The following is a 49867-nucleotide window of genomic DNA, read 5'->3' on the forward strand; positions in this document are numbered from 1 at the left end:
TGTTCCGTATAATAAACGGAGTAATAGTTCCGTTTATAAAAACATCACTCTATACTGGAGGTATGAAACATGTCATTGCAAAATCATCGAACCGTAATCGTAGGTGGTACTTCGGGCATTGGTTTGGCGACCGCCAAATTATTTGTTTCTCAAGGTGCTCAAGTCATCGTTGCCAGTCGCTCACAAGAGAAAGTGGACGCGGCAGTAAAAGAACTCGGGACAGCGCAGGGGTACGTCCTTGATTTCCAGGATGAAAGCCAGATGAAACAGTTCTTTGAAAAGATTGGTGACTTCGATCACCTCGTCGTTACCGCCGCCGGGGGCACAACTTCCCAAGGCCCCTTTGGATCTTTGGGAATCGATGTTGCGAGGGCTGAGTTTGACAGCAAGTTTTGGGGACAATACGCAACAGTGAAAGCCGCCTTGCCTTTTATCAAAAAGTCCGGTTCGATCACGCTGACTTCCGGTGCAGTTGCCGCACGACCGATGAAGGGTGCCTCGACGCTGGTTGCACTGAACTCAGCTATTGAAGGCCTTGCCCGTGTTATGGCTATGGATTTGGCGCCGATACGAGTCAACGTTGTGTCGCCAGGGGTGGTGGATACACCTGTTTTCAGTGGGATGGACGCCGAAAGTCGTACAGCGATGTTCCAGCAGATTGCTCAGTCACTTTTAGTACAGCACGTTGCAAGACCCGAAGAAATCGCTGAGGCGTATGTGTATTTGGCGAAAAACACAAACACCACCGGAACCGTACTACCAGTCGAGGGTGGTGCAATCTTGTCAGGTATATAAAAACGGAACATCCTACCCCAGTGGCACCCTCAATCCGCTTTTGAGCTTCTTACAAGAGCTATGGCAAACTGGGAAGAAGAGATAGTCGGCTACTTTGACCATCGCATATAATCGCAAAAGAGCCTGCAGCCAAGCTGCAGGCTCTAACAAATCTTGTTTCCCGACAAATTACCGTTCTCCATCCTTCACCGGAACCCCGAAATTTGGCGTCCCGTCCTCATTCCAGCCGAAGATCTGCATCCGTGTATGCCGGTTCGGATCGTACAGCGGATCGCCGATAATTTCTTTATAATTCCGGGCATGATAAACGATGACGTCTTCCCCGTCCTCGGATACCGTGAAGCTGTTATGCCCCGGCCCATACTGCCCGTTCTCCTCGTTGGTGGCGAATACCGGTTCCGGCGACTTCACCCAGGAGGCCGGATCCAGCAGATCCGCCGATTCGTCGGCATACAGCAGTCCCATGCAGTAATTGTGGTCGGTGGCGCTGGCCGAATAGCTGATGAAGATGCGTCCGTTCCGCTTCAGGACGGCTGCCCCTTCGTTGACTTTAAAGCCGATCACTTCCCACGGATACTCCGGGGTCGAGATCACAACCTGCTTGCCCTGCAGCGTCCAAGGACTGCTCATTTCCGAAATGTACAGATTTGAATTGCCCTCGATGTCCGGGTCTTTCTGAGCCCATACATAGTACAGCACTCCGTTATGCTCAAAGGTGGTCGCGTCCAGCGCAAAAGACTCCCACTGGGTGCGAATCTTTCCCTTCTCCGTCCAAGTTCCTTCCAGCGGATTGGCCGAGTCGTTCTCCAGAACATACATCCGGTGGTCGAACAATCCGTCATTGGTCTCGGTCGTCCGCGCCGCCGCAAAGTAGATGTACCATTTTCCCTGAATAAAATGAATCTCCGGCGCCCAGATGTTCGCGCTGAGCGGTCCGGTCTCGTATTTGCGCCATGCCACAACCGGTTCGGCTTCACCCAAACCTTGCAAAGTCTTGGAACGGCGGATTTCGATCCGGTCGTACTCCGGCACAGAAGCCGTGAAATAATAATAACCATCCGTATGCTTGTACACCCATGGATCGGCGCGCTGCTCCACGACCGGGTTGTTGTAAGTTTCGTTTCTCTCCATATCAGGCTCTCCTTTATGTCTATGTCTTCATGCCAAAATCAATTGTTCCATATAGATTGAACTAAAGTTTTGCATTGAACTTCCTGTTATAACGCCCCATAAGGCGGCCAATAACATTCATTTCTTTAGTTCATTCTATCTAGCTCCATTTCGGGGCAAAAGGATAAGGACAAGCGGATTCCAGCAGCCGGGTCTTCACCTCAACGAGACAGCCGCAGTATTGGCAGGTCGTTCCGTATTGAAGCCCCGGACACTGTTCGCACTGCCCGATCCGCCGGCGGTATACCTCTTCGGATGCCGTCTCCCTGCCGCGGGTCGCGATCTCTACGAGCCGCTGCAGTTTTTCCGGCGAAACCTGGACGCTCTCGCTGCACCCTTTGCAGCCTTCCTGACGATCCATGACAACTCACCCTCCCTATATGCTGTTATTGTAATGGCGCTGCACGCAGCCAACCTTCGATTAATGAATGGCCAGCGTAACGACGGACATCGGCGGCAGCTTCACGCTCAAACGACCGCCTTCAACATTGGCGCCGTCAAACGCTTTTGGTGCCACGGCATCCGGCTGCTCGAACGTATTGTGCGCGTTCATCCGGTCAGCCGTCAGAATCGTGCCGGAAGCCTGCACGCTTTCGGCAGCAAGGCCGCGAAGGTCCAGGCTAATTTCGGCTTCGCCGGCATGGTCGATGTTGACCAGGCTGACATGCACCTTGCCTTCGGCATCCCTGGAAGCCGACACGGTTACCTGCGGCAGTGCCTCGCCGCCCACTTCATAGCTTCCGACCGCAGACTCGACCGCCAGCACCTCGGCATCCTGATGGACCTTGAACATATCGAACACATGATACGTCGGCGTCAGGATCATCTTCTCGCCTTCGGTCAAAATCATTGCCTGCAGGACGTTCACCGTCTGCGCGATGTTCGTCATCTGGACACGGTCCGCATGGTTGTGGAAAATGTTGAAATGCACGCCGGCCACCAGCGCGTCGCGGATCGAGTTCTGCTGGTACAAAAATCCCGGATTTGTGCCCGGCTCCACGTCAAACCAGGTGCCCCACTCATCGATGATCATGCCGACGCGCTTCTCCGGATCGTATTTGTCCATGATCGTGCTGTGTTTCGTGATCAGTTCGTCCATATGCAGCGCCTTCTTCATGGTGATAAACCATTCGCCTTCTTCAAAATCGAGCGCCGAGCCTTTGCCCAGCCAGAAGTCGCCCGGGATCGTATAGTAGTGCAGGCTCAGACCGTCCATCAGCCAGCCGGCGTTTTTCATCAGCACTTCCGTCCAGTTATAATCGTCCACATTGGCGCCGCCGGCGATTTTGTAAATTTTGTTGTCGCCGTAATTACGCACGTACGTCTGATAACGGCGGTACAGATCAGCATAGTATTCGGGACGCATGTTGCCTCCGCAGCCCCAGTTTTCGTTGCCGACGCCAAAATACTTCAGCTTCCACGGCTGCTCTCTGCCGTTCTCTTTACGCCAGTTGGCCATCGGCGATTCGCCGTCAAACGTCATGTACTCGACCCACTCGGACATCTCCTGAACCGTGCCGCTGCCGACGTTGCCGCAAATGTACGGCTCGCATTCCAGCAGCTCGCAGAGCAGCATAAATTCATGGGTGCCGAAATGGTTGTTTTCGACGACTCCGCCCCAGTGCGTGTTGACCATCCGTTTACGGCCTTCCCTTGGGCCGACGCCGTCCTTCCAGTGGTACTCGTCGGCAAAGCAGCCGCCCGGCCAGCGCAGAACCGGCACCTTGATGTTCTTGAGGGCCGCCAGCACGTCGTTGCGGATCCCCTTCGTATTCGGAATCGGCGAATCCTCGCCGACCCAGATCCCTTCATAAATGCAGCGGCCCAGATGCTCCGCAAAATGGCCGTATATATTTTTATTGATTTTCCCTTTGGAAATATCCGTATTGACGATCACGTTATGCATGGCTGAATCCTCCCACGAGATGCTAAGTCTTTTATTTTGATAAAAACTTCCTATTATCCTTTAATGCCAGAGTTCAAATTGATTGACTGAATAAAATATTTCTGGGCGAAGGCGAACAGAAGCAGCGTCGGAATGATCGCCAGCATCGCCGAGCCCATCAGCTGCCCGATCATGCGGTAGTTGCCGTAAATATCCTGAAGCAGCAGCAAGCCCGCTGTAATCGGCATTTTATCCACGTCCGTATATACGATAACCGGCCACAGGAAGTCGTTCCACGATCCGACGAAGGAAAACAGGCCGCACACGATCAGCACCGGCTTGATGAGCGGCAGGATGATCGAAAAATAAATCCGGAAATCCCCTGCGCCGTCCACACGCGCCGATTCGTCCAGCTCGCCCGGAATGCCTTTCATAAACTGCCGGACCAGAAAAATGTTGCCCATACCTGCGAGACCGGGGATGATCATGGCCCAAGAGGTGTTCACCCAGCCGAAGGCGTCGATGATTTTATAGGAAGGGATGATGTTGACGACGCCCGGAAAAAACGAAATGCCCAGCAGCGTGAAAAACAGCGTGTCTCTCCCTTTGAAGTTCATGCGGGAATACCCGTAACCCGTAAGCGAAATAATGACGATGACGAGCAGCGTGTGCGATACCGCGATAAAGACGGAATTGAACAGCCAGCGCAAAATCGGTGCCGTGGACGTATTCTCCAGAATGGCGACGTAATTCTCAAAAATCCATTCCTTCGGAAACAGCCGAAAGCCCGAGGACACGACCTCGGTCTGCGAACGGAAGGAAGTCGTAATTCCGAACACGACCGGAATCACCCAAATGACGCAAAGCACGATCAAGAACAGGTAAGCGATATATTTGGAGATACTTACTTTTTTGGACATTTTGATTAACCCTACCTCTCGTATCCTAAATCCAGCCTCTGCCTAAGCGGCCTACCTCGTATTTCGATTCATGACATAATATTGCAGCGCCGAAATGACCAGAATGACCAAACCGAGCAGTACGGCCATCGCCGACGCCATGCCGGCAATCGATTCCCCTTGGCCAAAGGCCAGCTGGCGGATGTACATCATCAGGACGTGTGTGCTCTGTCTCGGTCCCCCATCGGTCATCATTAACGGCTGGCCGAACACGTTGAACGCGCCTGCCGTCGTCATGACGAACGTATAGATCAGCGGGAAATTGATGGATGGCAGGGTAATGCTGAAAAATCTGCGCACGGATCCGGCTCCGTCGATCTCCGCCGCCTCGTACAGTTCCTTGGAGACGCCGGCAATGGACGCGCGGTAAATGATCATGTTGCCGCCGACGCCGCCCCATACCGTGATGACGAAAATAATAATCCACGCATAAGGCTGCGTCGCCGCCCAGGCCACCTGCGAATGGAATACGTTGCCGGTAATGCCCAGCTGTTTATTGAAAATAAGCAGCCAGATCAGAGCAGCCGCGGAAATGGAGATCAAACCGGGAATATAGATGATCGACTGAATGACACCTTTCAGCTTGACCTGCTTGTGCTCGAGCGCGACGGCGACCAGCAAAGGAATAACGATGAGCAGCGGTACGCTGATCACGACGAACAGCAGTGTATTTTTCAGGCCGTTGAAAAATTGGGTGTGGAAGGTCGAGCTGCTGTCGAACAAAATCGTTTTATAGTTGGCCAGGCCGATCCATACCGGATCGTTCATCAGGTTCCACTGCGTAAACGAAGCATAGATCCCGTAAATCGTTGGGATCAGAATGAAGATAAGAAACAGAATCAGATGAGGGCCGACAAAGAAAAACGGTACAAATGATTTCTTATTCATAGCCTTGTAATTTCTCCTTTTGGAGAAATAATGCACCAGACGCTTTCGGTCCGGCACACTATTTCCTTCGTTCTGTATAGATTGAACTAAAGTTTTTTGCATGGAACCTCCTGTTAAAACGGTCCTCATACGGCCTATAACATTCATTTCTTTAGTTCATTCTATCTGCTTAGCAAAAGGCCTACTTGGTCGCCTGTTTACTGCTGCTCTCTGCGATCTTATCCTCGACGAACTTCTGCATCGTCTGCAGCGTTTCGTCCAAGTCCACATTGCCCCGGACGATATCGGCACAGTACGTATCCACGGCTTCGGCTACGTACGGATAGTATTCGTAAGTGTAGATGTACAGCGATTTCGTTTCCTGCTCATTCGAGGTGAAGAAGGACTGCATGAACTGCTTGTACTCCGGACTTTCGTTCACCTGCTTACTTGCGACGATTTGTCCGGCTTTCGCCCATTCCAGGGAGTGCTCGCGCACGAATTCCAGGAAGGCGCCGATGCCCGCTTCTTTCTCGTCCGAGCGCTTGTCGTTCTTGAACATCGTGAACAAGTGGGAGGAAGCGCGGTTCGTGAACTTGCCCGCCGTCGGCGAGTATACGTTGGTTACGCCGAAATTCAGGCCGTCAACCTTGGCGTGGGCCGTCGAGCTCCAGGTTCCGTCTGTCGAGAACAGCACTTTGCCGGACTGGAACATCAAGTAGCCGTCTTCGCCGAACGGTGTCATGAGGCCGGCGTCGGCGATCTTTTTCACATTTTCAAAAGCCTGCTTCATCACCGGCGTATTGACGGCCGGCTTGCCGTTTTCCTGGATGTCTCCGCCCAGGTCCTGAACCTGTGCCAGAATGACCCAGCCCAGCAGCGCATCGTTGACGACATATTCGTCCGAAGCCAGTTTGCCTTTCAGAGACAGCATTTCGTCGATGGTCACGACATTGTCGTCGAGAATGGATTCCGCGTTATACTTCTTCAGCAAATCTTTGTTGTAATACATGACGTTGCTGTGAATGTCGAGCGGAACCGTATATTGGGTGCCGTCGATGTTGCCTGTGGACCAGGCTTGCGGCAGGTAATTCGCTTCCTTGATTTCCGGCTGCCCCTTGATCGCGCTTTCGATCGGTTCCAGCACGCCCTGCTTCGCGAAGCCGGGAACGCGGTCGGCGTGGATAATGGCCAGGTCCGGAACGCCTTTGCCCGAGTTCAGCACGGTCGAAAGCTTGGTATACATATCGGAAGTGATGACGTGCTTCACTTTGATGTCAGGATTCGTCGCGTTATATTCTTTGACGATCTCATCCATGTAAGCCCCGTCGTCGCCCGTCAGCGGCGTCCAGAACGTAATCGTCTTCTCGCTGCTGCTTCCGCATGCCGACAACAGCATGCTTGCCGCAAATATCATCAATAATGAAATAACAAAGCTCTTCTTCAAAACTTCCGCCCCCTAAATGGAATACTATATCTCGTATTTTTTTATTGTTCAGCGTACTTCTTTTGATTTGAAAAACTTGAAAGCTTGCAATTTCACACGAACCCTTTTCACTTGTACGTACATGTCGATGTACATCAAGGCCATGTTGGATAGATGCCGCCAGCGCTCCTGCGGGTCGTTTCGTCCCACAAAAAACATCTGCCGTTCCTCTTGGCACGATCTTTCCTTTGCCAAACGTCAAAGAGGAATCGGCAGATGCAGTCATGCGAGTCTATGATGTTATGGGTTGCGTCCATGCCAATGGGTTATGAAGGCTGGTATGCCGGAACTCGCCTGCAAGCCAGGCAGCAAGGACCTGCCCTAATTAAGCTTTTTTCAGCCGGATCACGTTCCAGGATGCCTTGGACAGGCGGGCGCTCACAAACCCGTCCTTCAATGCCGCACTGCCTCGCGAATGCGGTTTAACGCTCTCTTCGGCCGCGGTATTGACCGCTTTCAAATCGTCGTTCTCCAGAACGATATGCTCAGCAATCTGGTAGCCTTCAAAGCCTCTGACGTCGCATTCCACGTCGAGCGCCTCCTCCAAATGGCGATTCAGCGCAAAGATGGTCAGCTCTTCTTCCTCTTCGTTATATACGACCGCCGTCTCCAAATAAGGCACATCGGTATAATCCTGGGCGTCGTATTTCGGCGAATCCACGATCGGTTGCAGGGATACCCCGCGTCCGTAACGTGAAGCGTGCAGGTATGGATAAAAAATCGTCTGCTTCCAGGAGCGCCCTCCGGTCTCGGTCATGATCGGCGCAATCACGTTGACCAGCTGCGCAAGGCAGGCCATCTTCACCCGGTCGGCATGCTTCAGGAAGGTGATAAGCATCCCGCCAACCAGCAGCGCATCTTCAAAGTTGTAGACATCCTCCAGCTGCGGCGGACCGACAGTCCAGGGATCGATCTTCGTATCCGCGTCGTTCGAATGGTACCAGACGTTCCACTCGTCGAAGCTCAGGTACATCGTCTTCTTGCTCCGCTTCTTCGCCTTCACGTAGTCGCAGGTGGAGATGACGGTGCGGATAAAATGGTCCATGTCCATCGTCCGCGCCAGGAAGTTTGCCGAATCGCCGTCCCGGTTACCGTAATACTGGTGCAGGGATACGAAGTCGGCTACGTCATATGTATGATCCAGTGTAATGGCTTCCCATTCCGGGAATGTCGGCATTCCCGTGCTGGAGCTGCCGCATGATACCAGCTCGATATCGGGATCCACCAGTTTCATGGCCTTGCCGGTCTCATAAGCCAGGCGTCCGTACTCCTGCGGCGTCTTCTGGCCGATCTGCCAAGGTCCGTCCATTTCGTTGCCGAGGCACCAGGTCTTGACCTTATGGGGCTGATCATAGCCGTGGCTGCGCCGCAGATCGCTCCAGTAGCTTCCGCTTGGATGGTTGCAGTACTCGAGCAGGTTTCTTGCCGCATCCACGTCCCGCGTTCCCAGGTTGACCGCCATCATGACCTCGGAGCCGATCTCCTTGGCCCATGCCATGAACTCGTTCGTCCCGACTTCGTTCGGCTCGATGGTGCGCCAGGCCAGCTCCAGCCTTCTTGGACGCGACTCGCGCGGACCGACGCCATCTTCCCAATTGTAGCCGGACACAAAATTACCCCCGGGATAACGGATAATGGGCACGCCCAGCTCCTGGACCAGCTGCTTTACGTCCTCCCGGAAACCGAGGCTGTCCGTCTCGGGATGGGACGGGTCATATATGCCGCCGTATACGGCGCGGCCTAAATGCTCAATAAACGAGCCGTAGATGCGCTTATCCACTTCGGCGATCCGAAATGCCTTGTCCACGACCACCCTGGCCTTATTTGCTGCTGATGCCACTGATATCACCTTCCATTTTAGAAAATAATAAAATAATTTGAGATAAATTGAATGAATCCGTTTACAAGTATAAAATAACATAGATGAAGTATGCTGTAAATAAATAAATGTAAATCTATTTATATTTTTTTAAACCAAAATGAAATTTCTGTGTCCGGAGCTATGTATAAACTCTAAGAAACCTTATAAAATCAAGGAAAATGCCAGTTTATTTTACTTTAAAAATACCTGAAGATCCCTCTGTGATTTGTAGAATATGCTATGACTATTTCGTATATATCTACAAAAAAGGAATGCATGCTTTCATTAACGATTTAGTTAGTTTATAATTATTTAAAATAAAAGAACACCACCTCTACAATCGGAAGAAGGTATTCAATTCCATGATCTATATTAAAAATCTGATGAGCGGGATCGACATTTTTAAGGCCCTCAGCTCGGAAATCCGGATCCAAATTCTCGAACTGCTCGCGAAAAACCAGGCGCTGAACCTGAACGACCTGGCCACCCGGCTGAACCTCAGCAACGGTGCGATTACGATGCACATCAAAAAGCTGGAGGAAAGCGGTCTGATTGAGATCAATACCAGCGTCGGCAAACACGGCATTCAGAAGATTTGTTACTTGAATAAGGACAAACTGATGGTCGACCTGCGCAGCAGGGACGTCGAAAACCTGTATGAAGTTGAAATTCAAGTCGGCCACTACAGCAACTATCAAGCGGTTCCTACCTGCGGTTTGGCCACCAAGGACAGCATCGTCGGCGACTTTGACGACCCGCGCTATTTTGCGGATCCGCAGCGGATCGACGCCGAGATCATTTGGCTGGCGGAAGGGTTTCTGGAATACCGGATTCCGAATTATTTGAAGCCGAACCAGACATTCCGCGAAATCCAATTTTCCATGGAGCTCAGCTCGGAAGCTCCGGGATATAACGATAATTACCCATCGGACATTTATTTTCACTTAAATGGGATCGAAATCGGTTCCTGGACCAGCCCGGGGGACTTCGGAGATGCCCGCGGCACGTTTAACCCGGATTGGTGGCCGCCGCATCTGAACCAATACGGCATGCTGAAGCTGATCCGCATCAACAACGATGGCAGTTTCATCGACGGCTGCCGGATTTCTGACGTGACGCTGGACCAAATTCAGCTGGATTACAAGAGCGAGCTTACCTTCCGTCTCTCGGTCACCGAGCAGTCGGTCAACAAGCGCGGCCTGACCATCTATGGCAAAAATTTCGGCAACTACAGCCAGGATCTGCTCGCCCGCGTATTGTATGATGTTAAGGAAGACTAATACTCGACTGATCTTGCCGTCTCTTCAATTTACGCGCTAACGCCGAATGTTTCGCATGAAATATGGATATCGTGTAAAATGTAATGAAGAGGAGTTGTGAACTATGTCCAATGACGAAATTATTTTGACCGCCGAAGGCCTTGCCCAACTGGAGGCTGAGCTTGAGGAATTGAAGACCGTCAAGCGCAAAGAGCTGGCCGCACGCATTAAGCTGGCGATCAGCTACGGCGACTTGAAGGAGAACAGCGAATATCACTCCGCCAAAGATGACCAAGCTTTTATGGAGACCCGCATTTTGCAGCTGGAGAAAATGCTGACCAAAGCCCGCATTGCCGATAAGGCAGACTCATCCGCTGTCAGTGTCGGCTCGTTCGTGAAGCTGCATGACATCGAGTTCAAGGAAGATCTCGAATACCGCGTGGTTGGTCCGGCGGAAGCGGACGTCTACCAGAACAAAATCTCGTATGAAAGCCCGCTGGGCAAAGAGCTGATCGGTAAAACGGTCGGGGACGTCGTTACCGTCGATGCACCGATGGGGCTGATCAAATACGAGGTGCTGGAAATCCGTTCTTCCTAAAGTCGGCTGCAGTTACCTAATAGGCCATACGTCTAAACAAGGACCGTTCCTGAATACAGGACGGTCCTTTGTTTAGAGATCATAAAGTATAAGTTTCGGAGCCTCTCGCTTCTGAATCTCGCAAGAAAGACTTCCGCTAAATGCGGTCTGTCTTCTGCGAAGATACGTCGGTAGACGTTTTTCTTATGAGATCAGAAAGAAAGTATAAGTTGATGTTTCGGAGCGTTTTTCCGGATTTTGCAAGTAAAACTTCCGCTAAATTATTACCGGACGGGCTTCAGCTCCGCTTCCGTGGACAGCTTGATCTTCTTCAGCCGCTTCATCACATCATTCTCGCCGCGGCCAAAGTAATCGTGCAGCAGGTTGTATTCCTGATACAGCTTCTCGTATACTTCAACGTTCTCCGGAATCGGCTTGAACGTCTCCTCCTTAACGCGCGCCATTTGCTGCGCCGCTGTCACGACATCGTCGTAGCCGCCGGCTTCCTTGCCTGCAGCCACCGCGGCGAAAATCGCGGCGCCGAGCGCCGGCGTCTGCTTGGAATCCGCCACGAAAATTTCGCGTTTGGTCACGTCGGCGTAAATCTGCATCAGCAGGCGATTTTTCTGCGGGAGGCCGCCGCAGGCGTAGAGTGCATCCACATCGACACCGCTCTCCTGGAACGCGTCGACGATTTTCCGGGTGCCGAAAGCGGTCGCTTCAAGCAGGGCACGGTATACTTCCTGCGGCTTTGTCAGCAGCGTCATGCCAAGGATCATCCCCGTCAGGTCGGTATCGACCAGAACAGAGCGGTTGCCGTTCCACCAGTCGAGCGCGAGCAGGCCCGATTGGCCCGGTTTGTAGGCAGAAGCTTCCCTTTCCAGCCATTGGTGAACACTCAGCCCTTCCTTCGCCGCGGCTTCTTTCACATAGGCAGGCAAGGATTCTTCTACGTACCATTCAAAAATATCTCCGACCGCCGACTGACCGGCTTCGTATCCGAAGAGTCCCGGAATGATGCCGTCCTCCACGACGCCGCACATGCCTTCGACTTCTTTTTCCTCCGTGCCGAGCACCATATGGCAGATCGACGTGCCCATCGCCATGACGAGCTTGCCCGGCGTTACGACGCCGACCGCCGGCACGGCCGCATGAGCGTCCACGTTGCCCGCCGCCACCGCAATGCCTGGCTTAAGGCCCATCATCTCCGCCATGGACGGCTGCAGTCCTCCCGCATTGCTTCCGAGCGGAATGACCTCGCCGCGCAGCTTCGTATCGGTCAGATGCTCCAGGCGCGGATCGAGCGCTTTGAAGTATTCCTTCGACGGATAACCGTCACGCTTATGCCAAATCGCCTTATAGCCCGCCGTACAGCTGTTGCGGACGATGTTGCCCGTCATCTGCGAGATGACCCAGTCCGTCGCTTCCAGAAACATGTTCGTCTTCTCATAGATGTCCGGCGCCTCGTCCAGGATTTGCCAAATTTTGGCGATCATCCACTCGGACGAAATTTTGCCGCCGTACCGGGCCAGAAACGCCTCACCGCGCTCCTCGGCGATGCGGTTGATCTTGTCGGCTTCCGGCTGCGCCGCGTGATGCTTCCACAGCTTCACCCAGCTGTGCGGCTGGTCCGCCAGCTCGGCCTGGAAGCACAGAGGCTCGCCGGCCTCGTCGACGGGCAGCATCGTACAGGCGGTAAAATCGATGCCGATCCCGATGATATCCTCGGGATTGACGCCCGATTCACGAACGACGGCCGGCACGGAAGTTCTCAGCACCTCCAGGTAATCGTCCGGATGCTGCAGCGCCCAATCATACTCCAGCTTGATGCCCGATCCGGGCAGCCGCTCGTCGATGACATGGTGCGGATACGGCGTTACATGGTCGGCGATTTCATGGCCGTTCGACAAATCCACCAGTACAGCACGTCCGGACTGGGTCCCATAATCCACTCCGATGGTATACTTTTTCCCCATTTTGGATTCCTCCGCGTTTTCAAAATTTATAAGTGCTGTGTCACTTCTGCCCGTAGTAGGCGTTAACTCCATGCTTCCGTAAAAAGTGGCGGTCCAGCAGGCTCTGGTCCATCGGCGGCGTCTCCGGGTTCAGCTGAAGCATCCGGGCCGTAATCTTGGCCACTTCCTCGAGCACCACCGCATTGTGCACCGCATTATGCGCATCCTTGCCCCAGACGAACGGGGCATGCGCATGCACGAGAATCCCCGGCACCTCCAGCGGGTCCAATCCCAGCTCGTGAAAACGTTCCACGATGACGTTGCCGGTCTCCAGCTCGTAAGCGCCTTCAATCTCCACCTTCGTCATCGGTCGGGTGACCGGAATCTCACCGTAGAAATAGTCGGCATGCGTCGTCCCGCAAGCAGGCAGCGCCCGCCCGGCCTGGGCCCAGCTCGTGCCCCACGGGGAGTGGGTATGCACCACGCCGCCGATTTCCGGGAAGGAGCGGTACAGCACCATATGCGTCGGCGTATCGGACGACGGGCGCAAATTCCCTTCAACCACCCGGCCTTCCAGATCAACAACGACCATGTCCTCCGCCTTCAATTCTTCGTAAGGCACCCCGCTCGGCTTGATGACGAACAGCCCGCTCTCGCGGTCGATGCCGCTGACATTTCCCCAGGTAAACGTGACGAGCCCGTGTTTGGGCAGGTCCAAATTCGCTTCCAGCACCTGCTGTTTCAGTGCTTCCAGCATTGCAGACACTTCCTCTCCCACTATAGTTGTACGTACAAGTTGTATGATGAAAGTCCGTATAACCGGACTTTCATCTGCCTTTTTACACGTTAACGTTCAGGTTTACAACCGAGTCCCGCTCCACCAGCTCGGGTTCGTACAAGGTATCTCCGGGAGCCAATCCCTCTTCGATGATCGCGATCAGCTGGCTGGCCGCATCCCGGCCCATGGCCGTCTTGGGATGAGTCAGCGTCGTCAGCTTCGTTCCGGAAGCCGAGGCCAGCATCGAGTCGTCGAAGCCGACGAACGACACGTCCTCCGGCACTCGGAGTCCGAGCTGCAGCGCGGCCCCCATCAGGCTGACCGCCAGCTCGTCGTTGTAGCAGACGAATGCGGTCGGGCGTTCCTCCGCCGCTCCGCTCAGCAGCTGCAGCGCCTGCCGGAACGGCAGGTCGTTCTTCTGCTCGGTCGTATATGTGACGACCCGCTTCGGAGCGACGGCGACGCCGCGCGCTTTGTGGGCGGCCAGAAAGCCCTTCAACCGGTTGACGCCCTGCAGGTCGTCCCGCTTGAAGAATCCGGCGATCCGGGTATGCCCGTTCGCCAGCAGATGGTCGGCTGCCTTGTAGCCGCCCAGCTCATCGTCGACCCGAAGCAGCGGGCACTCCAGCTCCCGGTACTTCTCGTTGATCATCAGGTAAGGAATGCCCTTCTCCTGCAGCTCCAAATAATAGCCAAGGTTCGGGTTGCCCTCCGCGCTCTTCGTCGGTTCGATGATCAGTCCGCTGAGCGGCTGGCTGGTCATCAGCTTCAGGCTCTCCATTTCCTTGTCCTTGTTATTGTCGGTGCTGGACAGCAGCAGCCGGTAGCCTTTGCTCCGCAGCTCAGCTTCCGCACCCCGTACGATATGCGGGAAGATGTAATCCGATATATAAGTCGTCATAATGCCGATCGTCTTGACCAGCTCGCTCTCGCGGCGTCCCGGAAACCGGGCGAAGGTGCCTTTGCCCTGGATCCGTTCAAGCCAGCCTTCCTTCTCCAGCTCGCTGAACGTCTGGCGCACCGTCTGGCGGCTCAGGCCGAACTGTTCGGCAATTTCATTTTCAGAAGGAACCTGCTGCCCGGGCTTCAGCTTGCCCGATTCAAACCAGGACAGCAGCTCGTTCTTCAGTAGAATATATTTGGGAATCCGTCTGTTATTCATCATTCACCTCAGCGGCATGCTCTGTATTTCGGCCTTGCGGGCTAGATCTGCCGATTCATCCCGGAAGGCTTCGTTCTCTTTGAGTATTGTAACACAAGGCCGGGTGAACACAGACATCGGTCCGGTTATCTCAAGCGGTAAGCCGCCTCGCTCCAGCGAAGCTCGTTCTTCAGGCGCTGCACGGACGTATCTTTATCGATGACCACGGCTTCGATGCCGGCCATTTCGGCGAAGTCCGTCAGGTTCTCAGCCGTCATGGCATAAGACAGCACCGTATGATGCGCGCCGCCGGCCAGGATCCAGGCTTCAGCCGATTCGCGGAGCGACGGCTGCGGCTTCCACAGCACGCGGGCCACCGGAAGCTTCGGCATCGGCTTGTCGACCTTCACGCCGTCCACGACGTTCACCAGAAGGCGGAAGCGGTGTCCAAGGTCGACGAGGGAAGCGTTGACCGCCGGGCCGTCCTGGCCGTCGAACACGATGCGGGCCGGATCCTCTTTGCCGCCGATGCCGAGTGGATGCACTTCAATCGTCGGCTTCGTGGCCGCGATCGTCGGACATACCTCGAGCATGTGCGCTCCGAGAATCATATGGTTGCCCGGCTCGAAATGGTACGTGTAATCCTCCATGAACGAGGTGCTCTTGTTGTTTGCAAGAACCTTAAGGACGCGGGTCAGTGCAGCCGTCTTCCAGTCGCCTTCGCCGCCGAAGCCGTATCCGGATTCCATCAGCCGCTGCACGGCAAGACCCGGAAGCTGCCGGAGTCCGTGAAGGTCTTCGAACGTCGTCGTGAAGGCCCCGAATCCGCCTTCCTCCAGGAAGCGGCGCATGGCGATTTCGATCCGCGCTTGATAAGCGATGGCGTCGCGCACCGGACCGGCAGACAAGCCCGCCTGTGTAATGCTGTACTGCTCTGCATACTCTTTCAGGAGCGTCTCTACTTCGCTGTCCTGCACTTCGTTCAGCACCTGGACCAAATCACCGACGCCGTAGCCGTTGACCGACCAGCCGAACTGAATTTGCGCTTCAACCTTGTCGCCTTCCGTAACGGCTACTTCGCGCATGTTGTCGCCAAAGCGCGCTACCTTCAGGCTGCGGCTCTCCGCGAAGGCTGCCGCCGTGCGCATCCATCCGCCGATACTGCGGCGCACGTCTCCGTCTTCCCAGTGGCCGACGACCACCTTCCGGGCGATGCCCAGTCTGGCTCCGATATGACCGTACTCGCGGTCGCCATGGGCAGCCTGGTTAAGGTTCATAAAGTCCATGTCGATCGTTTCCCAAGGGATGTCGCGGTTAAACTGCGTATGCAGGTGAAGCAGCGGCTTCTGGAGCTGCGTCAGGCCGCGGATCCACATTTTCGCCGGAGAGAACGTATGCATCCACGTAATAATGCCGGCACAGGATTCGTCACTGTTCGCCTCAACGATCAGCTGGTAAATCTCGTCGGACGTCTTCACGATCGGTTTAAAAACGACCGGATACGGAATCACAGCGGTATCCTGCCCGAGCTGCTCTGCGATGATCCGGGAATGATCGGCTACCTGTTCCAGCGTTTCGGGTCCGTATAAGTGCTGGCTGCCGGTTACAAACCAAAATGAATGCGGTTTCAATTTCATGATTATAGCCTCCCATGTTTCGGTTTCGTCCACTTGCTGTGCGTAAACTGATATTTTTACTTGTACATACTTATATATAGTAATACACAATTTATCAGAACATGTACGTACAAGTTGTATGGGTTCATTGTATCCCCGCCATGTCAAAAAGGCAAGAACAATTTTGCCTGATTTGTGCTGTTGACTTGGTAGTAAAAAAGGAGCATAATCGGTTTGAAAATAAGTTAGTAAGTACTTACTTTTGAACTTTGCTTGCTGCTGGGATATCTCTTATCGGCTGGCGGGCGATCCTGGCGGCAATCCACGCGGGCCTTCTCCACCTTGGGCTTTGCGTATGAATGGATAACCCGAAGACGACAATAACCACATCTAAGAAAAGGAGCAATGCATCATGAATTTCAAACATATTACGGTTGCCGGCAGCGGCGTGCTGGGCAGCCAAATTGCTTTCCAGACCGCCTTCAAGGGCTTTGAAGTCACGGTATACGACATTAACGATGAGGCACTGGACCGGGCCAAAAGCCGGATCCACGATCTGATGCCCCATTATCAGAGCGATCTTGGCGCCTCGGAGGAAGAACTTGCCGCGGCTTTTAGCCGGCTCTCCTTCAACAGCGACCTGGCCCAAGCGGTTGCACAGGCCGATCTGGTGATCGAAGCGATCCCCGAAGTGGTGCAGATCAAAACTGATTTTTACCAGGAGCTGAGCAAGGTGGCCCCGGAACGGACCGTATTTGCCACAAACTCTTCCACCCTGCTGCCGAGCCAGTTCGCCGAAGCAACCGGGCGGCCGGAGAAGTTTTTGGCGCTCCATTTTGCCAATGAAATCTGGAAAAACAACACCGGCGAAATCATGAAGCATCCCGGCACGGACACGACCGTGTTCAACGACGTCATCGAATTTGCCAAAGCGATCGGCATGGTGGCCCTGCCACTGCATAGGGAGCAGCCCGGCTACATCCTGAACTCCCTGCTGGTCCCGCTGCTGGAAGCCGCCCAGCTGCTGCTGGTCAAAGAAGTGGCCGACCCGGAAACGATCGACAAAACATGGATGGTGGCAACCGGCGCTCCGATGGGGCCGTTCGCCATTCTGGACGTGGTGGGCATCAACACCGCCTACAATATCGGCCTGGCCAAAGCCAAGGCGACCGGCGACCCGGAATTCGAAAAGATCGCGAATCTCCTGAAATCCGAATACCTCGATAAAGGCAAGATTGGCCGCGCCGCCGGCGAGGGCTTCTACAAATATCCGAATCCGAGCTTTGCGGAGCCTGGATTTTTAAAAAGTTAACCTGATATAATCATCTAAAAAGGCATACAAAAAGACCAGCTTACATGCTGGTCTTCTTTGTCACTTCTATTATAATTTTAAATACACGGACACCCTTTTCACGAAACTGAAGGAGATCGATATGAACAAAGGCGAACAGACCAAGCAGCGGATCATCCAGCAGGCAAGAACGCTTTTCTCTACATCCGGCTATGACGCCACGAAGACGAGCGAAATCGCCAAAGCCTGCGGCATTTCCGAAGCGGCCATGTATAAATATTTCAACAGTAAAATGGAACTGCTCAAAGCGTGCGTTGTTACAGCCGAGCCCGATGAAGAAACTACGGCGCACACAGATTTGAGCCAGAGCACAAACGAAGAGCTGATCGACCGTTACGTGAATAAACGGATCACGATGATCGAGCGCAACCATGAGCAGTACAGCATTCTTTTTGCCGAATCCTCGCGTTACCCGGAGCTTTCCCAATACTTTGACCAATCCCTGTACCGGCAAAGTGCCGAAATCAAGGAGATCAAGCGGCGGATCGAGGAAGGGAGCATGAACGGGATCCAAGAAATTTTCACCCTGGAGCTGGGTCTGACGGTCGGCATTTGCTCCATTCTCCAGCATGACCAAATGAATCAGGGCGCACTGCTGCAGAACCTTTCCGAGTTCCGAAGCGAAATGACCCGGTTTATGAAATACGGTTTGATCGGCAGGCCATGACTTGTTATTAAAAAGCGGTTATTTAAAATGTGCTCAGCCGCGACCGGCCGAAGTCAGCCGCACCCCTATATTCCAGGGATCCCTGACGAGAAAGGCGCCTTCTTCCTGCTCTTCCGCAGCCATTCCCGCTTCACGGACCCGCTGGACGAGCTCCTCCACCTCACGCGCCCCCGGCAGCACGATCGTCATATAATCGATTCCGGTGCCATTGGCCGGTACCGGCGGCGCTCCGGCGCCGGCCCAAATATTCAGGCCGACATGGTGATGGTAACCTCCGGCCGAAATGAACAGTGCGCGCATCCGCGCATAATCGCCGACCACGTCAAACCCCAGTATATCGCAGTAGAAACGCTTCGCTTCGGGCAGGCTTCCGACATGGAAGTGAACATGCCCGATCACCGTTCCCGCAGGCAGCCCCTGCCATTCCAGCCCGGCCGACTGCTCCAGCAGGCCGCGAATGTCCACCGCTTCGGTGACCATAACGTAATTCCCGTTCGGCTCCTTGCGCCACGTATCTCTTGGACGGTCTGCATAGACCTCGATCCCGTTCTGATCCGGATCGCTCAAATAGATCGCTTCGCTGACCGCGTGGTCCCCTTGGCCAAACGGCGTGTCGGTCTGGATGAAATGGCGGACGACCGTTCCGAGATGTTCCCGGCTCGGCAGCAGGATCGCAAAATGGTACAGTCCCGCATGCGAACGCTCCGGCACGATGACGGCGTCCTCCAGCTCCTCGAGGATCAGAATCGGGCTTGCGGATCCCCTTGGTCCCAGCTCCGCCGTACTCCCCTCTCTCTTCAACACTTCCAGTCCGATAATTTCTGTATAAAAGGCGATGGAACGGTCCATCCGGCTGATCTTGATTTTAACCGGTCCAAGCTTCATTTCAGGATGCATGTCGGCACTCCCCTAACTTTTTATTTAATTACTTTTTGTAAGTAAGTATATTTTTATAATGAGTTTTTGTCAAGCAAGCTTTGCAGCGAGGATCGGAAGACCGGTAGTTGAACATTTTAGAAGAAACCATCCAGCTCCCTATCCGTATACATTAGAAATATGGCATGACAAGGAGGAATCGAGATGAAGTGTCCGATATGTGAAGACTCCCGCATGAAGGAAGTGGAGAAAGACGGGATTCTGATCGACATTTGCCCGACATGCAAAGGCGTGTGGCTGGACCGCGGAGAGTTGGACAAGCTGATGTCCGACGTGCGTGAAGTCCGAGGAGACTATAATGAATGGTATTACGGAGATGCTGACCGAAACCAGAGGCCAAGGGACAGCTACCCTTCAGGCCAGCCCTATCCACCGCAGCAACAGTCCTATGACAAATATGACAAGCATGGCCACTCCTCTTATCCGCATCATAAGAAAAAGAAAAAAAGCGTGCTCGACGTGTTCGGGGACTTGTTCGATTAACACCCGCACAGCAAAAACCCCTGGCTCCGTATCGGAGCCGGGGGTTTCGTTATGTTCTGCCTCTTATTCGTCTTCTTTGAAAACTGGACGAAGCCGGATGGAAAACTCGAATTCCCGCTCATCGAGCCGGTACTTCTCCAGCAGCTCTGGACCGCAGGAATTGGAACCGACGCCGCTCATTTTGTAGTCAAGATGAACGATCGTCTCCTTCCGCTTGACCAGCTGGTGCAGGTGGGCTGCTTCCTCCAGGTCTTCCGGTGAGTAATGGGAGGCGTTTAACGAAAACGGCGCATTTCCGTGGAAAGCAAGCCCCATGCCCCGTTCGCTGGTCACCGTCGCCCACTCCGTCCCGTAGCGAGAGCCGTTCTCCTGCGGCATAATGTACGGCTCGAACATGTCGTCGACGCGGAGAAGGTATCTGCCGACCCGTACGCTTTGGCGCTTGTCGACATAGCTCGCATGCGGACCCAGACCGAAATACTCAACCTCCTCGGTGCCGGCCGGCATGACGGCCTTCAGCCCAAAGCGGGGCAGAAACGGCAGCCCCTCCCGAAGTTTGACGCTCGTGGCCAGCGCGATCTCTCCGGAACCGTCCACCCGCCATACGGCCTGTCCATGAAGGACAGGATGCTTCATGTAGCCGCCGAGCGAAAAATCCACGGTCATCTCGATCGCATCGTCTTGCGGCTCGCTGACCCGGACCTGGTATACTTTCGTGCCTGCCCGGTGATAACCCGCATCTTTCCATTGACGCTGGACGTTGCGGTCATTGTCCGTCGGCGCCCGCCAGATGCTAAAGGATAGCGGCGCTGCGAGCATATCCACCCCCTGCTTCGAGATGCAGATGAAGGTTCCAAGGTTCCGGTCGAACACGTGGCGGAAATCCATACCCGTCACGATCAGCTGCGCCCCGTCCTCCGCGACGTGCACGGGACGTGCGCGCAAAGCCGTCAGCCACCCTTGCTCCGGCTGGACTGCAGACTCCTCCGCCGCCATTTCAAACTGGGCGAACGCAATTTCCTCTCCCCGCTCGGACCACTCCGTGGATTCGCAGAGCGACGCGGTCAGCGTCAGGAAGCAGCGGCCATCGGGAAAAGCCTTTTGAAACGGAATGATGACCGTCACGCTCTCCTGCGGACCAGCCTGGATCGTCCCCAGGCTTCCCTGCTCCACAATTTCTCCGCAGCGCTCCAGCGTCCAGTCGAAGGTCAGATGGGACAGATCCGAAAAATCGTAAAGATTCGTAATGATCAGCGTGCCGCGCGACAAATCCTCGGCTTCCATTCGCACCGGTGCAATGACCTGCTTGAGCTCCAGCAGTCCGGCATGCGGAACCCGGTCCGGCGACACGAGGCCGTCGATGCAGAAGTTGCCGTCGTTCGGATGGTCCCCGAAGTCCCCGCCGTATCCGAAATATTCGCGCCCGTCCGGCGCCTTGGTGCGGATGCCGTGATCATTCCATTCCCACACGCAGCCGCCCATCAAATTCGGGTATGCGTAGAACAAATCCCAATACTCTTTCAGATCGCCGGGCCCATTGCCCATGGCATGGCTGTATTCGCACAGGAACAGCGGCTTCGCGTGATCCGGATTTTGACCGTAGCTCTCCACGTATTCCAGCGTCGGATACATTTCGCTTTCGATGTCGAGCGCCTCGGTATCGGCATCGCCGTGGTAACGCCGGGAGGCGCCTTCATAATGGACAAGCCTGCTGGCATCCCGGCTACGGGTCCATTCGGCCATGGCGATATGATTGCGCCCGTATCCCGATTCGTTGCCCATGGACCAGATAATGACGCAAGGATGGTTTTTGTCGCGCTCCACCAGCCGGATGGCCCGGTCCACAAATGCCTTTTCCCAATCAGGATCGCGGGTCAGCTGATGGAAATCGCCGGATACGGCCAGCCCATGGCACTCCAGATCGGCCTCGTCGACCACATAGAAGCCCATCCGGTCGCACAGCTCCAAAAACCGCGGGTCGTTCGGATAGTGGGAGGTCCGGACCGTATTGACGTTATGCCGCTTCATCAGCTTCAAGTCCCGGATCATGTGGTTCAGCGGCACCGTCTGTCCCAAATCTGGGTGGGAGTCGTGACGGTTCACACCCTTCAGCTTGACAGCTTGGCCGTTGATCCGGAATACGCTGTCAACGATGTCAATCCGGCGGAATCCGACCGGAAAACGGAGCACTTCCCTTCCGTCCTGCACAAACAGCTCATACAGATAGGGCTGTTCCGCGTTCCAAAGCACCGGATTTTCGATGTCCAGCGTGATGACGCTCCGCCCGTCTGCCCGCACCGCCCCCTTGGCGACGGTCGTTCCTTCCGCATCCTGCAGCAGCGCCAGCGCATCCAGGGCGCCGGTCGTCTCCAGCTCACACAGAAGCTTCGCTGAGGAGTGATCCGGTGAAATGTCCTGTTTGATAAATACGTCGCGGACATGAGCCTCATCCCGGGCTAGAAGGTATACATCCCGGAAAATCCCGGAGAAACGCCATAGGTCCTGGTCTTCCAAATAAGTGCCGTCGCACCATTTCAGGACCATGACGGCGATGCGGTTCGTACCCGGCCGGATCAGTCCGGAAACGTTAAACTCGGCCGGAATCCGGCTGCCTTGGCTGTATCCGGCGAACTGCCCGTTGATCCACAGGTAGAAGCAGGAATTGACCCCTTCGAACATGGTATAGACCTGCTTGCCCGTCCAGTCTTCGCGCACCGTAAACTCTCTGACGTAGAGCCCCGCCGGATTCGCATCCGGGACATATGGCGGATCTACCGGGATCGGATAATTGACATTCGTATAATGGAGCTGGTCGTAGCCTTCGGTCTGCCAGCATGACGGGACGACAAGCTCATCCCATGATGAAGCATCGAAAGCGTCTTCATAAAACGGATCCGTCACGTCCTGGACACTTTCGTGGTACCTGAATTTCCAGGCCCCATTCAAGGTTTGGAACAAAGGGGATCTCGAGCGCTTGCCGGAACGCGCCGAAGCGGCGTCGCCATAAGGAATGTAATAGGATCTCGGCTCTTCGCGGTGAATATGAAGGACGCTTGTGTCTTCCCAAACCCGGTCAAGCTTTATCATTCGGATCATCTCCTTAATTTACGGTTAACGTATCGCCAAAAACAGTTCAAGCTGTATTCGCTGCCTGTAGCCAGGCAGCCGTCCTACGGTTATATATCGATAATGCAATATCGTTAGTTCAATGAATCCGCTGCTGCGCATCAAGTGCGGATATGGGACAGTACGGCCGCCTGCTTCCGGCCGGCGATAAGCCTCTCCCCGTCCGTAAAGCCTTCCTCCCGCCCTTCCAGCTCACGGATGAGAATAGAACGCCAATGATCGATCCGTTCCCGGCAGGCTTCGTCGGAAATGGCGTTGTGCAGCTCCATAGGGTCTTCCGCCAGGTTAAAAAACTGCTCTTCTCCAGTTTGCGGATACCAGATGAACTTCTCGGTCCCGTCCGTGACCCATTGGGTAGACTGATGACCGTACGCATGCTCCCCATGCAGATGGCTCCGCCATACCGGCGATGCTGTATCCGCTTCGTTCCTGGCCGCTGCCAGCCTCCAGATGCTGTCCCCTTCCACGCTTTCCGGGATCTGAACCCCGGCTGCATCAAGCAGCGACGGCATGATGTCACGCAGCTCCACGACCTCATCGGCCACGGTGCCCCGCTTGAGATGGAGCCGGCCGCCAGGGTCGTTCACGATCAACGGCACGTGGGCACTTCCTTCATAGGGCAGCGCCTTCCGGAACAAGTGATGGTCGCCAAGCAGCTCCCCATGATCCGAGGTAAACATGATCACCGTGTTATGGAGCTCTCCGTACTCGTTCAGCGCCTGCAGGAACCGGCCGATTTGGTGGTCCAGATGGGTGATCAGCGCATAATAGGCGGCCATCGCCCGGCGCAGCCTTCGTTTGGGGACGAGCCCCTTGCCCGTTGTCGGCGCCAAACCTTCCAGGGCGGGGTCATCCCCCTGCGCCCAGTCTCCGACCGGCGGATCCGGAATATCCGCATCTTCGTACAGGTCCAGATACGCCTGCGGCGGATCGAACGGCGGATGCGGACGGACGAAGGACATCCATAGAAAAAACGGCTTGCCCGGGTCTCTGCGGCGCAGAAAGTCGATCGACTGGGTCACGACCCAGTTCGTCGGATGCTTCATTTCGTCCAGATGCCACGGCCGTGCGACGGTCGATGCGTTGCAGTCCAGGCCCGTGTCGATCAGATCGGCGCCGGGCACCCTTTCCCGGAGCCACTGCAGGTAATCGTCCACCTGATCGTAATGCTCCTGCATCGGGATGCCGTGAAAATTGCGGTTGTGATGCAGGTATCCGTCATGCAGCACCACATTGTGAAAGCCCATCAGGTTTCGGGCGGGATACACATGCATTTTACCGATGCACTGCGTATGGTATCCCGCTTTGGCCAGTTCCCCGGGCAGCGTGACCGGATCATTCCACGGTACCCGGTCCTGATACCCAACGCGTCCGTGCGTCCGCTGAGACTGGCCCGTAAAGATGGCCGCCCGCGCCGGCACGCAGGTCGGGGTTGCCGAATAGGCGCGGCTGAACCTCACGCCGGTCCGGGCAAGCTCGTCCAGATTCGGCGTTTCCACGACGGGGTGGCCGGCGATGCTGAGGCAGTCGAATCGCATCTGATCCACGGTAATCAGCAGCACGTTGGGCCTGCCTTGCTCTTCGTTCCTATTCATCGGCTCTCCTCCTTGAATCCAGCGGATATGATCGATAACCCTGAGAGAATCCTTGAAAATGCCTGTTCCCCCTTATTAAACCCTTCACGTGATGAAAAGTAAATGAAATTATTCGTTTTTTCGTGCAGATTACCCCGATGGGAAAACGATGAAAACGGATTACTCTGATTACTTTATTTCAAAAAGAAATTAAGGTCGGTATAATGGGGGGATAACACCTCACAGATGAGGATGCAGTCCGGTTGCCACTTGCTGGGGCCGTGTGTATGATAATCATGAAGCAGCCTGTACGTATAATTGTAGAAAAACCATTGCCAGCAGAGCCCTTCCGGCGTTTGCCGCCGGATCATATTGTGGGGCAATAAATCGCTGGCCTTAACGGTTCAGAATAGTGAGGATAACGACGATATGCAAGATTTTAAGGAAGAGAGATGGAATGTAAAAGAACGCATTCCCTCACCGAAAGCCAAGGAACTGTTCTATGATATCCGGCGCAAGCAGGAGATTTCCAAGAGCGACCTGCTGGCGTCAAGCGGGCTGACGATCAGTACGCTGACCCGCGTCCTCGACGAGCTTGTCTCCATCGGCGTCATTAGCGAGAGCGGCCTCGGCGCTTCGACCGGGGGACGGCGTCCGATTCTGTACCAGGTCCGGGGCGAGTACGGCTATGCGTTTGGCCTGGATGTCTCCCGCGTCGTCTCCCGCCTCATTTTGCTCGATTTAGCCGGGCAGACGCTGGAAACAGCCGAATGGGACATGACAGGCGACATGACGCCGGAGCGGCTCATCGGCGAGGTTGTCGGCCGAGCCCGGGAATGGATTGCCGCGCACGGCATCCCGCTGGATCAAATCATTGGCATGGGTATCGGCGCCGTCGGCCCGCTCGACCGCGATGCGGGCATCATCGAGGAGCCGGAGTGGTTTGCCGCGCCGGGCTGGCAGCATGTCGAGATCGTGCGCCTGATTGAGGAGGCGCTGCACGTTCCGGTGCTGCTCGACAACGGCGCCAATGCCGCCATCGTCGCCGAAGCATGGGCGAACCGCGGCAAGGATTTCCGCCACATGCTGTACGTGCATGGCGGCACGGGCCTGCGGCTGTCCATGATGTCGGACAGCAAGCTGATCTATGGGGCAGCCGATATGGAAGGCTCGTTCGGGCAGATGATCATCCAGGCGGATGGCATCCCTTACCGAACCGCCAAAGGCAATCACGGCTGCCTCGATTCCTACGCGTCGGTCCATGCGATCGAACGCGAGGTGAATTCCCGGCTGCGGATCGGCCGAAGCAGCCGGCTGCAGCAGATGCTGGAGCCGGGCGAGCCGGCCCGCTTCAGCCACATTATGCAGGCGCTGAAGCAGATGGATCCGATGGTCACGGAAGTCGTGACCCAGGCGGCAACGTACTTCGGCATCGGCTTGGCCAACCTGCTGAACATTTTGTATCCCGAGAAGGTCGTTCTCGGCGGGCCGCTGATGACGGATTCGAACCTGTTCTTCTATACGGCGACCCAGACCGCCATCCGCAAAACGTACCATTACCCGAAATATCAGGTCATTTTCAGCAAAGGCAGCTATGGCGAGGAAGCGATCGCCGTCGGGGCGGCGCTCCTGATGCTGGAGCAACTGACCTGCTGAGCCGGCTGCGTCCGTGAAGCCCTCAGGGCCCGCCGCATCCTCATAGCTCGTTTTTTGGAGCCGCTTTGCCCTCAAAGCCTGTTGAGACCCTCAGAGCCCGCAGCGGCCGCCGCCCTCCCAGAGAGCACACTGCTGCCTGCCCAGCTATGAAGCCAGCCGGGCTTGAGCTGTTGCCAGCATGCGGGCGGACACGGGTTAAATCCGAACGGACACAAGACATGAAAGAACGAACATCCTCCTACCAGGAAAGGAGCAAGGACCAAAAATGACCCAAGAGACCTCCTCCACCGTTCCAACGTCGGGAAATGCCGGAAAGGCCGAAACCTCCTCCTGCTGCTGTTCTGCCGGGCGTGAAGCCGCTTTGCAGGCTCCCGCCTGCGGAACGCCTGCTGCCGGGGACTTAAACGCGCCTGAAGCAAAGGATTTTCACGAAGGGGAAACAGGGGTCGCAAGCAGCCTTCCGCAGCTTCAAGGTTCCGGCAGGGCAGAGACCGGCACGGAATCGGACACACCGGCGGCAGCATCGCCTGATCCCAAGGAAGCTTCGCCGGCTCATACCGGCACTGCAGCCGAGCGTTTCCACAGCTCAGCCGCCCAGCAGGAGCCGAGCCTAGCGGAACATTCCGCTCGGCCCGATCCTTCCCAATGGCCGATCATCCCCGAGGGTACCTATATCCTCGGCACCGATGACGGGGAAGGCTTCGCCTCGGACGCCGAAGGGCCTGCACGGCCGGTGCACATTTCGGCGTTCCGCATATCGCCTTATGCCGTCACGAACGCCGAATTCGCCGCTTTCGTCCAGGCGACCGGCTACGTCACCGAAGCCGAGAAATTCGGCTGGTCGTACGTTTTCCAGCTGCTGATTCCGGATCCCCAGCAGGTGAAGATCGTCGGCTCTCCGGAGCGGACGCCATGGTGGCTCGGCGTCGAAGGCGCCACCTGGCGGGAGCCGGAAGGCCCCGGCAGCAGCATTGGTGACCGGATGGACCATCCCGTGGTCCACGTCTCCTGGAATGACGCTGCCGCTTACTGCGCCTGGGCTGGCGTCCGGCTGCCCAACGAAGTGGAGTGGGAAGCCGCGGCCCGCGGCGGCCTGGAGCGCAAGCGTTACCCTTGGGGCGACGTGCTGCGCCCCGGCGGCGAACACCGCTGCAACATTTGGCAGGGCGTATTCCCTACCAAAAACCACGCCAGCGACGGCTACCTCGGCACCGCCCCCGTTGACGCCTATCTTCCGAACGGATACGGGCTGTATAACATGTCGGGCAACGTATGGGAATGGTGCGGGGACTGGTTTACGTCCGACCCTGCACAGCGCGGATCTTCGGACCGGCCGGAAGGGCCTGCCCAGGGTAACGCCCGCCTCATGAAGGGCGGATCGTATTTATGCCATCAATCCTACTGCAACCGGTACCGCGTCGCTGCACGCAGCGGCAACACGCCGGACAGCTCTACAGGCAACATCGGTTTCCGCGTGGTAGCGGATCTGTAACGACAAGCCCAAAAAGGCACCGCTCCTCATGCGAAGCGGTGCCTTTTTGGCGTTAGCTTATTTGGCTTCCTTCGAGCTGACGCCAGGCCGCGATCCCAGACACGCTTCACAATCACCGCTCGTTGTATGATGTGTTTCGAAACAGAATAAAACGGACTAGCGCTTATTATGCTAGTCCGTTTCTGTTTGTTCTTGATTATTCATTTTGAGCTGTTTTCGTTTGACATGGGCTACTCCCCATTGATGCAGGTATTCCAAAATCGGCGACAGGCTCTTTCCGTATTCCGTGATGGAGTATTCCACTTTAGGCGGGACCTGCGGATAAACGACTCGTTTGACGATCTCCTCTTCCTCCAATTCGCGCAGATGGAGCGTAAGCATCCTTTGCGTGATATCGGGCAGCAATCTTCTGAGCTCATTGAACCGCAAAGGCTTGCCTTGAAGCAAATGATAAAGGATAATCGGCTTCCATTTGCCGACGATCGAATCCAGCGCAACTACGAATTGACATTGGGCAGGGTTCTTTTGCATAGGCCCACCTCCGTTACGGTACCTTTTTTGTTACTATACCACATTATTGTGCCTACTTACCATAAGTGAGTTAGTATTATATGATCAGCATTGTAAGTGTTCTTAATATCATTACAGAAGGGAAGTTTGAAGCATGGCAACTGTACTGTACATCACTGCACATCCCCTTAATCCGGAGGAATCTTATAGCCTTGCGGTGGGCAAACAATTTATTGGAGCGTACCGTGAAGCAAATCCAACCGACGAAGTTGTTCATTTGGATCTGTATAAAGAAAATATTCCGCAAATCGATGCTGATGTTTTAAGGGGATGGGGAAAGCTTCAGTCGGGTTCGTCTTTCGATCAGCTGTCCGAAGCTGAAAAATCAAAAGTGGCCCGTCTTGAGGAAATTCTCAATCAATTTATGGCAGCCGATAAGTACGTTTTTGTGTCTCCGATGTGGAATTTTACGGTCCCGCCGGTTTTGAAAGCATACACGGATGCGACCTCCATTCCGGGCAAAACGTTCAAGTATACCGAAAAGGGTCCTATAGGTCTGCTGCCCGGCAAGAAAGCCTTACACATTCAAGCCAGCGGTTCCGTTTATTCGGAGGGTCCTTTAGCTCCAATAGAAATGGGATACAGCTATATGAAAACGATTTTGCAGTTCTATGGGATTGAAACTGAGGCTATTTTTGTTGAAGGAACGGCGGTATCAGAGCAGGCTCCTTTTATAAAAGAAAAAGCGATTGCACAGGCTAAGGAAGCTGCCAAACGTTTCTAACTTGAGGGGCGCCATCGTTCTCGAACTGAAATCCGCAAGAATGAATCCCCCGGAAGTGAAACTCATCTTGTGAAACCCATCTTCACTTTTGGATAAGTGGAACCTCCAATCTCCCTAGGAAATCAAGCCGTATCATTTCCTGAATGATAAGAAAAACGTCTATCGACGTACTTTCAAAGAAGACAGACCGCGTCTAGAGGAAGTTTTTCTTGCGAGATCAGGAAGCAGAAGCTCCGAAACTTATACTTTCTGATCTCTAAAAAAAGCCCGTTGAAGTTTCTCAACAGGCAGAAGGCACCGCTTCTTATGCGAAGCGGTGCTTTTTTAACCATGAAGCCGCATAATCCACGGCCGCCCTGACGGGCAGCAGCCGGCATTCCGCCATGCCTACCTTACCGACAGCAGCATGTCCCTTCTCTTCAAAATCCTGCCCGAGCCGGTCAAAGTCGTCGGAATCGTAGGCATAGTCTTCGAACCATTTCCACGTTCTCACGCCGTCCTCCAGAATGGCTGCCCCCATTCTTTTCCGCGGTATTTCATCGATCTGCGTCTCCGCCATATGAAAGGTCGTGCATGAGTCGTATCCGACCCCAAGCAGCAGCACCTTGGCATCCAGCCGGTACAGGGCTCCCAGCGGCGAATCCTGGCCGAACTGCGGCGTCAGCGCGTGTACACCTGTAATTTCTGCCGCAAGCGGCCCCCTGGCTGCAAACGACACCTGCGGATGGTACGAGCGGAGGGTTCCCGGCAGCGAGCGGAACTGCTCCGCGATTCTCCCCATCGCCCGGGTCGCCGTGTAATCCGGGTCAAACGCCGGCATATGCGCGTAAATTTCCTCCAGCCATGCGGAGGGTACGGGCGGGTTGGCCCATTCCGCAGGATCGGAATTCTGGCCGCTGTGGGCCGGCATCACCAGCGTCCCGGCACTGCCGAGCGCCTGCTGCAGCGCCAGAATGACGGCTTCCGCATCGCCGCACACCCAGCCGATTTTTGATAGTGAGGAATGCACCAGCAGGGTGTCACCCTCCCGGACGCCGAGACGGCCGAGATCCGCCCGGATCGACTCCACCGTGTTCAGCTTGGCCGAAGCGTCAATGACTTTTCTTTCTCCCATGTCAATCCACCTCCATTGTTCCATTGTGGCAAATTGGGGCGGCTTCGATCAAGTATGAGTTGAACATCGGGAACCCGGCGTTGGATAAAGAAAAATGCATCCTTCCCCTGGATCAAGGAAAGGATGCATGAAATTCGATGCGTTAGACAAACCGGTGGTTTTGAAGCATCGTCCGTTCAAATCGTGGTACTTTCATTCGGCTCGTTTTGGCTAATTTCGGCTAGGACCTTCCCTTTACTTAGCGCCCAGCCCTTCGTGCATCGCGCCGAGCAGGCGGTGCGTCCGGTCGCAGCCGTATTCCCAGAACATGATGCCGGCCAGTCCCTGCTCCTTCACATACTCGCATTTATGCCGGATGGATTCCTCGTCATCGTAGGAAATCAGGCTCGACCCGTTAAACAGGAACGGCGCGCGGGCTTCCTCATCCCAGTAGCGCGTATAGCCGTTTTTATCGATGTAATCGTCAGCCAGCTCCGTGAAGGATGGGCCGTATCCGCCCGTCGTGCCCGCCATTTGGTACAGTCCGCGGTTGCGGTCCGGGACCTCGTTCCAGATGCGGGAGTAGAACGCCGCTCCGATCACGATTTTTTCCCGCGGCACGCCTGCCCGGACAAAGATGTTCACGGAAGCGTCCGTGCTGATGCGGAACAAATCGCCCGTTCCGGTGTACAGGTTCGTATGATGGCCTGTCAGCACCTGGAAGCCGCCCCGCATGTCGTAGGTCATCAGCTGCACGAAATCGAGGTACTTCTGCACCTGATCCATCTCCGTGCCGTCCACATAATATTGGTCCGCCCCCGCCGCGATCGTCAGCAGGTAGTGACGGCCGTCTGCGGCGCCTTTGGCATCGAGCGCTTCCCGAATCGCCGCCAGCAGCAGCGTAAAGCTGTGCTTGTCATCCGGACTGGCGGCGATACCCGCCTCGCCGTAGCACGGATACTCCCAGTCCAGGTCGATCCCGTCAAACGGGTACTCGTTCAGCACCCGCACGGCAGATGCCGCCATCCGTGCTCTTCCTTCTTCGGTTGCGGCCGCTTCGGAGAAGCCGCCCGCGCTCCAGCCGCCGACCGACAGCAGCAGCGTCAGCTCGGGATGCTCCCGCTTGATGGACCGGATGGCCTCGCCGTTCTTCAAATGCTCCGTCGTAATTTCGTCATCCCGGACATGGCCGAACGCCACGTTCAGATGGGTCAGCCTGGACAGGTCCTCCGGCGTCATCTCCGGCAGCACGGCGTCCACGGCGTAACCCGCCACAATATATTTTTTCGACATACTTAAGACACTCCGTTTCTTATTGGGTTGTACCAGAATCTCGATCCCGGTTGAGTTGTTATGTTAGGTCGTTCTGCTGGATCGGCTTGCTCTGCCGGCTTACCCCTGCTTTGTTACCGCCGATAAAATCTGCAGCGCCTCTTTTCCCGTGCCGATCTTATAGCCGGATGCCGTGTACCGGATCTGATTCTGGCCGTCCAGCACGAACAGATGCGGGTAGCCCGCTTCGCTAGCGGCCGAAGACGAAATCAGGTCAGGCAGGGAAGCATAGCTGGAATCCCGTACAAACGCCGTCTGCGCCGGCAGATTCGGATAAGCGGCCGGATCGAAGGACGCCGTCCACTCCCGATCTCCAATGATCAGGACGATCGGCAGCGCCAGCTTGTCAAATGACTCCGCCAGCTCCCCGAGCTCGCGCAGCAGGTGCTTGGTCGGCTCGCGCTCAGGCTCGATCCAGGCCGTGATGGCACCCTGGGAACCGATCAAGCCGCCCAGCGCGGTCGCCGTCCCGTCGAAGCGCGCGACTTCCCCGCTGCCATCCAGCGTGCCCAGCACCGGCACCTCCTCGGCAGCTTCGCGGAACGTCAGCGTAACCTCCGTCGTTTCCCCTTCGCTCACCGTAAAGTAGCTGAGGCGCACCCGCACGGTTCCGTCCTTCAGGCGGATGCCCGTTGTCAGGCGATAGGCACCCGGCTCCACTTCAAACGGCACGTCGTACACGTCGGTTTGGCCAAACGGGTACACCAACGTTTTGTATACGCCGTTTTCAAGCCGGGCGAACGTAAAGTTCTCGCTGTAGGATGCGGCAGGTGCATCTGGACCGGCCGCCTCATCCAGCAGCAGGCGCAGCATGCCCCAGCCTGCGCTTCCGGTCTCCTCGGCGGAGACATACAGGGTGAACGGCGCGTCTTTCCATCCGCCGTCCTGCCAATACTGCGGCTTCTGCTCGCTCGGGTGCAGGCGGGCCGGGATGCCAAGGCTGCGGCTGGCAGCCACGAACAAGATGCCGAGCGACAGCGGGTCGCCCTTGCCCAGCCGGTAGGTACCGACCGGATTGCCTTTGCCAAGCAGGTTCGGCAGGTCCTGCCATAGACCGAAGCCCTGCTCCAGGCGGCGGGCCAGCTGCGCCGGATCGGCCTGATATGCGGCCGTCTCCTCCGGCGTAAAGGCTTCCTGGAAGAACTCCCGGTACGGCACGATCATTTCGAACAGCACGCGCGGGCACAGAATGTACCGGACGAAGAGCTCCTCATCCCAATCGCCGCCGCGCTCCAGCGCTCCGGTCAGATGGTCGTCCAACGCCGGCCGGAACGTATCGGCCAAGTCCTTGTCGTTCAGCGATTCCAGGAGCCGCAGCGGCCACTCTCCGAATTCGCCGGAACGCTCTTCCAGGAAAGCTGCGATTTCACGACCGTTGCCCCGGGCCTTGCCCAGCACCGCCTCGACACGCTCGGCCGGAAGTCCCGCCGCCTTCGCCAATCGGGCGGCATCGTCCCCGCCGAGGAAAGTTTCTTCGAATGCGGTCCGGATGCGCGTACCTTCCTCGATCCGGGCGTTGTGGCACTGCTCCTTCTCTTCCGTGACGGCATCCGCAGCTTCCCCTTCCCGTTCGGGCGGCGGCACCATGTCAAAGTCTGCCGTTCCTTCCGGCTGAACGGAGCAGTCCAGAGTCAGCTCAAAGCGCTCGCTGTCCCGGACCGAAATTTTGGTCTCACCCCAGCGTCCGTCCTTGACGGCGCGGATGACCAGGTCGCCGAAGCCCGTCTTGAAGGAGGCTTCGCCCCGCTCATCCGTCGGAAGCGTGGCGATCGGGTACAGCTCCGCCATGTTGTACAGCTCGAAGCGCACCTCGGCCCCCTCTACCGGAACGCCGGCCTCATCTTTTACCGTCACGCAGATGGTCTGCGTCGGAGCGTAATTTTCCAGCAGGTTGATCTCCGTAAACCATTCGTCGGCCAGCGTAATATCTTCAGGCCCCGGATAATCGGCGTAGATTCTCGTGTTGATCAGCATCGCACGTCGTGCCGGCGGAGTGAACCAGCCCTGGTTCAGGCGGGCTTCCGGCTCGCAGGCGCCGATGTAGTACCACTGGCCGTCGGCCCACGCTTCCACCCAGGCGTGGTTGTCGTCGCAATGCGCCCAGCGCGGGGTATAGACCTGACGCGCAGGAATGCCGATGCTGCGCAGCGCGGCCACGGCGAGCGTCGACTCTTCCCCGCAGCGGCCACGCGCCGTGCGGATCATCGTCAGGGGCGAAATCGTCCGCAGATCGCTGCCGACGTAGGTCGCCTTTTCGTGGCACCAGTAGTTCGTTTCCAGGATCGCGTCCGCCATGGACAGTCCGGCGGTCCGCTCCGCCAGTTCGTTATACAATATGCCGCGCGAATCCTCGATATTTTCAGTATTCACCCGGTATGGTAGGACGAAGTGCAGGAAGAGGTGATCCGGAACCCGCTCGCCCCAAGGCACCTGCTTGCGGATCGCCAGCGTGCGGCGCACATGGCTCAGGAACAGCGCACCGTCGTAATCCGCCAGGTCGTTGACCGGCATGTACGCGTACAAGTATTTCAAAGCCCATGTCTCCTCGGCGGTCAAAGCCTCCTCGAACACACCGAACAGCTCCTGTTTCCGGGATTCGGCCAGTGCCATCTTCTCCTGAAATTTCTCCTCGATCCGCTGCAGCATCTCCTGATCCAGCGAGAATGCGGTCGTATGCGTCGTCATTTTGCTTCCTCCTTCCACAGCTTTCCGTCTTCGCGGATGCAGTACACCGCTCGTCCGTCCGCGGACGGCGCCGTCAGCTGAAACAGGCTGCGGGTTACTTCGATCTCCGGTTGAATCGTCCAGGTATCTTCACCCTTCAGCTGTTCCCAAACCGCCGTAAACCGTCCATGGGCCTCATAGTGGTTGCGCTCGCGGTAATAGAGCTTGCGAAGCTCCCACTTGATCCGCTCGTCCTCCGGCAGCTCAAAATCCTGTGGCACTTCTCCGTCCGAGAATACGACATACCCCCACAGCTCCGGATAATGCATATTGATGATGCCCATCGGCGACCATACCCAGTTGTCCTCGGGGTACGGCTTTCCGGTCTCGGGGTTCAGCACCTTGCGATATTCGCCGTCCTGCACCTCCGTCCGCCACTCTACCCGCGAGAAGTTGACGCGCCAGAACTCGCCGGTAGCCGGGCGGCGCCCCTCGGGCGCACATTCCTTCAGGCTCGCCCACGGGATCGCCACTTCCACGCTCCATTTGCGGTTGTCTGCATCCGGACGGTTCAGCTCGCCGTCAATATGCACTGCGGTCTGCAGGCCGGCGATATCCCAGCCGTTGACCGGAGGCCCGCCGTCGCGGTAAGGCTGAACCAGCAGCAGGTCCCAGACCGTATTCAGCGCATTGATTTCAAACTCGTAATATTGATGCGTATCCCCGTCGGGATCGATAAAGATTTCAAAATCGTTGTCGTAGAAAATGACCGAATCCCGCTCGGTCAGCGTAGCCCAGATCTGATCCTCGATCAGCTCTGCGCCGAAGTAGAAATATTCGTCGTCCCACAGCATTTTGACCCGGGTCTGCTTGGCCGGCTTGGGGCGCAGATCGCCCTCGATATCAACGAAATCCTCCGTCCACTGCGCTTCGGACCAGAATGGCTTGTCCAGGCGTCCGTCCAGGACGAGCGGCCCCTGCGCCCGCCGGCAAATATAATGTTTGGGAGCATATTCAATCCTAGGCTCCAGCACTCCGCTTAGATTCATCGCGATTCCCTCCGTTATTCGTTCTGCATCGATTGTTAACCTATATTGCCGTATCCGCAATCTCCAAGGCCAGCGTCACAATCTCGGCCGGCCCGGCCGCTACGCGGAGCGCCTCTCCGGGCTGCACCGCTTCCACCGCATCCTGGCGCTCTTCCAGAATATTGCTTCGATATGCCTGGCGATACGCAAATGTCGGCGTTACGGCAAGCTCGCTGCCGCTCGAGGTCAAATTGTACCAGCGGAAGATGAGGTCTCCTGTCTCCTCACTTCTTTTCACCGCGGACTGCGCTATTCCTTCTCCCTGCCAGCCGAACCATTGATAAACCGGCGGGAGGCTGCCCGTATGCAGGCCGACCTGTACGCCCGTCCACGGTACCTGGAACTGATAGGCTTCGTTATACGCAGCCTCAGGTTTCGCAAGACCGTGCGGGATGATCATCAGCTCGGCAAAGGCTTCGCCCAGGCACTGCGCCTCCGGCGTCGGGAATACGCCCCAGTCACCCAGCTCGCCGACGGAACGCAGCAGCGTCACCGCAATCGTGTTCTGTCCGTCTTGCAGCACCTCGTATTCGTTCAAGCCCAGGTTCGCAACCGTGAGTCCCGTCCGCCCGTCCTGGATGCTGGCAAAAGCCTGCTGGTGGTGGCAGTAGCTCGGGTTGGTCCATTCGGCTGACGGCTCGTTGCCGCGGGTCACGACCTCGAACATGGAATCCGCCTGGTGAACGTTGCTTGCAAGGCCGGTCGGGAACAGCATCCGCAGCCGGTGATCCTTGGCTTGGTTATGGAAGCGGGAGGATACCTTCAATCCGCGTGATCCTTTCTCCAGCGTCAAGGTCGTCTCGATGACGATCCGGACGGTCTCCTTGGAGCGGCCGGACGATCGACCGGTGAACCATACGAGCTCCTGCTGCTCCTGCGCAAGCTTCTCCTCCGCTCCCTTCGGGATGTCCCAGGCATGAACGACCCGGAAGGACGCCTCGTAAGGCTTGTCGGCCAGAATCGTAATCTCGGCTGCTGTATTCCGGGTCGTCAGCGGGGTTTCCCCGTCCGGCTGGCGGTACATGTATTCATTGCCGATGTCCCCGCTGTCCTCGTAAACGCACAAATTAGAGTAAATCTGGCCACTCGCCTTGTCCGTCAGCGTCACCGACCCGTCGTTTTCAATGCTAACCGACACGTATTCGTTTTCCATGGTTCGGTCCCCGGTGATAAGCGTGGCCCGTTCCGCCGATGCAGCGGCTTGGGAAGCCGAGCGGACAACCGCGTAGGTGCTGAAGCCGTTAGCGGGAACGTCCGCCGCCTCCAGCTCCACCCGGACCTTTCGGGCAAAATAAGGCTGCCGGAACTTGTCGTCAGGCAGATCGTATCCGAATTGCAGTCCCAGGTCGGTGATCGTGCAGTCCACCTCCCGTCCCTCGCTGTCCACCACGATCCGGTCCGCCAGCTCGAGCTGCTTCGCCCGCGATTTCATTTCGCCGAACGGAATGCCTTCCCGGAAATAATGGCGGAGCACGTCGACTTCGACGCTGACCGTGCCGGTCCGCTTGCTGCCGGTCGTATTGAAGACGGTGAACGGAACAGCATCCGGCCCGAACGCCGCAAAGCCGGTAGTGTCGATGTGTTCCGCAATAGACTGCAGGCTGTCGTCCGCAACCGCTTCGGCGACGTGCCGGCTTTTCTCGAAGCGGGTGACCATCTCGCGATGTACTTCGTCCACGCTGCAGCCGCAGATGCTGTCATGCGGATGGTTCTGCATCAGCGTCTTCCAGGCGTACTGCAGGAGATCATGCGGATACGCCGCACCGAGCAGGCTGGCATAAGCTGCAAGCGGCTCGGCCACCTTTTCGAGCATCGCCTGGCCCCGCTGATTCAGCTGCTTCAGGTAGACGCGGGAGGAAGCCGTATTGACGAGCGTCCCCCAGCCGTCCGTCCGCTGGCTGCGCAGCTCGCCCCGGACGGAGGACAATTCACGGTCAAGCGAAGATTCGAGGGCCGCCAAATAATCGATGAAATTGGAATGGACGAAGTCCGTATCCGGGAACAGTTCGCGCGCCGTACGGATCGCCTCCGGCAGATCGAGCTGGATCGGCTGGTGGTCACAGCCGTTCATGAACAGCAGCTCCCCGGTAGAAGCGTACTTGGCGGCGTCCGCCAGCTTGTGCTGCCAGTATTCTTTCGCCTCGCCCGGATCCGCAGGCACCTCATTCCCGTTCGAATACCAGTTGGCGAACAGGATGCCGAGCACCTTGGAGCCGTCCGGCCCCTCCCACTCCAGCTCGGAGAAGGAGGATTCGTAATCGCCATCAGCGACCGTGTTGTTGAAGCCTGTAGGCTTCACGCCCCGTCCGAAGAAGGCGTTATGGATGCCGGACTGCCGCATCAGCTGGGGCGTTTGTCCGGCAAGCCCGAAGGTGTCGGGAAAGTAGCCTATTGGGGCCGGCTGGCCGTAGCGCTTGGCGTCCTTGTGCCCGATCAGCATGTTGCGCACATTGGCCTCGCTGCTCGTCAGAAACGCGTCCTGCAGGATGTACCAGGGGCCGATCAGGATGCGGCCGTCCGAAATATACTTCTCAAGCCGCGCCTGCTGCTGCGGCCGGACCTGCAGGTAATCCTCCAGGATGATCGTCTGGCCGTCCAGGAAAAAGCTGCGGTATTCCGGATCCTCATCCAGCTTGTCCAGCAGCGCATCCATCAGTTTTATCAGACGGACATGATGCTTCTCATAGGGCAGATACCATTCCCGGTCCCAATGGGTGTGGGATACGATATGAGCCGTTTTGCGATTTGGCATGTGTTTTTCCTCCTAGCTTTCCTTGACTTGAATCTGAACCTCGTGCGGGCGGTACACCGCCTGTATTCGTCCTTCCGCATCGGCCGCAAACAGCACCGACCGCTCCTGCTCCAGCTCGAACGTATAGACGGTTCCGGTATCGTCGTCCCGCACTTCAATCTGGGCATTCCACGCATATTCCGATACGAAAATGTATAAAAAGCCTTCGGAAAACCGCAGTCTGCGCCCGTAAATCCCCGGGTTGTCCCCGCCCTGCAGCCACGTCAGGCCGCTGGCGCAGCCGGCCGCCTCTACCGCATAGCGGTACAGCTCTGCCGTGGTGTCAATCCGTTCGTTCAGCTCAACCGGCAGCGGGCTCCAGATCAATCTTCCCGCGCCCAGCGGGATGTCGGTCACCACGTCGGCGGCAGGCGTTCCCGATCCGGCCTGGCTGTCGCCCGACGCCAGCACCTCTTTGTTCACCTCAGCGATGCGCCGCTTCCCGAAGGAGACCGGCAGCCGTTTACCCTGAAGGCTCAGCGTCTCCTCGCGCCGTACGTTGCGGATCTCCGTGGTGCCGAGCAGATCGGCCGCCCGCTCTGTCCGCCGCCAGTACGCGTCGATCGAGAGCGGCCCGGTCACGAGCAGCACCGCTCCCGTGCTCCGGACGATCTCAAGCAGCCTCGCCCAAGCCGCGTCCTCGATATTGTGCGGGCTTGGCAGCAGAATCAGCTTGGCCGGATGCTCCGCCAGCGGCTCCAGATCGTATTCGGACACGGCCCGCAGCGGCTGCTTCAGCTGATAGGACAGCACGCGCGTCATCAGGCGCGTCGCCTCATTCGCAAACTTCCGGTTCGAGAAGTCGTTCGAGTACGGGAACACCGCCGCGATATCCTCCAATTCGCGGTCCCGGAACAGGTCGCGGATTCCGGCCATAAACCGGCCGAACTCGTACGAAACGTCCGCCTCCGGCTTCTCCGTGCCGTCGGCCCGCAGGGCACCGATATGCGATTCGTTCGCGTTATCCATATAGAAGTTCGTGTTCCAGATCCAGTGGATCGCTCCCGCACCGCCCGTCGAGAACGCGTAAGCGTACTTTCGCTCCAGCATGCTGCGTAGCTCCCGTTCGCTCCGCTTGGCCAGCCCTTCGGCCGTCTCGACGTACATGATCCCTGTCTCCTGAACGACATTCGGCTTGTCGGCCGTCTTGGCAAAAATCCCGTCCCAGACCAGATCGTCGTTCTGCCACCAAGAATGCACCGTCGTATAGTCTGCTGCCTCGCGGTAAAAGAACGGCGACGGCCGCTGCGAGCCAAGCGCCTCGTCCTGGCCGACAGTAACCAGCTGATCCGGACACAGCTCCTTGATCGTGTCATACAGCTGCTGGGCCCAGCGGTTATGCATGTCCATCGAGAACAAGCAGTAATCCAGCCAGCGCGTCCCCTTCTTGCCTGAATGCATATCCTGCACGTCAAAGTTGATCTCCTGCGGCTCCGGAATCGCGGCGACCGCAAAGCTCGGCAGCTGCTCCGGCGTCATATTCCACCGCTCCTGCAGCTGCCCGATTTGGCCGTGGCGCCGCTCCAGCCATTCCGCAAAGGCTGCCCGTTCATATCGGTCATGCGAAGAGCGCGGCCCTGCCGAGAAAATACGCGCCGGGTCAAACATCGACGGTTCGTTGATCAAATCCCAGTCCACGTTCGTCGTGTGACGGTGGCGGGAGACGATGGAGCGGATATACCGCTTCTGGGCCTCGACGCTCTGCGGATCCAGGTAAGGATTGACCCCTTCCCATGTCTCCGGCGTAAAGGAGAAAAAGGTGAAGGTGACGTGAAGTCCATGCTTCTTCGCCGTCAGGATAAAGGCGTCGATCGCCCGCAGCACCTCCTCCGAGGCATGGCCGTCGACCTGCATGATGTTGCGGTAGGCGGTCCACACCCCGGTACGGATCCAGTTGCTGCCGGCCGCCGCCATTTGGGCCATGTCCCGGTCCCACACGTCGCTGTTCGGCAGGAACAGGAACTTCCGGGCCACATCGGACGCCATATACGTCATGCCGACGATCGGCAGCGGCCGGCCGTCCTTGACGAAATAGTCTCGCCCGCGGGTCAAGAGGCTTCCTTCCTGAAGCAGCTGTGCGTCATGCCCCCAGAAGCCTTGACGCAGCACCCGTACTTCGCCGTCTTCCGACGTAGCGGTGCATTCCACCCGGTACAGCCCAGCGCGAAGGGCAAGCGGCACAAATATCCGGACGAAGTCCAGCTCGCCCGTAACGCCCGTCGTGAACCGATGCTCCCACTTCTGGTCCCCTTCGTCCTCCTCTACCGTAAGGACGAACGTCCATCGCTCGGCATCGCGAATCGCGGCCCGCTTCGGAAAGATCCGCTGCGTTTGCAGCGTCAAGACCGCGTGATCGCCCGGCTCATAGGCAGCGTAATTGGTCTTTAGCGACAGCTCGGTGACCGGACGCGACGCAAACCCTGCCCAGGTACCCAGCGCCTCTGCTCCGCCCTGACTCCAGAACGCGGAGGTGAGCGGCACGTTCACGAACAGCCAGCGTGAACCGGCAAAATCACCGCGCGAGTTCTCCCACAGCACCACCGGAGCGGCTACCTCGCGGCCGTCGGCGGATACGCCGGTCAGCAGCGCATGCACCTGCGTGCTCATCGTGCCGGCGGAGCCCATCTGGTGCGGCAGATCGGCGTTCCGGGTCGTGTGCGGCACCAGGTTCAGCGTGTCGCTGATGCCAAACAGCTGCTCCTGACCGGCCAGAAGCAGGATCTGCTCCGAAGCCCGCAGACTCGCGACCGGTCCGGCGTCCACATGCAGCATTTCATGAATGTACAGCTCCCGGTGGTAAGCGGTCTGCTCCGCCTCCGCCTTCCATGCCCCATCCTCAAGCCGGACCGGCCGGCGGAACGGAGCCCCGCCGACGCTGACGAGCCCGCCGCCGCATCTTAGAAACGCCACAATGTCCGCCCATGCGTCTTTCGGAAAATACGGTGCATGCAGATTTACGAAGCATCCTTCCTCAGCAGTCCGCAGCGCTTCGGCAAGATCTTTGGCGTCGACCACTTTACCGATCCGTCGCAGCTCTTCATGCTGTGCGACTGGAGGAAGCGATGCTCCCGGAAACGAGGAATCGCAGAAAATGATGACCGGCCGGCTCATAGAATCCCTTCTTTCATCGCTTGATAGACCAGCTGCGAGAAGAGGCTGTTCGACCAGGCAAACCACGATCTCGTATACACGGCTGGATCGTCGGCAAGGAATCCCTCATGCATATAGCCCGTTCCCGCGTCCGTCGCCTCCAGCGTCGCGATCATCTCCAGCTTTTCTTCCTTCGTGACCGCTGTCAGTCCCTGCATGGACAAAGCCATATGCCACACATAGCCTTCCGGCGTATGCGGGCTGCCGATGCCCTTTGCCGCCCGGCCTTCGAAGTAGAACGGATTGGCTTTGGACAGCGCAAAGCGTCTAGTGTTTTGATAGATCGGATCATCGGCTGTGACATAGCCCAGATAAGGAATAGACAGCAGTCCCGGAGTACCCGCGTCGTCCATCAGACAGTAGTTGCCGAACCCGTCGGTCTCGTACGCGTAAATCGGTCCGAATTCCGGATGGCGGTAGATGCCGTAGAGCTGGATGCCGTGATGGATATCTTCCTCAAGCGCCTTCAACTCCTGCAAGAAGCCCGTATCGCGGAACACCCATTCGGCGAACTCCTGCATGTGGCGCAGCGCAACCACGGCGAACATGTTGCCCGGAATGTTGTAATGAAAGTCGCACGCGTCGTCGCTGGAGCGGAAGCCGGACCAGACCATGCCCGTATAGTTGACCGGCATGCCGAGCCCTCCGTTTGCCAGCGTATCCTGCCGGATGCCGTTATTGCGCATAAAACGGTACGGCGACTGTTCCATATGACGCTGCTCGGTCCGGAACAGCTCGTAAATGATCCGCATCGCCGATTTAAATCCGGCGTCGAAAATGTCCGTCAGCCCGGTTTCCTTCCAGTACGCATAGGCGAGGCGCATGGAGAAGCACAGAGAGTCGATCTCGAACTTGCGCTCCCACACCCAAGGGCCCATATCGGTCACGTCGGCCTTGTTCCAGTGCCAGTCGTTCGCCGACTCATTAAACGCGTTCGCGTACGGATCGATATGTATGTACTGAATGTGCCGCTTGACCAGCCCGCCGATCATCCGCTGCAGCGCGGCATCCTCTTTGGCGAAAGGCACGTAATGCATGACCTGCTCCACGGAATCGCGGAGCCAAGACGCGGGAATATCCCCGGTAATGACAAAGGTGGTCCCGTCATCCATCAGCTTCGTGGTCGTTTCCAGCGTGTTCGGAAAACAGTTTTTGAACAGCTGCAGCAGCTTGGGCCGGTGCGCCAGCTTCTCTTCCGCTTCGGTCAGCACGTTCTGAATGGAAGCCGGAAGTTCCATCCGCGGCATGTTGATTTGAGGCAATCTGAATTGTTCCATTCTTGATCTCCTTTTGTATACATGGTCATATGCTCCGGGCTGATCCTAAGACGAGGCGACAAGCCATTATTACCTTTGGCCCCGAATCCTGTCCGTTTACCCGAAAGAGGGGGAGGCCCCGCCGTGAAAAGTGCAAGGCGTTCCTCCCCGTGATCGTCCGCTTAGTCCGCTTATAGCGTCCGGTCCATCCGTCAGTTATGGGTCACGACGGCGCCGGATCCGCCGTACATTTCCAGCTCTTCGTCGAACTCCAGCTTCAGCACCGTCATCTGCTCATGGGTGTCCTCAGGGGTCATGTGAATCCATGTCGTCCCCGGGATGTTGAACCACGGCACCCCGCCGTGAATTTCATGCGAGAGCTCTTTGCCCGAGTGGAGCACGGTGATCTTCTTGATCGGGTTGCACAGCCCTTTGAGGCAAATGTTTTCCTTCGGATCGTCATAGACAAACAGGTACAGCGTCTTGCGGTCCTTGGACACCGTGCTGCCTCCGAGGTAATAACGGGTCATGATGCCTTCCTCCGTGCCGAACACCGCCTCTTCGTGAGTGCGGATCCAATCGCCCAATCCGAGCAAAATATCTTCCTGCCGCTTGTCGATCGTGCCGTCTTCCCGCGGTCCGATATCGAGCAGCATGTTGCCGCCCATCGAAATGCAGTCACAGAACATGCGGATGATCTGGTTCAGCGACTTGTATTTGTTATCTGTCGGCACGTAGCCCCAGGACGTGTTGATCGTCGTGCAGAACTCCCACGGCCCTTCCGGTCTCGTGATCGGAATGCCCTGCTCCGGCGTTTTGTAATCGCCGTGGCCCTGCAGACGGGAATTGATGATGATGTCCGGATTCAGCGTGTGCAAATATTCCTTAAAGGCCGGCAGGTTCCACTGCTCGGCGCTGCGCTCCCAGTCCCCGTCGAACCAGAGCAGATCGACCTTGCCGTAGTTCGTCAAAATTTCCCGCAGCTGGTTGTTGTTAAACTCGAGGAACTTCTGCCAGCGCTCTTCGTCCTGAACGCCGTCCTGAGGGCTGGAGAAGCGGTTGGCCGTGCTCAAATCTTCCGGCACCTTGCCCCCTTCATAGACACTCGGATAGTCGGGATGGGACCAGTCGATCAAGGAATAATACATGCCCAGATGGATCCCGCGCTTCTGGATGGCCTCCGCGTACTCCTTAACGATGTCCCGCTTGGCCGGCGTTTTCTGAATGACGTTCAGATCGCTGTACTTTGTGTCCCAGAGCGCTACCCCGTCATGGTGCTTCGTCGTCAGCACCGCATATTTGGCGCCGGACTTTTCGATCAAGTCGGCCCACGCTTCGGCATCGAATTTCGACGCCGTAAATCCGTCCAGCTGCTTCATGTATTGTTCATAGGGAATGTGTCCGTTGTAGAATGACCAGGACTCAGCCACTCCGTCGACGGCATAAATGCCGTAGTGGATAAAAATCCCCAGCTTTGCGTTTTCAAACCATGGTTGCATATCGGTCGCACCTTTCGCGTTGTATTCAATTGTTTATAGGCGGTGTTTGGATTTATACTCTTATGCCGCGCCCGCCCGCTGTCTTAGCGGATACGGAACACGTGCGCGATCGGCGCCAGCCCTTCGCGTTCCTTCTCCGGAAGGCGGATGGCGACGCCGTCATCCGTGCGCCGGAATTCCAGGTTGTCCGCTCCGCCGACGAGATCGATCCGGCTGAACGGCTGCTGCAGCGGCAGATGCAGCTCCGCTGGAACCGCTTCGTGTTCGTCCCGGTACAGGTAAAAGGCGTAGGTCGTGTCGCCTTTTTGGGTGAACTGCGCCCGGCCGACCGAATACGGCTCGCAAATCCGCGTGCCATAAATGGCTTCGCCGTGAACCTTCAGCCATGCGCCCATGCCCTTGATGCGGGAGATAGCCGTTTTGGAAATCCGTCCGTCCGGCTGCGGTCCCACATTGAGCGCCAAATTGCCGCCCTTAGCAACAATTTCAACCAGCAGATGGATCAGCTGGCGGACCGTCTTGTAGTCGTCCTCATAACGGAAGGAGAAGGCCGATCCCATCGTGATGCAGCTCTCCCAAGGTACGCTCAGCGCGCGTTCGGGCAGCGTCTGTTCCGGCGTGATCAGGTTTTCGTAAGGTCCGCCCACCGTGCGGTCCGCCGACAGCAGCCAAGGCTGAATTTTCCGCGCCCGCTCAACCACTTCGCCCAGACGGATGTTTTGATCCCGATAGTCGTTGACCCAGCCGGCATCCAGCCACAGCACGTCGATCTTTCCGTAATTCGTCATGAGCTCCATGATCTGCTCATGCGTGAACTGGACGAACTGCTCCCACAGCCACGGATATTCCTTCGGATCGTAGGTCGGCCCGCGGGATGTCGTTGTTCCCGGCTTCATCCCGGGAGCCCAGTAATACGGGGTGTGCCAGTCCGCCTTGGAGAAGTAGGCGGAGATGCCGAGCCCTTTTTCCCGGAAAGCGTTAAACAGCTGCTTGGTGATGTCCGCGTATTTGTGCGTATGGAACGGGCAGTCCGGCCCGGTGATACGGTAATCGGTCGTCTTCGTATCCCACATGCAGAACCCGTCATGGTGCTTGGTCGTAAAGTTTAAATATTTAAAGCCGTTCTCGGCGGCCAGATCCGCCCACAGCTCCGGCTGGAAACGGAGCGGGTTGAACGTCTTGTTCAAGGCAAAATACTCGCGTTTCAGCTCCTCCGCATCGATGTCCCAGTCGATTTCGTTTCTGGACCATTCCTCATCCACGTCGCTCAGCGCCCAGGATTCCACCAATCCGAGCTGGGAATAAGGCCCCCAGTGCATCATCAGGCCCAGTTTCTGGTCTTTGAACCATTCCAGGCGCTCCAGCAGCAGCGGATCCTCGGGTTTCACCCAATGCTCTTCACTGCTGTAATTGTGGACGCCTTCCACGACGACGGACTCCTGTTCTTCCTGGACCTGCTTGATTTCGCTCATCTTGCACCCTCCATTGATTCGGATTTTTATCATAGATTGAGCTGCCCGCCGCTAAACCGCGCCTTCCTATCAACAAAATTCTCCATATTTCGACTTCGTTCGTTTTTCTCTCTATGTCCAAAAGCCCGAAATATTGGTATCATGGAACTTGATCAGACGCATTACGGTTAACGGGAGGCAGAATTGTTGAAGAAAAATTACTTCAAGTCCAAGCTGTTTTTGAAATATATCTGGTCCTATTTATTTATCTTGTTGATTCCCTTGATTCTCATGACGATCTTTATTTATGAAAACGCTGTGACGAACCTCCGGTCCGAGATCGAGCACTCCCGGTTGGATCAGCTGACCCAGACTAAAGTGATCATTGACGGGCGGATGAAGGAGCTCAGCGAAATCGCTTCCCGTGTCTCCTATGACGAGAGACTGACAAAATACCGGGTTCATGACCCGCTGACGAGCGGAGACGCCATTCAGGCACTGGATCAGTACAAGGCAACCAGCTCGATTATCGGCGAAATTTTCCTCTATTTTCATAAGGATGAGAAAATCTATTCCAGCAACGGCCTGTACAATCTTGATGTATTCGCCAAAAAGTTCAGCTTCCAGAGCTGGGACAAGAGCCGGATGTTCAAGGATCTCAATGAGGGCCAATATCCGGAGATGCGTCCCGCCGATACGGTCAGCAACGCTTCCGGTTTAAAAGAAACGATGCTCGCGTACCTGATTCCGATTACGCCCAACAGTCCGACGCCGCACGGAACGGTCATGTATTTGATTCGGGAATCCGAGCTTACCAGCCTGATCGATTCCATTCTCGGCAGTTATCAGGGGTTGACGTATATTCTTGACAACGAAGGCCGCATTCTGGTGGACAACCGTCAAGGCGAAGCGCTCACCGGAAGCGAGGCCAAGTCGCTGATCAATCTGTCCCCTGGCATTCACGAACGGACCATTAACGGCAAGGCGCATTCCATCGTCTCGGTCAAATCCGACAATAACGGCTGGACCTACGTTACCGCCATGCCGAGCTCGCAATTCTTCAGCAGCGTTCTGCACGTGCGGAGCTTTATCATCATGCTGTTCATCATTGTCGTCCTTGTCGGCGCGGCCATCGCGCTGCTCCTTGCCCGCATGCAGTACCAGCCGATCTCGATGCTCGTGGAGTTTGCCTCCACCAACTCCCCGGCCAAGCGGCCGCAGAGTGGCAAGACGCCGTCCGGCAACGAGCTGGACCGGATCCGCACCGCGCTGCAGGAATACAGCTCGCGGATCGATTTGCAGGAGCCGTTCGCCCGCAACCACTTCCTGTCGATGCTGCTGAAGTACGGCAGCGCTCAGAGCCTGTCGCCGGAGCTGCGGGAGGCGTTCGACCTTCATTTTGACCGGTCACGGTACTTTGTGATGGTCATCGGGTCGGAGCCGGCAGAGCAGGAGAAAAGCGACCTGCAGGACCGCACCGAAATGATCCGGCTGCTGACCCAGATCGAATTCCCTGAGCTGGCAGCTCTCGGCTATGGCGTGGAGCTTCCGCAGCTGGACCAGCTGGGGCTCATCATCTGCTACGATCCGGAAGAAGGCGCCGAGGAGTTCAACCGGATGCACCAGATCGTCGAGGCGGTCCGCGGCTGTCTGCTCGAATCCTTCGACGTCTTTCCGATGATCGGCGTCGGCACCAGCTATCCGAGCCCGGACCAGCTGAACCAGTCCTTCATCGAAGCCTGCTCGGCTTTCGAGCTGCGGGCGACCACCGGCCAAGGCAGCGTCACGTATTTCGAGAAGCTGTCCTACACGCCGGACCATACGGCCTGGGTGCCGAACAACACGCTGATGAAGCTGTCTCAGAGCTTGAAGCAGGGCAGCTACGACGTTGCCGCCCAAATTATCTCCTCGTCGGTGCAGGACCTGCAGGTGGCCGAGGTATCGGCGATGCTGATGCGCTGCGTCTGCTTCGACCTGCTCAACACGATCCTCAAGACGGCATCCGAGCTCGGCATCCACAGCGTGCTGCAGGACGTGCCTCCGGGCATGGTGTACAGCAGCTCGCTCGAGGAAGTCGAACGCGGCCTGCTCAGCCTGGCTTCCCGGATCTGCAGCCAGGTCGAGCGGAATAACCAGAAGGAAGAGCAGTCGATGATCGACCGGATCGTCGCTTACATCGACGGGCATTACACCGACCATACGCTGAGCCTGGAGAGCGTCGCTTTTGAATTCGACATCTCGCCGTCCCACGTCAGCCGGTCGTTCAAGGAAAAGATGGGGCTGAACTTCATCCAGTACGTCTGGCAGAAGCGCCTCGAAGAGGTGATTCATCAGCTGCGGACGACCAGCGATCCGCTCAAGGACATCATTCTGCGGGTCGGCTACCAGGACACCCCGAACTTCACGCGGAAGTTCAAGAAGGAGACCGGCTACACGCCGGGGCAGTACCGGAAACTGTTCTCCGAAACCGGCCAGCCTCCCGCTTCTTCCGATCCGGACGACGAATAAGGCTGCGCCTCTTCCCGCTTCTTCTTAAAGCAATAGCCAACTCCCCTGCCGCTTGCGCAGCAGGGCGATGTTGGCTATTTGCTTTTGCATGGTGCGGATGATCCGGTTACTTGCCCGAGTTCCAGCGGTCGTAAGCGCCCTGGTACAGCTCGGCGATCCGGTCGCCTCCCATTTTTTTGATTTGCGCTACATATTTGTCCCAGTTCGAGAGCGGTTCCTGGCCGGTCACAAACTTCGCTTCCATCTGCTTGACATAGGTGTTCAGGTCAGACAACAGTGCCGTTGCTTCCGTCTGCTCTTCATTGGTCAAATAGACGTTCGGGAATGGCGTTTTGCCGATCGGCGTCAGCTTCTCTGCGTTTTCTTTGTCAATGAAGCGGTCAAAGTCGCTCTTCAGTCCTTTGGTCAATTCCGCAGAGTTCATGCCCGGCGCAAGAATGCCGTAGTTCGGCGTCAGTGTGCCGCGATATTCCTCACGGTCGCCGCCACCCGGTACCGGCAGCCATTCTTTCTCATGGGCTTCTTTATCTTTGTATTTCCACAGCGTATTCTCCGGTCCCTGACTGAACAGCGTAGCTCCGTCATAACCGTATTGGTAGTCGATCCAGCGCATCGTCGCTTCCGGATTCGGGTCCTTGCTCGTAATCGCAAACGTGCCGTTGGCCGAAATACCCGGGTGCTTGCCGTAAACCGGCGTTCCCGGAATTTCGCTGGCGACCGGCGTCATGAGCGGGTTGTCCGAGCTTGGCTCGCCGCCCAGCGTGAAGTAAGGGAAATAGTCGTTGAACACGCCGATCTGGTTGTTTTGCCCCTTGGCCTTCTTCTGATCCGGCGTCTGCGAGAACGTCTCGTGATCCAGAAGGTCTTCCTTCCACAGTTTATTCATGAAGGTCAGGTAGCCCTTGTAACCCTCTTCTTGCGGCGTATAGTGTACTTTTCCGTCCTTGTCGGCGTAGATCACTTCGTCATAGATGCCCCAGAAGCCAAGGAAATACATGCGCAGGTCGTCCAGCTTGACCGAGGTCAGCGGTATTTCGTCCTTTTTGCCGTTGCCGTTCGGATCTTCGTCCTTGAAGCGTTTCAGCAGCGTGTACAGCTCGTCGGTCGTCTTCGGCAGCTCGGTCACGTTCAGCGCCTTCAGGAACTTGCCGTTATACCACATCGGGCTGCGGTACCATACCGCCGACAGATCGATGTTCGGCAGCGCATAGATATGCCCGTCAGGCGTCGTAAACGACTTGCGGATATCCGGATGCTCGTCGAAAATTTTCTTGATGTTAGGCGCATAGCCTTCGTCGATATACTTTTCGAGCGGGATCAGAACGCCCTGACTGCCGTATGTCACCTGCTCCGCCGGTTTCAAATCCGCCGCATAAAATATGTCTGGCAAGTCGCCGCTCGCGAATACGAGGTTCTTTTTCGTCTCAAAGCTGTCGATCGGCGAAAGCTGGTATTCCAGGTGGATGCCCGTCAATTTCTCCATCTCTTGCAGCACGGGCATTTTGTTCCAATCGGCCACGCCCGCATCCTGGGACATCACTTTTAGCGTGAGCGGCTTGTCCACGATCGGGAAGCCTTCTTTTTTAACCCCTTCGGCCGCAGATCCGGCAGCTGAGGAGGAACCCCCGTCGCCGTTGGAACCGCAGGCTGCCAGCAGGCTGGCGGATACGGTGAGGCAGAGCAGAATAGATGACGCCTTGCGAAGCTTATTCATGTTTTACAAACTCCCCTTTTTGACTTGATGTCGATTCTAAGCAGGTAGGATCAGCCCTTTACGGAACCAATCATAACACCTTGCACAAAGTAACGCTGGAGAAATGGGTAAATGACAATCACCGGAATAGTGGCGACGATAATCACGGAATACTTCACCAGGGCGGCGATTTCCGCCTTGTTGTTCATCGCGGCCGCCGTGGAGGCGTCGATCGCTCCTCCGCCCTGCGCGGCCATTTCCTGCAGTACCAGAATCTGGCGCAGCACCAGCTGCAGCGGGTATTTCGCCGAGTCGTTCAGGTAAATGAGCGCCGAGAAGTAGCTGTTCCAGTTGCCCACCCCATAGAACAGGGCCATCACCGCGATGATCGGCATCGACAGCGGCAGGATGATC

The 49867-nt window shown here is 56.6% G+C and carries 35 protein-coding genes and 1 pseudogene; 10 read left to right on the forward strand and 26 right to left on the reverse strand.

Annotation, left to right across the window (positions count from 1 at the left end; all coding sequences use genetic code 11):
* The first annotated feature begins 69 nt into the window (after positions 1–69).
* Positions 70–795, forward strand: a complete 726-nt coding sequence (locus tag IAE55_RS21855) for an SDR family oxidoreductase (protein WP_145163477.1) — start codon at positions 70–72, stop codon at positions 793–795.
* A 168-nt stretch (positions 796–963) separates the two neighbouring features.
* Here IAE55_RS21855 and IAE55_RS21860 read toward each other — a convergent pair whose 3' ends face one another.
* The 7 genes from IAE55_RS21860 to arfA all read right to left on the reverse strand — a co-directional run bounded on the left by IAE55_RS21860 (position 964) and on the right by arfA (position 9083).
* The gene (locus IAE55_RS21860; protein WP_200633883.1) at positions 964–1926 is read right to left on the reverse strand and encodes a glycoside hydrolase family 43 protein; all 963 of its coding nucleotides are present in this window, start codon (positions 1924–1926) and stop codon (positions 964–966) included.
* Between the two features lie 139 nt (positions 1927–2065).
* Complete coding sequence (locus IAE55_RS21865) at positions 2066–2326, reverse strand: DUF6171 family protein (protein WP_105444976.1); 261 nt, start codon at positions 2324–2326, stop codon at positions 2066–2068.
* 60 nt (positions 2327–2386) lie between these two features.
* Positions 2387–3871 (reverse strand): alpha-N-arabinofuranosidase, encoded by a 1485-nt coding sequence (locus IAE55_RS21870; protein ID WP_145163481.1) that lies wholly within the window; start codon positions 3869–3871, stop codon positions 2387–2389.
* 53 nt (positions 3872–3924) lie between these two features.
* The gene (locus tag IAE55_RS21875) at positions 3925–4770 is read right to left on the reverse strand and encodes a carbohydrate ABC transporter permease (RefSeq protein ID WP_089548563.1); all 846 of its coding nucleotides are present in this window, start codon (positions 4768–4770) and stop codon (positions 3925–3927) included.
* 51 nt (positions 4771–4821) lie between these two features.
* On the reverse strand, positions 4822–5697 hold the full coding sequence (locus tag IAE55_RS21880) for a carbohydrate ABC transporter permease (protein ID WP_145163484.1): 876 nt from the start codon (positions 5695–5697) through the stop codon (positions 4822–4824).
* Between the two features lie 181 nt (positions 5698–5878).
* Positions 5879–7093: an extracellular solute-binding protein gene (locus IAE55_RS21885; RefSeq protein WP_145163631.1), complete on the reverse strand. Its 1215-nt coding sequence runs from the start codon at positions 7091–7093 to the stop codon at positions 5879–5881.
* Between the two features lie 394 nt (positions 7094–7487).
* The gene (arfA, locus tag IAE55_RS21890; protein WP_200633884.1) at positions 7488–9083 is read right to left on the reverse strand and encodes an arabinosylfuranosidase ArfA; all 1596 of its coding nucleotides are present in this window, start codon (positions 9081–9083) and stop codon (positions 7488–7490) included.
* A gap of 302 nt (positions 9084–9385) precedes the next feature.
* Between arfA and IAE55_RS21895 the strand changes: the two genes are divergently transcribed.
* Both IAE55_RS21895 and greA read left to right on the forward strand, forming a co-directional pair.
* On the forward strand, positions 9386–10303 hold the full coding sequence (locus IAE55_RS21895) for an ArsR/SmtB family transcription factor (protein ID WP_076173556.1): 918 nt from the start codon (positions 9386–9388) through the stop codon (positions 10301–10303).
* A gap of 103 nt (positions 10304–10406) precedes the next feature.
* Positions 10407–10880, forward strand: coding sequence for a transcription elongation factor GreA (greA, locus tag IAE55_RS21900; RefSeq protein WP_105444972.1), 474 nt, complete (start codon positions 10407–10409; stop codon positions 10878–10880).
* Between the two features lie 263 nt (positions 10881–11143).
* On the opposite strand, the gene IAE55_RS21905 is transcribed toward greA, so the two are convergent.
* The 4 genes from IAE55_RS21905 to araA form a co-directional block, all read right to left on the reverse strand.
* Entirely contained in the window at positions 11144–12835 is a 1692-nt protein-coding gene (locus IAE55_RS21905) for a ribulokinase (RefSeq protein WP_145029580.1), read from the reverse strand.
* A 40-nt stretch (positions 12836–12875) separates the two neighbouring features.
* The gene (gene araD / locus IAE55_RS21910; RefSeq protein WP_105444971.1) at positions 12876–13571 is read right to left on the reverse strand and encodes an L-ribulose-5-phosphate 4-epimerase; all 696 of its coding nucleotides are present in this window, start codon (positions 13569–13571) and stop codon (positions 12876–12878) included.
* Between the two features lie 82 nt (positions 13572–13653).
* Positions 13654–14754 carry a GntR family transcriptional regulator gene (locus IAE55_RS21915; RefSeq protein ID WP_200633909.1) on the reverse strand — a complete coding sequence of 367 codons (1101 nt, stop codon included), beginning with the start codon at positions 14752–14754 and terminating at the stop codon, positions 13654–13656.
* Positions 14755–14879: 125 nt separating this feature from the next.
* On the reverse strand, positions 14880–16370 hold the full coding sequence (gene araA / locus IAE55_RS21920) for an L-arabinose isomerase (protein WP_200633885.1): 1491 nt from the start codon (positions 16368–16370) through the stop codon (positions 14880–14882).
* Between the two features lie 391 nt (positions 16371–16761).
* Here araA and IAE55_RS21925 point away from each other — a divergent pair, with 391 nt between their 5' ends.
* Entirely contained in the window at positions 16762–17661 is a 900-nt protein-coding gene (locus IAE55_RS21925; RefSeq protein ID WP_200633886.1) for a 3-hydroxyacyl-CoA dehydrogenase, read from the forward strand.
* A gap of 121 nt (positions 17662–17782) precedes the next feature.
* Positions 17783–18367: a TetR/AcrR family transcriptional regulator gene (locus IAE55_RS21930; protein ID WP_145029588.1), complete on the forward strand. Its 585-nt coding sequence runs from the start codon at positions 17783–17785 to the stop codon at positions 18365–18367.
* 33 nt (positions 18368–18400) lie between these two features.
* Here the strand turns inward: IAE55_RS21930 and IAE55_RS21935 are convergent, their stop codons facing one another.
* Positions 18401–19264, reverse strand: a complete 864-nt coding sequence (locus IAE55_RS21935) for a VOC family protein (RefSeq protein ID WP_200633887.1) — start codon at positions 19262–19264, stop codon at positions 18401–18403.
* Between the two features lie 183 nt (positions 19265–19447).
* Here IAE55_RS21935 and IAE55_RS21940 point away from each other — a divergent pair, with 183 nt between their 5' ends.
* The gene (locus tag IAE55_RS21940) at positions 19448–19786 is read left to right on the forward strand and encodes a TFIIB-type zinc ribbon-containing protein (RefSeq protein WP_076173548.1); all 339 of its coding nucleotides are present in this window, start codon (positions 19448–19450) and stop codon (positions 19784–19786) included.
* Positions 19787–19849: 63 nt separating this feature from the next.
* Here IAE55_RS21940 and IAE55_RS21945 read toward each other — a convergent pair whose 3' ends face one another.
* Together IAE55_RS21945 and IAE55_RS21950 are read right to left on the reverse strand one after the other, a co-directional pair.
* The gene (locus tag IAE55_RS21945; protein WP_200633888.1) at positions 19850–22873 is read right to left on the reverse strand and encodes a glycoside hydrolase family 2 TIM barrel-domain containing protein; all 3024 of its coding nucleotides are present in this window, start codon (positions 22871–22873) and stop codon (positions 19850–19852) included.
* A gap of 140 nt (positions 22874–23013) precedes the next feature.
* On the reverse strand, positions 23014–24507 hold the full coding sequence (locus IAE55_RS21950; RefSeq protein WP_200633889.1) for an arylsulfatase: 1494 nt from the start codon (positions 24505–24507) through the stop codon (positions 23014–23016).
* 408 nt (positions 24508–24915) lie between these two features.
* Between IAE55_RS21950 and IAE55_RS21955 the strand changes: the two genes are divergently transcribed.
* Positions 24916–26142, forward strand: coding sequence for an ROK family protein (locus tag IAE55_RS21955; RefSeq protein WP_200633890.1), 1227 nt, complete (start codon positions 24916–24918; stop codon positions 26140–26142).
* Between the two features lie 265 nt (positions 26143–26407).
* Positions 26408–27634, forward strand: a complete 1227-nt coding sequence (locus IAE55_RS21960; RefSeq protein ID WP_200633891.1) for a formylglycine-generating enzyme family protein — start codon at positions 26408–26410, stop codon at positions 27632–27634.
* Between the two features lie 171 nt (positions 27635–27805).
* Here IAE55_RS21960 and IAE55_RS21965 read toward each other — a convergent pair whose 3' ends face one another.
* Positions 27806–28165 carry a winged helix-turn-helix transcriptional regulator gene (locus tag IAE55_RS21965; protein ID WP_105444962.1) on the reverse strand — a complete coding sequence of 120 codons (360 nt, stop codon included), beginning with the start codon at positions 28163–28165 and terminating at the stop codon, positions 27806–27808.
* A 133-nt stretch (positions 28166–28298) separates the two neighbouring features.
* Between IAE55_RS21965 and IAE55_RS21970 the strand changes: the two genes are divergently transcribed.
* Positions 28299–28928 carry an FMN-dependent NADH-azoreductase gene (locus tag IAE55_RS21970; RefSeq protein ID WP_200633892.1) on the forward strand — a complete coding sequence of 210 codons (630 nt, stop codon included), beginning with the start codon at positions 28299–28301 and terminating at the stop codon, positions 28926–28928.
* 304 nt (positions 28929–29232) lie between these two features.
* Here IAE55_RS21970 and IAE55_RS21975 read toward each other — a convergent pair whose 3' ends face one another.
* From IAE55_RS21975 to IAE55_RS22015, 9 genes are all read right to left on the reverse strand, one after another.
* Positions 29233–30042, reverse strand: a complete 810-nt coding sequence (locus IAE55_RS21975; RefSeq protein ID WP_200633893.1) for an aminoglycoside N(3)-acetyltransferase — start codon at positions 30040–30042, stop codon at positions 29233–29235.
* A 234-nt stretch (positions 30043–30276) separates the two neighbouring features.
* Entirely contained in the window at positions 30277–31314 is a 1038-nt protein-coding gene (locus tag IAE55_RS21980) for a glycoside hydrolase family 18 protein (protein WP_145163517.1), read from the reverse strand.
* 99 nt (positions 31315–31413) lie between these two features.
* On the reverse strand, positions 31414–34038 hold the full coding sequence (locus IAE55_RS21985; protein ID WP_145163519.1) for a transglutaminase domain-containing protein: 2625 nt from the start codon (positions 34036–34038) through the stop codon (positions 31414–31416).
* A complete protein-coding gene (locus IAE55_RS21990; protein WP_200633894.1) occupies positions 34035–35066 on the reverse strand; it encodes a carbohydrate-binding family 9-like protein in 1032 nt (343 codons plus the stop codon). Before IAE55_RS21990 ends, IAE55_RS21985 begins: the two co-directional genes overlap by 4 nt.
* 40 nt (positions 35067–35106) lie before the next feature.
* A complete protein-coding gene (locus tag IAE55_RS21995; protein ID WP_200633895.1) occupies positions 35107–37857 on the reverse strand; it encodes an alpha-mannosidase in 2751 nt (916 codons plus the stop codon).
* Between the two features lie 12 nt (positions 37858–37869).
* Positions 37870–41007 carry a beta-galactosidase gene (locus tag IAE55_RS22000; protein ID WP_200633896.1) on the reverse strand — a complete coding sequence of 1046 codons (3138 nt, stop codon included), beginning with the start codon at positions 41005–41007 and terminating at the stop codon, positions 37870–37872.
* Positions 41004–42323: a glycoside hydrolase family 125 protein gene (locus IAE55_RS22005; protein WP_145163527.1), complete on the reverse strand. Its 1320-nt coding sequence runs from the start codon at positions 42321–42323 to the stop codon at positions 41004–41006. The genes IAE55_RS22000 and IAE55_RS22005 overlap by 4 nt, the downstream gene beginning before the upstream one ends.
* A 191-nt stretch (positions 42324–42514) precedes the next feature.
* Entirely contained in the window at positions 42515–43801 is a 1287-nt protein-coding gene (locus IAE55_RS22010; RefSeq protein WP_200633897.1) for an alpha-L-fucosidase, read from the reverse strand.
* Between the two features lie 83 nt (positions 43802–43884).
* Positions 43885–45273, reverse strand: a complete 1389-nt coding sequence (locus IAE55_RS22015; RefSeq protein WP_105444956.1) for an alpha-L-fucosidase — start codon at positions 45271–45273, stop codon at positions 43885–43887.
* A 186-nt stretch (positions 45274–45459) separates the two neighbouring features.
* On the opposite strand from IAE55_RS22015, the gene IAE55_RS22020 reads away from it, so the two are divergent.
* Positions 45460–47760 carry a helix-turn-helix domain-containing protein gene (locus tag IAE55_RS22020; protein ID WP_200633898.1) on the forward strand — a complete coding sequence of 767 codons (2301 nt, stop codon included), beginning with the start codon at positions 45460–45462 and terminating at the stop codon, positions 47758–47760.
* Positions 47761–47866: 106 nt separating this feature from the next.
* On the opposite strand, the gene IAE55_RS22025 is transcribed toward IAE55_RS22020, so the two are convergent.
* Both IAE55_RS22025 and IAE55_RS22030 read right to left on the reverse strand, forming a co-directional pair.
* Entirely contained in the window at positions 47867–49474 is a 1608-nt protein-coding gene (locus tag IAE55_RS22025; RefSeq protein WP_200633899.1) for an ABC transporter substrate-binding protein, read from the reverse strand.
* A 50-nt stretch (positions 49475–49524) separates the two neighbouring features.
* Positions 49525–49867: pseudogene (locus tag IAE55_RS22030) on the reverse strand (carbohydrate ABC transporter permease); the annotation flags it as partial.

The organism is Paenibacillus sp. S28 (assembly GCF_016624415.1).
GTDB lineage: Bacteria > Bacillota > Bacilli > Paenibacillales > Paenibacillaceae > Paenibacillus_AQ > Paenibacillus_AQ favisporus.

Coding starts and splice junctions, on each gene's coding strand:
- IAE55_RS21880 (WP_145163484.1), bottom strand. CDS start 5,697: ATGAATAAGAAATCATTTGTACCGTTTTTCTTTGTCGGCCCTCATCTG.
- greA (WP_105444972.1), top strand. CDS start 10,407: ATGTCCAATGACGAAATTATTTTGACCGCCGAAGGCCTTGCCCAACTG.
- IAE55_RS21970 (WP_200633892.1), top strand. CDS start 28,299: ATGGCAACTGTACTGTACATCACTGCACATCCCCTTAATCCGGAGGAA.
- IAE55_RS22005 (WP_145163527.1), bottom strand. CDS start 42,323: ATGGAACAATTCAGATTGCCTCAAATCAACATGCCGCGGATGGAACTT.
- IAE55_RS21985 (WP_145163519.1), bottom strand. CDS start 34,038: ATGACGACGCATACGACCGCATTCTCGCTGGATCAGGAGATGCTGCAG.
- araA (WP_200633885.1), bottom strand. CDS start 16,370: ATGAAATTGAAACCGCATTCATTTTGGTTTGTAACCGGCAGCCAGCAC.
- IAE55_RS21895 (WP_076173556.1), top strand. CDS start 9,386: ATGATCTATATTAAAAATCTGATGAGCGGGATCGACATTTTTAAGGCC.
- IAE55_RS22015 (WP_105444956.1), bottom strand. CDS start 45,273: ATGAGCGAAATCAAGCAGGTCCAGGAAGAACAGGAGTCCGTCGTCGTG.
- IAE55_RS21905 (WP_145029580.1), bottom strand. CDS start 12,835: ATGGGGAAAAAGTATACCATCGGAGTGGATTATGGGACCCAGTCCGGA.
- IAE55_RS22000 (WP_200633896.1), bottom strand. CDS start 41,007: ATGAGCCGGCCGGTCATCATTTTCTGCGATTCCTCGTTTCCGGGAGCA.
- IAE55_RS21885 (WP_145163631.1), bottom strand. CDS start 7,093: ATGATATTTGCGGCAAGCATGCTGTTGTCGGCATGCGGAAGCAGCAGC.
- IAE55_RS21950 (WP_200633889.1), bottom strand. CDS start 24,507: ATGAATAGGAACGAAGAGCAAGGCAGGCCCAACGTGCTGCTGATTACC.
- IAE55_RS21915 (WP_200633909.1), bottom strand. CDS start 14,754: ATGAATAACAGACGGATTCCCAAATATATTCTACTGAAGAACGAGCTG.
- IAE55_RS21870 (WP_145163481.1), bottom strand. CDS start 3,871: ATGCATAACGTGATCGTCAATACGGATATTTCCAAAGGGAAAATCAAT.
- IAE55_RS21855 (WP_145163477.1), top strand. CDS start 70: ATGTCATTGCAAAATCATCGAACCGTAATCGTAGGTGGTACTTCGGGC.
- IAE55_RS21965 (WP_105444962.1), bottom strand. CDS start 28,165: ATGCAAAAGAACCCTGCCCAATGTCAATTCGTAGTTGCGCTGGATTCG.
- IAE55_RS21875 (WP_089548563.1), bottom strand. CDS start 4,770: ATGTCCAAAAAAGTAAGTATCTCCAAATATATCGCTTACCTGTTCTTG.
- IAE55_RS21955 (WP_200633890.1), top strand. CDS start 24,916: ATGCAAGATTTTAAGGAAGAGAGATGGAATGTAAAAGAACGCATTCCC.
- IAE55_RS21925 (WP_200633886.1), top strand. CDS start 16,762: ATGAATTTCAAACATATTACGGTTGCCGGCAGCGGCGTGCTGGGCAGC.
- IAE55_RS21945 (WP_200633888.1), bottom strand. CDS start 22,873: ATGATAAAGCTTGACCGGGTTTGGGAAGACACAAGCGTCCTTCATATT.
- IAE55_RS21990 (WP_200633894.1), bottom strand. CDS start 35,066: ATGAATCTAAGCGGAGTGCTGGAGCCTAGGATTGAATATGCTCCCAAA.
- IAE55_RS21940 (WP_076173548.1), top strand. CDS start 19,448: ATGAAGTGTCCGATATGTGAAGACTCCCGCATGAAGGAAGTGGAGAAA.
- IAE55_RS21930 (WP_145029588.1), top strand. CDS start 17,783: ATGAACAAAGGCGAACAGACCAAGCAGCGGATCATCCAGCAGGCAAGA.
- IAE55_RS22025 (WP_200633899.1), bottom strand. CDS start 49,474: ATGAATAAGCTTCGCAAGGCGTCATCTATTCTGCTCTGCCTCACCGTA.
- IAE55_RS21960 (WP_200633891.1), top strand. CDS start 26,408: ATGACCCAAGAGACCTCCTCCACCGTTCCAACGTCGGGAAATGCCGGA.
- IAE55_RS21860 (WP_200633883.1), bottom strand. CDS start 1,926: ATGGAGAGAAACGAAACTTACAACAACCCGGTCGTGGAGCAGCGCGCC.
- IAE55_RS21975 (WP_200633893.1), bottom strand. CDS start 30,042: ATGGGAGAAAGAAAAGTCATTGACGCTTCGGCCAAGCTGAACACGGTG.
- IAE55_RS21935 (WP_200633887.1), bottom strand. CDS start 19,264: ATGCATCCTGAAATGAAGCTTGGACCGGTTAAAATCAAGATCAGCCGG.
- araD (WP_105444971.1), bottom strand. CDS start 13,571: ATGCTGGAAGCACTGAAACAGCAGGTGCTGGAAGCGAATTTGGACCTG.
- arfA (WP_200633884.1), bottom strand. CDS start 9,083: ATGTTATTTTATACTTGTAAACGGATTCATTCAATTTATCTCAAATTA.
- IAE55_RS21865 (WP_105444976.1), bottom strand. CDS start 2,326: ATGGATCGTCAGGAAGGCTGCAAAGGGTGCAGCGAGAGCGTCCAGGTT.
- IAE55_RS21995 (WP_200633895.1), bottom strand. CDS start 37,857: ATGCCAAATCGCAAAACGGCTCATATCGTATCCCACACCCATTGGGAC.
- IAE55_RS21980 (WP_145163517.1), bottom strand. CDS start 31,314: ATGTCGAAAAAATATATTGTGGCGGGTTACGCCGTGGACGCCGTGCTG.
- IAE55_RS22010 (WP_200633897.1), bottom strand. CDS start 43,801: ATGCAACCATGGTTTGAAAACGCAAAGCTGGGGATTTTTATCCACTAC.